Raw genomic sequence first — 57,237 nt, forward strand, 5'->3', positions numbered from 1 at the left:
TTCCCCACCTCGGGACGGCAGAACGCGCGCATCGACGCCACCCACATCACGAACTTCTACGTGCTGGACGGGTTGCTGACGCGCGAGTGGGACGCGAGCTGGGACGCCGTCGTGCACCTCGTGCTGCCCGCGCTGGCCCTGGGGTCGATCCCGCTGGCCATCATCGTGCGCATCACCCGGGCCTCCGTGCTCGACGTGCTCGGCGACGACCACGTGCGCACGGCCCAGGCCAAGGGATTGCCGCGCGCGGTCATCAGCCGCCGGCACGTCCTGCGCAACGCGCTGCTGCCGGTGTCCACGACGCTGGGCCTGCAGGCGGGCGCGTTGCTGTCGGGGGCCGTGCTCACCGAGACGGTGTTCTCCATCAACGGCATCGGCAGCTACCTGTTCGACGCCGTGACCCAGCTCGACTACCCGGTGCTGCAGGGGTTCATCCTCTTCATCGCCGTCGTGTACGCACTCGTGAACCTCGTGGTGGACGTCAGCTACGGGTTCATCGACCCGAGGGTGAGGGTGTCGTGACCGCACTGGACGCGCTGACGCCGACCGGACCCGGTCCGGACGCGGCGGCGGCCACCGGCGAGGACGGGGTCGGTCCCTGGCGTTCGGCGTGGCGGCGGTTGCGCCGCAACCCCGCCGGGATCGTGGGAGCCGTCATCGTCCTGGTCTTCGTGCTCGTCGCCGTCGCGGCGCCGCTGCTGGCGCCGTACCGGCCCGCGACGTCGGAGTGGTTCGGCGAGGTCACCCCGACCTCCGTGCCCGGGCCCAGCGCCGACCACGTCCTGGGCCTGGACTCCTTCGGGTCCGACCTGCTGACGCAGCTGCTCTACGGGGCGCGCTCGTCGCTGGTCATCGGCGTCGTCTCCACGGCCGTCGGCCTCGCCGCCGGTGCGCTGCTCGGCATCCTCGCGGGCGGGATCGGCGGCAAGGTCGACACCGTCGTCATGCGGATCGTCGACGTCCTGCTGTCGATCCCGAGCCTGCTGCTGGCGGTGTCCGTCGCGGCCGTCCTCGGCCGGAACTCCTGGTCGATCATGCTGGCGATCTCGGCGGCGCAGGTGCCGATCTTCGCGCGCCTGCTGCGCGCCTCCCTGCTCGCCCAGCGCGGTCAGGACTACGTCGTCGCGCTGCGCTCGCTCGGGTTGCGCCGCCGCCGCATCGTCGTGGGCCACATGCTGCCGAACTCCCTCGGCCCGGTGCTCGTCCAGGCCACGCTGACGCTGGCGACGGCGGTCATCGAGGTGGCGGCCCTGAGCTTCCTCGGCCTCGGCGACCCGAACCCCGCGGTCGCCGAGTGGGGGCGCATGCTCGTCACCGCCCAGGCCCGGCTCGACCAGGCGCCGCAACTGGCGCTCTACCCCGGTCTCGCCATCGCCGTCACCGCGCTGGGGTTCACCCTGCTCGGCGAGGCGCTGCGCGAGGCCCTGGACCCGAGGAGTTCGCGATGACGTTGCTCGAGGTCGAGGACCTGCGGGTGACGTTCTCCCGCAAGGGCTCGCCGGACTTCACCGCCGTCGACGGGGTCTCCTTCGACGTGGCCGCCGGCGAGGTCGTCGGCCTCGTCGGGGAGTCCGGCTGCGGGAAGTCCGTCACGTCGCTGGCCGTCATGGGCCTGCTGCCGCGGCGCTCGGCCCGCGTCTCCGGGGCCGTCCGCTTCGACGGGGACGACCTGCTGGCGGCCTCGCCCGCGCAGCTGGCCCGCCGCCGCGGCAAGGACCTGGCCATGGTGTTCCAGGACCCCATGACGTCGCTGAACCCCGTCCTGACGCTGGGCCGGCAGCTCACCGAGGTGCTGCGCACGCACACGGACCTGGACCGGGCCGCGGCGAAGAAGGAGGCCGTCGAACTGCTCGGGCGCGTCGGGATCCCCGACCCCCGGCGCCGGGTGGGGGAGTACCCCCACCAGCTGTCCGGCGGGATGCGCCAGCGCGTCCTCATCGCCATCGCGCTGGCGTGCTCGCCGCGGCTCATCATCGCCGACGAGCCCACGACGGCCCTCGACGTGACGATCCAGGCGCAGGTCCTGGACCTGCTGACGGGTCTGGTGCGGGAGTCGGGCACGGCGATGGTCCTCATCACGCACGACCTCGGGGTCGTGGCCGGCACGTGCGACCGCGTCAACGTCCTGTACGCCGGCAAGGTCGTCGAGCAGGCCCCGCGCGGGGAGCTGTTCGCCCGGCCCCGGCACCGCTACACGACGGGGCTGCTCGCCGCGGTCCCGCGCGTGGACGCCCCCGAGGGCACCGCCCTGCAGCCCGTGCCGGGCACGGTGCGTGACCGGCTGCCGTGGAGCACGGGGTGCGCGTTCGCCCCGCGGTGCGCGGCATCCGACGAGGCCTGCCGGTCGGGCGAGATCGCGCTCGACGCCGCCGGTCGGGCCGGGCACCCCGCCCGCTGCGTCCACCCCGCCGACGCCGACCTGGAGGTCTCGCGATGACGCACCCGACGCCGCAACCCCCGGCGGACGACGCCCTGCTGTCCGTGCGCGACCTGCAGGTCCACTACCCGATCCGCTCGGGGATCCTGCAGCGCCGCGTGGGGGCCGTGAAGGCCGTCGACGGCGTCTCGTTCGACGTCGTGCGCGGGACCACCTACGGCCTGGTCGGGGAGTCCGGCTGCGGCAAGTCGACGCTGGGCCGGGCCGTGCTGCGCCTGGAGGAACCGACCGCCGGGACGGTCCACCTCGACGGCCGCGACGTCCTGGCGCTCGGCGCCGAGGAGCTGCGCCGGGAGCGCAAGCGCATGCAGATGGTCTTCCAGGACCCCCTCGCCAGCCTCGACCCGCGCCAGACGGTCGAGAGCGCCCTGACCGAGCCGCTCGCCGTGCACGGCGCCCCCGGCGGACCGTCGGCCTGGCGCACCCGCGTGCGCGGCCTGCTCGACCGCGTCGGACTGCCGGCCGGAGCCGGGGCGAAGTACCCGCACGAGTTCTCCGGCGGCCAGCGCCAGCGCGTCGGCATCGCCCGCGCGCTCGTCCTGGACCCCGCCCTGCTCGTCGCCGACGAACCCGTCTCCGCCCTCGACGTCTCCGTCCAGGCGCAGGTCCTCGTCCTGCTCGAGGAGCTCCAGCGGGACCTGGGCCTGACGTACCTCGTCATCGCCCACGACCTCGCCGTCGTCAAGCACGTCTCGACGACGGTCGGCGTCATGTACCTCGGCGGCCTCGTCGAGGAGGGGCCGAGCGGCGAGCTGTACGACCGGCCGCTGCACCCGTACACGCGGGCGCTGCTGTCGGCGGCGCCCGTGCCGGACCCCGTCGCGGAGGCCCGCCGGGAGCGCATCCGCCTCGTCGGGGACCTGCCGAGCCCGGCCGACCCGCCGACCGGCTGCCGCTTCCGCACCCGCTGCCCGTGGGTCCAGGAGACGCGCTGCCACGACGAGCGTCCGCAGCTGCGCGTGCTCGACGGGCACCCCCCGCAGCACCGCGTGGCGTGCCACTTCGCCGAGGAGATCGAGGCCGGCCGGCTGCTGCCGCACCGCGGTGCCGACCCCGTCCCGGTCGGTCCCCGGTGAGTCCCCGGTGATCGCGGACCCGCCGTTGCAGGCCCGTGACCTGGCTGGATAGGTTCACCCGGACCGCCGGCACCCGTCTGCGAGCGCAACGACCCGAGGTGATGAAGTGGCTCTGCCTCCCCTGACCGCCGAACAGCGCGCCGCCGCCCTGGAGAAGGCCGCGGCGGCCCGCCGCGAGCGGGCCGAGGTCAAGCACCGCCTCAAGTACACGGGCGGCAGCCTCGAGGAGGTCATCAAGGAGGGCCAGGAGAACGAGGTCCTCGGGAAGATGAAGGTCTCCGCGCTGCTGGAGTCCCTGCCGAACGTGGGCAAGGTCCGCGCGAAGCAGATCATGGAGGAGATCGGGATCTCGGAGTCGCGGCGCGTGCGCGGACTCGGCGCCCACCAGATCGCCGCCCTCGTCGAGCGCTTCGGGTCCACCGCCGGGAGCGCGTCCTGAACGTCCGGTCGTCCCAGCCCCACCGCCTCACCGTCCTGGCCGGGCCCACCGCGGTGGGCAAGGGCACCGTCTCCGCCGACCTGCGGGCGCGCTACCCGGACGTCTGGATCTCCGTCTCGGCCACGACGCGCGCCCAGCGCCCGGGTGAGGTCGACGGGGTCCACTACCACTTCGTCTCCGAGGAGACGTTCGACGGCTACGTCCGCGACGGCCAGCTGCTGGAGTGGGCGCGCGTGCACGGCCGGCACCGCTACGGCACCCCGCGCGGGCCCGTCGAGGAGGTCCTGGCCTCGGGTCGCCCGGCGCTGCTGGAGATCGACCTCGCCGGTGCGCGGCAGGTCCGGCAGGCCACGCAGGGCACCGACCTGGAGGCCGGTTTCGTCTTCCTGGCCCCCCCGAGCTGGGACGAACTGGTCCGCCGCCTCGTCGGCCGCGGCACCGAGACCGAGGAGGAGCGCGAGCGCCGGTTGGCGACCGCGCGGGTCGAGCTGGCCGCCGAACCGGAGTTCGACGTGACCATCTACAACGACGACGTGCAGCGCGCCACGGACGAGCTCGTAAGATGGATGGGTCTGCCGGTCAGCTGACCGGCTCTTTCGACGCGAGGAGAACTGATCGTGGCTGGAACCGTCGCGGCGCCCGAGGGCATCACCAACCCGCCCATCGACGACCTGCTGACGGTCGCCGACTCCAAGTACGCCCTGGTGATCTACGCGGCCAAGCGCGCGCGCCAGATCAACGCGTACTACTCCCAGCTGGGCGAGGGCCTGCTGGAGTACGTCGGCCCGCTGGTGGAGACCCACGTGCAGGAGAAGTCCCTGTCCGTGGCCATGCGTGAGATCAACGAGGGTCTGCTGACCTCGGAGCCCATCGAGCAGTGAGCGACACTCCCGCCCCCGGCACCCGGGCGCCCCGCGTGGTCCTGGGGGTCGCGGGCGGGATCGCCGCCTACAAGGCGGCGCTGCTCCTGCGGGAGCTGAGCGAGACCGGGCACGACGTCACCGTCGTGCCCACCGCCGCCTCCGAGCGGTTCGTCGGGCGCGCGACGTGGGAGGCCCTGTCGGGCAAGCCCGTCGCCACCGACGTCTGGAGCCACGCCGACCAGGTGCCGCACGTCCGGCTGGGCCGGCACGCCGACCTGGTCGTCGTCGCCCCTGCCACCGCGGACCTGCTGGCGCGCGCCGCGCACGGCCTGGCCGACGACCTGCTGACGAACGTCCTGCTGACGGCGACGTGCCCCGTCCTGCTGGCCCCGGCGATGCACACGGAGATGTGGCTCAACCCGGCGGTGCAGGCGAACGTCGCCCTGCTGCGCTCGCGCGGGGTCACCGTCCTCGACCCCGCCTCCGGCCGCCTCACGGGTGCCGACTCCGGTCCGGGGCGGCTGCCCGAACCGGCCGACATCGCCGCCGCGTGCCGCCGCCTCCTCGGATCGGGGTCCCGTCCCCGCGACCTGGCGGGCCGACGCGTCGTCGTCTCCGCCGGCGGCACCCGCGAACCGCTGGACCCCGTGCGCTTCCTCGGGAACCGGTCCTCGGGCCGGCAGGGCGTCGCGCTGGCCGCTGCGGCTGCCGCCCGCGGCGCGCACGTGACGCTCGTGACCGCCCACGTCGAGGGGCCCGCGCCCGCCGCGGTCGACGTCGTCTCGGTGCAGACCGCCGCGGAGCTGGCCGACGCCGTGCAGTCGCGGGCCGCCGCGTCCGACGTCGTCGTCATGGCCGCGGCGGTCGCCGACTTCCGGCCCTCGGCGCGGGCGAGCGCGAAGATCAAGAAGTCCGAGGACCCCTCCCGCGACCCCGTCGTCGTGCTCGAGCGCAACCCCGACGTCCTCGCCGGACTGGTCGCCGACCGGACGGGGGCGGCGCCCGTGCTCGTGGGCTTCGCCGCCGAGACGGGGGACGAGACCGGTTCCGTCCTCGACCACGGCCGCGCCAAGCTCGCCCGCAAGGGCTGCGACCTGCTCGTCCTCAACGAGGTCGGGGAGACCAAGGGGTTCGCGACGCCCACCAACGCCGTGACGATCCTGGGCCGCGACGGCAGCGAGCGCGAGGTCGCCGAGACCAGCAAGGACGTGGTGGCCGATGCGGTGTGGGACGCGGTCGTGCCTATGCTTCCTCCCGTCGTCCCGACACCCGATCCCGCCGCTGACCCTGCCTCTGGAGCCTGAGTGACCACCCCCTTGCGCCTGTTCACCTCCGAATCGGTCACCGAGGGGCACCCGGACAAGATCTGCGACCAGATCTCCGACGGGATCCTCGACGCGCTGCTGGAGCAGGACCCGCGCAGCCGCGTCGCGGTCGAGACGATGGTGACGACCGGGCTCGTGCACGTGGCCGGTGAGGTCACCACCGAGGCCTACGCCGACATCCCGACCATCGTGCGCCGGACGCTGCTCGACATCGGGTACGACTCCTCCGCCAAGGGCTTCGACGGCCGCACCTGCGGCGTCGAGGTGTCCATCGGCTCGCAGTCCCCGGACATCGCGCAGGGCGTCGACGAGGCGTACGAGAACCGCGTCGGTGGCGGCGCCGACCCCCTCGACCTGCAGGGCGCCGGCGACCAGGGCCTCATGTTCGGCTACGCCTGCGACGACACCCCCGAGCTCATGCCGCTGCCGATCCACCTGGCCCACCGGCTGTCCCAGCGCCTGTCCGAGGTGCGCAAGAAGGGCGAGATTCCCTACCTGCGTCCCGACGGCAAGACCCAGGTCACCATCGGCTACGACGGCGACCGCGCGGTGCGCCTGGACACCGTCGTCCTGTCCACGCAGCACGAACCCGACGTCGACCTCGTCAAGACGCTGACCCCGGACGTGCGCCGTTTCGTCATCGAGCCCGTGCTGGAGGGGCTCGACCTCGACACCTCCGACATCCGGCTGCTCGTGAACCCCACCGGTCGCTTCGAGATCGGCGGCCCGATGGGCGACGCGGGCCTGACCGGCCGCAAGATCATCGTCGACACCTACGGCGGGATGTCCCGCCACGGCGGTGGCGCGTTCTCCGGCAAGGACCCCTCGAAGGTCGACCGGTCCGCCGCGTACGCCATGCGCTGGGTCGCCAAGAACGTCGTCGCCGCGGGCCTGGCCACGCGGTGCGAGGTGCAGGTCGCGTACGCGATCGGCAAGGCGCAGCCCGTGGGCCTGTACGTCGAGACGTTCGGCACCGAGAAGGTCGCCCGCGGCCGTATCGAGGCCGCGATCCGCGACGTCTTCGACCTGCGCCCGGCCGCGATCGTCCGCGACCTGCAGCTCCTGCAGCCGATCTACGCCCCGACCGCCGCCTACGGCCACTTCGGCCGCGAGCTGCCCGGCTTCAGCTGGGAGCGCACCGACCGCGTCGACGCGCTGCGCGCCGCGACGGGGAGCTGAGCACCGAGGGGGAGGCCCAGCCCGCGCTCGACGGGCTGGGCCCGCAGGCCGCGACGGCGCCTCTGAAGGCTCGCCCGAAGAAGGCGCGGCGGACGAAGGCGCCCGAGGACGTCACGACGACCGACCCGGTCGCCCGCGTCCTCGTCAGCTCCGCCCTGCCGCACCTGGACCGGCCGTTCGACTACCTCGTCCCGGCCTCGATGGAGCACACCGCCGAGCCGGGCCGGCTCGTGCGCGTGCCCTTCGCCGGCACCGACGCCGAGGGCTACGTCCTCGAGCGGCTGGCAAGCACCGACCACACCGGCCGGATGGCCCGCCTGCGCCGCGTCGTCTCCGGGGTGCCGGTCCTGTCCGGCGCGACGCTGGAGCTGTGCCGGCGGGTCGCGGCGGAGTACGGCGGGACGCTGTCCGACGTCGTGCGCCTCGCGGTCCCCGGCCGGCACGCGGGTGCGGAGGAGAAGGTGCTCGGCGCCGACCCCGTCCGCCACGACCCGGTCGCGCTGGGCCCGGACCTGCTCGGCTGGGAGCGGCACCAGGCCGGCCCGGCGTTCCTCGCCCACGTCCGCGACGGGCACTCGCCGCGGGCCGTGGCGACCTTCGCCCCCGGCAGCGACCCGTTCGCCCTGCTCGCGCTCGCCGCCCGCGCCGCGCTGGCGTCGGGCCGCACGGCGCTGCTCGTCGTCCCCGACCACCGCGACCTCGACCGGCTCGGGGCGGCCCTGGACCGCGTCGTCCCCGAGGGGCACGTCCGCCTGGAGGCCGACCTCGGCCCCGCGGCCCGCTACCGCTCGTTCCTCGAGGCGCTGACGGGCCGGGCGCGTGTCGTCGCGGGCACCCGCGCCGCCGTCTTCGCGCCGTTGCCGAACCTCGGGCTCGTCGCGGTCCTGGAGGACGGCGACGACTCCCACGCCGAACAGCGCGCGCCGTACCCGCACGTCCGCGAGGTCGCGGTCCTGCGTGCCGAGCAGGCCGGCGCCGCGGCCCTGTTCGCCGGGTGGACGCGCACGGCGGAGACGCAGCTGCTGCTGGAGTCCGGCTGGGCCCGGCCCGTCCTCGCCACGCGCGACACCGTCCGCGCGACCGCGCCGCGCATCGCGATCGCCGGCACGTCGGGCCCCGACGCCCAGGACCCGCTGGCCGCCGCGGCCCGCCTGCCCAGCGACGGCTGGCGCGTCCTGCGCGACGCCGTCCGCCGCGGACCCGTCCTGGTCCAGGTGCCGCGCACGGGGTACGTGCCGACGCTCGCCTGCCAGACCTGCCGCGAGCCCGCCCGGTGCACGTCCTGCCACGGACCGTTGGCCGTCCCCGACGCGGGTGAGCGCGCCGCGTGCCGCTGGTGCGGCCGGCCCGCCACCGACTGGACGTGCGGGCACTGCGGCGACGGCCGGTTCCGCGCCGTCGTCACCGGGGCCCGGCGGACCGCCGAGGAACTCGGCCGCGCGTTCCCCGGCGTCGACGTCCGCACCTCTGGCGGGTCGCACGTCCTGGACGTCGTCCCCGGTGGGCCCTCCCTGGTCATCGCCACGCCTGGCGCCGAACCCGTTGCGCCGCAGGGGTACGCGGCGGCCCTGCTGCTCGACGGCTGGGCGCTGCTGGCGCGGCCGGACCTGCGTGCGGCCGAGGAGGCGTACCGCCGCTGGACCGCGGCCGCGGCGCTCGTGCAGCCTGCGTCCAGCGGGGGAGCGGTCGTGCTGGTCGCCGACCCGCAGGCCGCCCCGGCCCAGGCCCTCGTGCGGTGGGACCCGGCCGGGTTCGCCGAGCGGGAGCTGGCCCAGCGCCGGGAGCTCGACCTCCCCCCGGCCGCGCGGTTCGCCGGTCTCATCGGCCCCGCGGCCGACGTCGAGGAGTTCGTCGCCGCCCTGCCGGAACTGCCCGGGGTGCGGGTGCTCGGGCCGCTGCCGGTGCCGGACCGGCCCGGGCAGGCGCCCGCCGTCCGCAGCGTGGTGCGCGTCCCGCGCGAGCACTCGGCCGAGCTGGCGACCGCCGTGAAGACCGTCACGGCAGGCCGCAGCGTGCGCAAGCTGCCGCTCGTACGGGTGCGGGTCGACCCGCTGCAGATCGGTTGAGGGCGCGCGGTCGGGAGGCCGGGTGGAGGCTGGCGGCGTGGAGTTCCGACACCTCGGCCGTTCCGGCCTGAAGATCAGCGAGATCACCTACGGCAACTGGCTGACCCACGGGTCCCAGGTGGAGAACGAGGCGGCGGTGGCGTGCGTGCACGCGGCCCTGGACGCCGGCATCTCGACCTTCGACACCGCCGACGTCTACGCCAACACCGCCGCCGAGACCGTCCTGGGGGAGGCGCTCAAGGGGCAGCGCCGGGAGTCCCTGGAGATCCTCACCAAGGTCTTCGGCCCGATCGGTCCCAAGGGGCACAACGACACCGGACTGTCCCGCAAGCACGTCCTCGAGGCGTGCGAGGGGTCGCTGCGCCGGCTCGGCACCGACCACATCGACCTCTACCAGGCGCACCGCTACGACTACGCGACGCCGCTGGAGGAGACGATGCAGGCCTTCGCCGACCTCGTGCGGCAGGGCAAGGTGCTCTACGTCGGCGTCAGCGAGTGGACCGCCGAGCAGTTGCGCGCGGGCGCCGAGCTCGCCAGGGACCTCGGGTTCTCGCTCATCTCCAACCAGCCGCAGTACTCGATGCTGTGGCGCGTCATCGAGGGTGAGGTCGTCCCCACCTCGCAGGAGCTGGGCATCAGCCAGGTCGTGTGGTCGCCCATCGCCCAGGGCGTCCTCACCGGAAAGTACGTCCCGGGTGGTGAGCTGCCCGCCGGGTCGCGCGCCACGGACGACAAGGGCGGCGCGAACATGATCAAGCGCTGGATGCGCGACGACGTCCTGTCCCGCGTCCAGGAGCTGAAGCCCGTCGCCTCGGACCTGAACCTGTCGATGGCCCAGCTCGCCGTCGCCTGGGTGCTGCAGAACGAGAACGTCGCGACCGCGATCATCGGCGCCTCCCGGCCCGAGCAGGTCCACGACAACGCTGCCGCCGCGGGGGTGACGATCCCGGCCGACGCCCTCGCGCGCATCGACGCCGTCCTCGGCGACGTCGTGGAGCGCGACCCGGCGAAGACGCACGAGTCGTCCCCGAAGCAGCGCGAGGTCTGAGGTTCCCGCGCCCGAGCCGTGGTCAGGGTTCGGGTGCGGGGTCACCCCGTGCCGGGGTGGGTCAGGACTCCCCGACGGGTCGCTGGACGGCCCGGAACTCCCGGGTCTCCCACGGGGCCATCGACGGGGTGACGCGCGCCGGCGGCACGCGGGCGGGGACGGGCTGCGCGAGCCCCTGGGACGGCACCGCGCGGGTCCGCGTGCGCCGGGCCGCCACCTCCAGCACGGTCGCGAGCACCGCCACGACCATGAACACCCACCCGACGGCGGTCAGGTCGATCGCCGCGACGTCGACGTGGACGGCGAAGGCCAGGACGGCGCCGACGGTGAACAGGAAGCTGTGGTTCGTGAGGTGCACGGCCCGAGCCTCCGGCCCGGCGAGCAGTTCCGGGACCCGGCGTCACCCGCGCGCCCGAGCCGGGTCGCCCGGGCAGGCCAGCGCCGGGACCGAGGGCGACGCGACCTCCACGCCCCGTGACCGCCCCACCCCAGGTGCGACGACGTCGACGGAGGCGGTGGGCCCGCGGACGTAGGATCGAGGGCGCACACCGCACGTCGATCCAGGGAGCTCCGTGGCGATCCAGCCGATCCGACTCTTCGGGGACCCGGTCCTGCGCCAGCGCGCGGCCGAGGTCACCACCTTCGACAAGGAGCTGCGTCAGCTCGTCAAGGACCTCGAGGAGACGATGCTCGCCGCCCCCGGTGCCGGGCTGGCCGCGCCGCAGCTCGGGGTGTCGCTGCGCGTGTTCACCTACCACGCCGACGGTGAGCTCGGGCACCTCGTGAACCCCGTCCTGGACCTGTCCGAGGAGTGCCAGGAGGGCGACGAGGGCTGCCTGTCGTTCCCGGGGATCGTCGCCGACACCAAGCGCTCGCTGCACGTCGTGGCCAAGGGCTTCGACATGCACGGCGAGCCCCTCACCATCACCGGGTCGGAGTTCAAGGCCCGCGCCATCCAGCACGAGACCGACCACCTCGACGGCGTCCTGTTCATCGACCGCCTCGACAAGGCCCAGCGCAAGCTCGCGCTCAAGGCCGTCCGCGAGGCCGAGTGGATGGGCCTGGAGACGCCGCAGGTCAAGGTGTCCCCGCACGCGACCTTCGGACAGGCGAGGTAGTGCGCCTCGTCGTCGCCGGAACCCCCGACGTCGCGCTCGCCTCCCTCGACGCCCTGCTCGCCAGCCGGCACGAGGTCGTCGCCGTCCTCACCCGCCCCGACGCCGCCGCCGGCCGCGGCCGCAAGCAGGCGGCCTCGCCCGTCGCCCAGCGCGCCCGCGAGGTGGGACTGCCCGTCCTGCAACCGGTCCGCCCGCGCGGGGCGGAGTTCCTCGACGAGCTGCGGTCCTACGCACCGGACGCGTGCCCCGTCGTCGCCTACGGGGCCCTGGTCCCCGCCGAGGCGCTCGCCGTCCCGCGGCTGGGGTGGCTGAACCTGCACTTCTCGCTGCTGCCCGCGTGGCGCGGGGCGGCTCCCGTCCAGCGCGCCCTGATGGCCGGCGACGAGGTCACCGGCGCCTGCGTGTTCCAGCTCGAGGAGGGCCTGGACACCGGACCGGTGTACGCCTCGCTGCGCGAACCCGTCGGCGGCACCGACACCGCGGGCGACCTGCTCGGCCGGCTCGCCGTGTCCGGCGCGCAGCTGCTGGTGGACGTCCTCGACGCCCTCGAGGACGGCACGGCCGTGGCGACGCCGCAGGAGGGCGAGGCGACCCTGGCGCCGAAGATCGGCGTCGAGGAGGCCCGGGTCGACTGGAGTGCGGGTGCCGCCGAGGTCGACCGGCGCGTGCGCGGCTGCACCCCCGACCCGGGCGCCTGGACGACGTTCCGCGGCGAGCGGGTCAAGCTCGGTCCGGTCGTCCCGGAGGTGAGCACCGACCTCGCCCCGGGCGCGGTCGCGGTCGAGAAGAAGCGTGTCCTCGTCGGTACCGGTGGCGGCGCGGTCGCGCTGGGCACCGTGCAGGCCGCGGGGAAGAAGGCGATGAGCGCGACCGACTGGGCGCGCGGGACCCGGCCCGCGCCGGGGGAGGAGTTCGCGTGACCGGTCCGTCCGTCCCCGGGGTGCGCACCCCCCGCACCGGTGTGAAGCAGGACCGCTTCACCCGCGTCGACCCCGCCCGCGGGGTGGCGTTCGAGGTACTGCGCGCGGTCGCCACTCAGGACTCCTACGCCAACCTGGTCTTGCCGAAGCTGTTGCGCGACAGGCGCTTGGGTGGGCGTGACGCGGCCTTCGCGACCGAGCTGGCCTACGGCGTCCTGCGCGGTCGCGGCACGTACGACGCGCTGCTCGCCACGCTCGTGGACCGGCCGCTGGCCGACCTCGACGACGGCGTGCTCGACGTCCTGCGGATGGGGCTGCACCAGCTGCTCGCGATGCGGGTGCCCGACCACGCGGCCGTCGCGACGTCGGTGGCCGTCGCGCGCACGCACATCGGTGGCGGGCCGTCCGGGCTCGTCAACGCCGTGCTGCGCAAGGCGTCGGGTCGCGACCTCGCGCAGTGGGCCGCCGAGGTCGCCCCCGGCGACACCGACGACGACCTCGCCGTCCGGTACTCCCACCCGCAGTGGGTGGTCCGCAGCCTGCGGGAGGCTCTGCGCGCGCACGGCCACGACCCCGCCGAGCTCGTCGACCTGCTCGTCGCGGACAACACCCCCGCCCAGGTGGCGCTCGCCGCCCTGCCCGGCCTCAGCACCGTCGACGATCTCGTCGGTCGCGACGCGCACGTCGAGGTGGGGACGGGCCGCTGGTCCCCGGCCGCGGCGCACGTCGTGCACGGCGACCCCGGGCGGCTCGCCGCGGTCCGCGCCGGTCGCGCCCGTGTCCAGGACGAGGGGTCGCAGATCGTCGCGCTGCTGCGCGCCGCCGCCGAGGTGGAGGGCCGTGACGAGCGGTGGTTGGACCTGTGCGCCGGCCCCGGGGGCAAGGCGGCGCTGCTCGCCGCCACCGCCGCCGGTCGCGGGGCCGCGTTGACGGCCGTCGAGGTCGCCCCGCACCGGGCCGACCTCGTCCGGCAGGCGCTGGCCCCCGTCGAGGCCGTCGCGGCGGGGACCGTCGAGGTCCGCGTCGGGGACGGGCGCGAGGTCGGCGACGCCGAACCCGGCGCCTACGACCGCGTGCTCGTCGACGCCCCGTGCACCGGCCTCGGCGCCCTGCGCCGGCGGCCGGAGGCCCGGTGGCGCCGCACCCCCGCCGACCTCGGCAGCCTGGCGCCCCTGCAGCGCGAGCTGCTCGGCTCGGCGCTCGACGCCGTCCGTCCCGGCGGGGTCGTGGCCTACGCCACGTGCTCGCCCGTGCTGTCCGAGACGCGTCTCGTCGTCGACGACGCGGTGAAGGCCGCCGCCAAGCGCGGGGTCGTGGCCGAGCGGATCGACACCCCTGCCGTCCTCGAGCGCGTGGTCCCGGGGTTGCCGGCCGCGGCCGCGGGGCTCGGGGTGCAGCTGTGGCCGCACACGCACGGCACCGATGCGATGCACGTGGCCCTGGTGCGCCGGACCTCCTGAGGGGCGCCCGGCCCAGCGTGTGCTCGTGACCGGGTTCGCCCTGCCCGTCGACGACGACCTCGACCTCGTCCTGCGCGAGGAGTGGACCGTCGCACCCCTGCACGCGGTAGTGGTGGCGAACCTGGGCCACCTGCGCCGCTGGGAGGCGTGGGCGCAGGGGGAGCAGACGCTCGAGGGGGCGGCCGCCTGCGCCCGGTACTCGCTGGGGGAGTGGGCCGCCGGTCGCGCCGTCCCGGCGGCGCTGCGGTACCGCGGCGACGTGGTCGGCGCCGTCGGCGCCCGCATCGACACCTACGCCGGGTCGGCCGACCTGGGCTACTGGATCGACGCCGCCCACCAGGGAGGGGGTTCGTGACCCGGGCCGTGGCCGCGCTCGTCCGGCACCTGCACGAGGACCGCGGCCTGGTCCGGGTGGAGATCCGCACCGCGGTCGGCGTCGCGCGCAGCCGGGCCGTCGCCGAGCGCCTCGGGTTCGTCCTCGAGGGGGTGCTGCGGGCCGGCCACGCCGATCCCGACGGGCCGGGAGGACCTCTGCCTGTACGGCCACGTCGCGGCGGACGCGGCGACCCCGTGACGGGTCCCCGGTAGCGTGGGCGCCGTGAACTCCGCCGAGAAGGCCGCGCGACTGCGGCAGCTGCACGAAGACCCCGAGCTCCTCGTCCTCGTCAACGTCTGGGACGCCGTGTCGGCGACCGTCGTGGCGGGCGAGCCCCAGACCAAGGCCCTCGCGACGGCCGGACACTCCATCGCCTCGACCTTCGGGTACGGCGACGGCGAGCAGATCCCCCTCGACCTGGCCCTGAGCCTCGTCGAACGCATCGTCGTCGCCGCCGGCGACCTGCCGGTCAGCGCCGACCTCGACGGCGGCTACGGGAACGCGGGCGAGACCGTGCGCAAGGCCATCGGCGTCGGCGTCGTCGGCGCCAACGTCGAGGACAGGCTGCGCCCGCTGGCCGAGTCCGTCGCGAACGTCGAGGCGATCGTCGCGGCCGGGGAGGCCGAGGGCGTGCCCTTCGTCCTCAACGCCCGCACCGACGCCCTGGCCAAGGGTGGTGACCGCGGCCGCGACGTGTGGCTCCCCGATGCGGTCGAACGCGGCAAGGCCTACCTCGCCGCCGGTGCCACGACCGTCTTCGTGCCTGGTCCCCTCGACGAGGACGCCGTCGTGCAGCTCGTCGACGCCTTCGGGCCGCAGAAGCTGTCGGTCATCGGTTTCCCGGGGGTGCCCGACCAGGCGCGCCTGGCCGATCTTGGCGTCGCCCGCATCACCTACGGCCCGCTGACGCAGCGCGTGGCGCTGACCGCCCTGCAGGACGCGGCCCGCGGCATCTACGCCGGGGGCGGCATCCCCGAGGGCACCCGCCCGCTGAACTGACGACCCCGGGCCGAGTCCCCCGGACGGGCCACCGGAACCGCCGAGCGGTCCCGGCGGGCCCGTCCCGTGGGCGAGGATGGCCCCGTGACCTGGATCGAGGACCTCGCCGACCGCGCCGACGCCGTGCTGCCCGACTACGTGGCGGCCTACTACCGCTCCAACGCCGGCGACGGGTCCTGCGACCGCGAGGGCATCGCAGACTGGAACGGCTTCCGGCTGCGGCCCTCGGTCCTGCACGACGCCTCCGCACAGGACATGACGACGGAGGTGCTCGGCACCCAGGTGGCGGCCCCCGTCCTCGTCGCGCCCATGGCGCAGCAGGTCGGCGCGCGTCCGGAGGGCGAGGTGCTCACCGCCCAGGGCGCCGCCAAGGCCGGGACGCTGCTCGGGGTGTCCACCAACACCGGGGCCCGCTTCGACGACATCGCCGCCCAGGGCGCGCCGTGGTGGTACCAGGTCTACGTGGCCCGCAACCGCGAGGCCACGCGCCTGCTCGTCGAGCGCGCCGCGAGCGCCGGCGCCCGCGCGCTCATCCTCACGGTCGACACCACGCCCATCGGGCGGGAGATCCCCACGATCGACCCGCGCAACTGGCCCGCGGGCCCCCGCAAGAACCGCACGGCCAACCTCACCGCGGCCGAGCTGGAGCGCTTCGGCAGCGACACCGACATGGCGCTCGACCTCACCCCGGACACCATCGGCTGGCTCGCGGAGGTCTCCGGGTTGCCCGTGCTCTGCAAGGGCGTGCTCACCGCCCGGGACGCGCGACGCTGCGTCGACGGCGGCGCCGAGGGGATCATCGTGTCGACGCACGGCGGGCGCCGGTTGGGCAACTCCGTCACCTCCGCGTACGCGCTGCCGGAGATCCTCGCCGAGGTCGGCTCCGAGGTGGAGGTCCACGTCGACTCCGGCATCCGCGGCGGGGCGCAGGCCGCCGTGGCGCTCGCGCTCGGCGCGCGGGCCGTGCACGTGGGCCGTCCCGTGATGTGGGGCCTGGCCGCCGACGGCGCCGAGGGCGTCGCGGACGTCCTCGCGCGCTACCAGGCCGAGCTCGCGACCACGTTGCGGCAGATGGGGATCGGGTCGGTCCGGGACCTGCGGCCCAGCGACGTCGTCGTGCGCTGACGGCTGAGGGTTCACTCCAGGCGGCGGACGAGGGAGTCCAGCCGCGCGGCGATCTCTCCGACGTCGTCGAGGCTGCCGTCGGCGACGTCGCGGGTGAGCGCGAGCCCGGCCTGCAGGGGCGCCGCCCCGACGCCGGTGCCGTTGAGGTGCAGCATCGCGAAGGCCGACAGGACCGCGGTGCGCTCGTTGCCGTCGACGAGGGGACGGGTGCGCACGAGGGAGTGCAGCAGCGCCGCGGCCTTGCGGGACAGGTCCGGGTACGCGTCCTTGCCGAGCACCTGCAGCTGCGGGCGCTGGACGGCCAGGGCCAGCAGGCCTGCGTCGCGGACGTCGAAGGGCCCGTCGGGGAAGAGGTGGGTGAAGCGGACGACGTCGCCGACCGTGAGGTAGCGGACGGGCAGGATCACGTCCGGGGGCTGCTCACGAGGTCACCGCCGCGCAGGTCCTGGCCCTGCAGGTCCCCGGCCAGGGAGTCGAACAGCTCGCGGTTCTCGGCGTAGATGGCGCGGGCGATGTCCTGCACGTCGGCGCGGTCGGCGTCGTCGGCCTGCTCCAGCAGCCGCTCGAACAGGCGCTGCCGCGAGACGCCCGGGTTCCGCGCCTGCAGGCGCTCGAGCATCGAGCGGTGCGTGCTGTCGAGGCGCAGGGTGAAGGCGGACGTCGTCGACATGACGTCACCGTACACCAGTGGTGCACTGTGACGTCAGATCTGACCACGGGCTACGGTCGGGGCGTGCCGAGCGCTCGAGGACCCCAGGTCAACCCCAGCATCCTGTCCGCCGACTTCGCGAACCTGCAGGCCGAGCTGGCCCGCATCGCGACGGCCGACGCCGCCCACGTCGACGTCATGGACGGCCACTTCGTCCCCAACCTCACGCTCGGCCTGCCCGTCGTCGAGGCGCTGCAACGGGTCAGCCCCGTCCCGCTGGACTGCCACCTCATGATCGAGGACCCCGACCGCTGGGCCCCCGCCTACGCCGAGGCCGGCGCGGCCGGGGTCACCTTCCACGCCGAGGCCGCGCGCGCCCCCGTGAAGCTGGCCCGCGACATCCGCGCGGCGGGGGGCCGCGCGGGCATCGCCCTGCGCCCCGCGACCCCGGTCGAGCCGTACCTGGACCTGCTGCCCGAGTTCGACATGCTCCTCGTGATGACCGTCGAGCCCGGTTTTGGCGGTCAGGGCTTCCTCGACGTCACGCTCCCCAAGATCCGCCGTGCCCGCGCGGCCATCGGCGACCTCGACGTGCGGCTGCAGGTCGACGGCGGCGTCTCGACGGCGACCGTGGAACGCGCCGCGGAGGCCGGCGCCGACGTCTTCGTCGCCGGCTCGGCCGTCTACGGCGCCGAGGACGCGGCCGCGGCCATCGGCCAGCTGCGCGACCTCGCGGCGCGGGCCTGCGCCCACTGAGGGTGCTCGGGCCGTGCGCCGGCCCCGTGCGTGGCAGACTGACTGCCACGAGCAAGACCGCACGACACGCGTGCTCCGGGGTCGGTGGAAATCCGAACCGGCGGTGACAGTCCGCGAGCCCCCACCTCGGTGGGTGGTTGATCCGGTGGAACTCCGGGGCCGACGGTGAAAGTCCGGATGGGAGGCAGTGCGCGGCGTCGTCGTCGTGCGCCGTCGCGCCCCCGTCCGGGGGTCCCGTCGTCGTGCGTCGCCGTCGCCCCGTCGACGGTCCCTGCGGGCACCTCCTGGTGCCGCCGGGCCGTCACCTCCCCTCGCCCTCCCCGGAGTCCGACCGGACGTCCCTGGAGGAGGTGGACCGCCGTGACCGCAGCGATCGCCCGCGTCGCCGCACGCCCGGGCACCCTCCTCGCCGACGTCCGGCCCAGCGACCGTGCCGGTCCCCTCCCGCCCCCTCAGCGCTGAGGAGCAGACCGCACGAGGACCGCAGGACCACAGGACAGTTCGAGGAGGCAGGGTCGTGTTCACCGGGATCGTGGAGGAGATCGGCGAGGTCGTCGCCGTGGAGTTCGGGGCGGAGTCGGCACGGCTGACCGTGCGGGGGCCCGTCGTGGTCTCCGACGCCGTGCACGGGGCGTCCATCGCCGTCGACGGGGTCTGCCTGACCGTCGTCGACCAGCCCGAACCGGGCGCCTTCACCGTGGACGTCATGCAGGAGTCGTTGCAGCGCAGTTCGTTGCACGACGTGGCCCCCGGTCGCAAGGTCAACCTGGAGCGCGCCATGGCCGCCCACGGGCGCCTCGGCGGGCACATCGTGCAGGGGCACGTCGACGGCACGGGGACCATCGCGCGCCGGACACCGGGGGAGGCGTGGGAGGTCGTGCGCGTCGCCGTCCCGGCCGACCTCGCCCGCTACGTCGTGGAGAAGGGTTCCATCACCGTCGACGGCACCTCGCTCACGGTCTCGGCCGTCAGCGAGCCCACCGCGACCGAGCACTGGTTCGAGGTCTCCCTCATCCCCGCCACCCTCGAGCTGACCGTCCTGGGCACCAAGCCCGTGGGCGCTACCGTCAACCTCGAGGTCGACGTGCTGGCCAAGTACGTCGAGCGGCTGCGGGCCTTCGAGCCCACCGTGCAGGGAGCGCAGGCGTGACCGTGACCACGGACGTGAGCATCGAACGGGCGCTGGACGCCCTGCGCGCCGGCCGCCCGGTCCTCGTGACCGACGACGCCGACCGCGAGAACGAGGGGGACGCGGTCCTCGCCGCCGAGCTCGCGACGCCCGAGTGGATCGGGTGGACGGTGCGGCACAGCTCGGGGATGCTCTGCGCGCCCATGACCGCCGAGCGCGCCGCCGCCCTGGCGCTGCCGCCCATGGTCGAGCGCAACGAGGACTCCCTGCGCACGGACTACACCGTCAGCTGCGACGCGACCGAGGGCGTCACGACGGGCATCTCCGCCGCCGACCGCGCCCGCACCGCGCGGGTGCTGGCCGACCCGGCGACGACGGTCGGGGACCTCGTGCGCCCCGGGCACGTCTTCCCGTTGCGGGCCCGGCCCGGGGGTGTCCTGGAGCGTCCCGGCCACACCGAGGCGGCGGTCGACCTGTGCCGGCTCGCCGGGCTCACCCCGGTCGGGATCATCGCCGAGCTCGTGGAGGACGACGGGTCGATGTCACGCTGGGACCAGATCGTCGCGCTCGGTGAGCGGTTCGACCTGCCGGTGCTGACGATCGCGGAACTGCGGGCACACCTGTCCGGCCAGGGATCCGCCGACGGAGAGGAGAAGTCGTGAGCGGGGACGGAAGCCCGGAGATCACGGTCGACGGCAGCGGGCTGCGGGTCGCGGTGGTCGCGGCGCGCTGGCACCACGAGGTCATGGACGGGCTGCTGGAGGGGGCCCGCCGGGCGCTCGCCGCCTCGGGCGTCACCGACGTGGTGGAGGTGCGCGTCCCGGGGGCCTTCGAGCTGCCCGTGGCCGCCGCGCGGCTGGCCCGGCAGGGCTTCGACGCCGTCGTCACCCTCGGCGTCGTCATCCGCGGTGGCACGCCGCACTTCGAGTACGTGTGCGACGCCGCGACCCAGGGCCTGACCCAGGTCGCGGTGACGACGGGGGTCCCCATCGGCTTCGGGGTCCTCACCGTCGACAACGAGGCCCAGGCGCTGCACCGCGCCGGCCTGCGCGGCTCGCGGGAGGACAAGGGCGCCGAGGCCGTGCTCGCGGCGCTCGAGACGGTCGTCGCCCTGCGCGAGGTCGCCCCGCTGTCCGCGGTCTGAGGGGGAGCCGGGTGGTCGGGTGCGCGCACCCGACCACCTGGACCGGCCACTAGACTCCGTGCCCGTGAAGAGCTTCGACGCCCTGTTCGCCGAACTGAGCGACAAGGCGCTGACCCGGCCCGAGGGCTCGGGGACGGTGCGGGAACTGGACGCCGGCGTCCACGCCATCGGCAAGAAGGTCGTCGAGGAGGCGGCCGAGGTCTGGATGGCCGCGGAGCACGAGGGCGGCGAGCGGACCGCCGAGGAGATCTCGCAGCTGCTGTACCACCTGCAGGTGCTGATGATCGCCCGCGGTCTGACCCTCGACGACGTGTACGCCCACCTCTAGGAGCTCACCCGTGTTGCGCATCGCCGTCCCCAACAAGGGGTCCCTGTCCGAGGCCGCGTCCGCCATGCTGCGCGAGGCCGGCTACAACCAGCGGCGCGAGGCCAAGGAACTCATCCTCGACGACCCGGACAACTCGGCCCAGTTCGTCTTCCTGCGCCCGCGAGACATCGCGCTCTACGTGGGGTCCGGGACGCTGGACGCCGGGATCACGGGGCGCGACCTGCTGCTGGACTCCCGCGCCCCCGCCGACGAGGTCCTCCCGCTCGGCTTCGCGCGCAGCACGTTCCGCTTCGCCGGGCGCCCCGGGGTGGCGTCGGGGGTCGGCGACCTCGAGGGCCGCCGCATCGCGACGAGCTACTCGGGCCTGCTGGCCAAGCACCTCGCCGAGCACGGCGTCACCGCCGACATCGTCCACCTCGACGGCGCGGTCGAGACCGCGGTGGCGCTCGGCATCGCCGACGTGATCGCCGACGTGGTCGAGACGGGCACGACGCTGCGCGCGGCCGGTCTGGAGATCTTCGGCGAGCCGATCATGCGCTCGGAGGCGACGCTCGTCCGCCGCGCCGGCGCCCCGGCCGACCCCGCCGTGGACGTCCTCGTCCGCCGCCTGCAGGGCGTCCTCGTGGCCCGCCAGTACGTCATGGTCGACTACGACTGCCCGCAGGCGATCGTGGAGCAGGCCTGCGCGATCACCCCCGGTCTGCAGTCGCCGACCGTCTCGCCGCTGGCCAGCCCCGACTGGGTCGCCGTGCGAGCTATGGTGAAGAGCTCGGAGACCAACCGCGTCATGGACGAGCTGTACGAGCTCGGGGCGCGGGCGATCCTCGTCACGAGCATCCACGCGTGCCGCCTGTGACGTCCGCGACCCCGACGGACCGGCCGTTCCGGCCGCGTCGTGCCCGCGTCGTCGGCCTCGCCTTCGCCGTCGGCATCGCGGTCGTCATGGTGGGCATGTCCATCGGGCTGTCCCTGGCCCCGGAGTCCGGCTGGACGGGCCAGGACACCGTCTCGGCGCTCGTCTTCGGGGCGATCGTCTCGGGCGGGCTGGTGCGGCTCGTCACCGTCAACGCGCGGGTGACCGAGCGCGCGCTCGTCGTGCGCAACGTGGTCTTCACCCGCGAGGTCGAGTGGGGCGAGGTCGTCGCCGTCCGCTTCGGCGGCGCCGACCCGTGGCTCACCCTCGACCTCGACGACGGCGAGAACCTCGCCGTGATGGGCGTGCAGCGCGCCGACGGGGAGTTCGCCAAGGCCGAGGCGCTCCGGTTGGCCCGGCTCGTCGAGGACCGGGCCCCCCGCACCTAGGAGGCGTCGGTGGCGAGCAGGAGGTCCGGCGCCAGCGACCGCCGCGCGAACAGCTCCGCCTCTTGGGCCGCCCACCGCTCCCAGTGCGGCTCGTACGTCGCGCCGTCGCGCGCCAGCGCACGGTCGCGGCGGACGCCCGGGGTGGCCGTCAGCTCGACGAGCAGGTCGACGGGGGCGGCGCAGCCCGCGCCGACGCCCTCGACGACCAGCAGTCCGGACGTCGGCAGCGGCACCGTGCGCGCGTACGCACCCCGCGTCCAGTCCCACACGGGCTGCTGCACGGGGCGGCCGGTGCGCAGCTGCGTCAGCAGGTCCCGCAGCAGGTCCACGGCCGCGGCCAGTCCGTCCCACCCCGGGTACAGGTCGTCCATGTGCAGGACGGCGGCGCCGGTCCGCTGCGCGAGGACGGCGGCCAGGTCCGTCTTGCCCGCGCCCGAGCGTCCGTCGACCGCCAGGACCAGCGGGCCGGCGGTCGGCGCCGGGACCTGCTGCAGCCGCGCGAGGACCCCGTTCGCGAACGCCTGCAGCGCAGGGGGAGTGGCCCCGGTCAGAACCAGGTCGGGCACCAGGGCTGCTCCGGGGTGGCCATGAGCGTCGCCAGCGCCTGGGCCGCCGCGGGGGTGGCGTCGATGCGCCCGGCCCGCTGCAGCGCGACCGGTGAGGTCCCGCCGAGGAGCACCGAGCCGAGCTCGGCGACGGGCAGGACCACGTCCGGTGCGTCGTCGGTCGTCGTCACCTCCGGGCACACCCAGCCGTCGGCGCCGCAGCGCTGGGCCTCGACGTGCAGGCGCACGGTCGCCCCGGCCAGGCCGAGGGGGTCCTCGACGCGCAGGACGAGCGTGCCGCAGCCCAGGTAGCGGCGGGCCGCCAGCGCCCCGGGCACGTCGAGGACGCGCAGCCAGACGAAGTCGTCGACGGGCCCGGTCTGGACCGCGCGCGGGTCCAGGAGCAGGTGCGGCAGCAGCTCGTCGACGGGTCGGTCGGAGGCCCGGGTGACCCGGACGAGGTCGATCGAGGCGAGGAACTCCCACAGCGCCCGGTAGGCCGACGGCGTCGTCGCGGTGAGGTCGCGCAGGTGGACCGTCCCGTTCGGCACGCGGCCCACGGACTCGTCGCTGACGTCGTAGGCCGCGTACCCGTCGGGGGTCCCGTCCTCGTCCCGGTGCAGGACGACGTGCCCGCGGGGACCGAGCCAGCGGCCCTCGCCCCGCCGGCCCGCGGCCTCCCACCACGCCGCGTCGCGCAGCAGCCCGCCGGGCCGCCGGCGCCGGGCGGCGTCGTGGACGGCGGCCAGCTCGTCGGTGCGGCCGGCGGGGACGAACTCCAGCGAGCCGGTCGCCGCCGGGGCGTCGGGGCGGAACGCGACCCGGGCGTGGTCGAGGACCAGGCTCGTCGAGCGCGTCGCGGCGCCGAACCCGAACCGGCCGTAGATGGGTGCCTCCGCGGCGATGAGCACCGCCAGGGCGTGCCCCGCGGCGCGGGCGCGCTCGAGGTCGGCCGTGAGCATGCGGGACAGCAGGCCCCGGCGCCGGTGCGTGGGCAGCACGGTCGCGGTCGAGACGGCGTCGACGTCGACGGGACCGGCGCCGGGCACCGTCAGCTCGGAGTCGAAGGTGCGCAGCGTCGCCACGACGCGGTCCTCACCGGCGACGGTGTCGTGCACCGCCGTGAGCCGGTGCCCCTGCACCATCCGCTGCCGCTCGTCGAGGGAATCCTCGGTGGGCGCGGACTCCAGGAAGGACGTGCGGCTCGGGACGGCCCAGGCGCGCAGGGCCTCCCGGTCGTCCGGGTCCACCTGCGTCACGCGGAGCTCTGGACGGGTCGGGAGTCCGGTGTCCTGCACGGCTGCGACGGTACCGTTCCCCCGTGAGCGTCGCCGTCCGTGTCATCCCCTGCCTCGACGTCGACGCCGGTCGCGTCGTCAAGGGCGTCAACTTCGCCGACCTGCGCGACGCGGGCGACCCGGTCGAGCTGGCCCGCCGCTACGACGAGCAGGGTGCCGACGAGCTGACGTTCCTCGACGTGACCGCCTCCTCGGGATCGCGGGAGACGACGTACGACGTGGTCCGCCGCACCGCCGAGCAGGTCTTCATCCCCCTCACCGTCGGCGGAGGGGTCCGCGCGGTCGCCGACGTCGAGAAGCTCCTGCGCGCCGGCGCCGACAAGGTCGGCGTCAACACCGCGGCCATCGCCCGGCCCGAGCTCATCACCGAGATCGCCGAGCGGTTCGGCGCCCAGGTGCTCGTCCTGTCCGTCGACGCCCGCCGCACGCTGCCGGGGGAGCCGACGACCGCCTCGGGGTACGAGGTCACCACCCACGGCGGTCGCCGCGGCACGGGTCTGGACGCCGTGGAGTGGGCCGCCCGCGCCGCCGAGCTCGGCGCGGGGGAGATCCTGCTGAACTCGATGGACGCCGACGGCACCAAGCAGGGCTTCGACCTCGAGATGCTCGGCGCGGTCCGGTCCCGCGTCACCGTCCCGCTCGTGGCCAGCGGTGGGGCCGGCGCGGTCGAGCACTTCCCGCCCGCCGTCGCCGCGGGCGCCGACGCCGTCCTGGCCGCCAGCGTCTTCCACTTCGGCCAGCTGACGGTCGGGGACGTCAAGGACGCCCTGCGGGAGGGCGGCGCCCCCGTCCGCTGACTACTCGCCCACCGCGCCCGGGTACGTGGCGCGGAAGCGGGCGACGGCCTCGGGCGTGCCCTCCAGGTGCACCAGGGCCCGCGTGCGCCGGCCGAACGCGTGCAGCAGCAGCTCGGCGACCGTTCCGGTGACCGCGACCGACTCCGCGCCCGGGCGCACCACCGCGCGCGGACCCTCCGGCGTCACCAGCACGACGCCCACGGGGGAGCGGCGGTAGGCGACCCGGCCCATGACCCGTACGGTGCGCCACAGCGCCTCCTCCTGCGCCTGCGGCAGCGCGCGGGGCCCCCACCCGGGCTGCGCGCGCAGGACGTCCTCGTGGTGCACGAAGTACTCGGCGCTGTTCACCAGGCCGTCGAGGGCCCGCACCCGCAGCGGACCGTGGGGACCGCCCCGCACGCGCTCGACGAGGGCGTCGAACGGCTGCGACGCCAGCTCGGAGACGACCCTGTCGCGGTGCGACCGCAGCGGTGGCAGGGCCTCGCCCAGGGCCACGTCCGGACGGTTGTCCCGCACCGCCAGGTGCACCAGCAGGTCCCGGACGTCCCAGCCGGCGCACAGCGTCGGCGCCTCCGGGCCGACCCGCAACGCGCTGTCGCACAACCCGTCCCGTTCGCGTCGCGCGTCGCCGGGATTCCTGGAGGGGAGGACCATGGCGCCGATCGTGCCACCCGGGCCGTCCGGTGCGCCCCGCGGCCGGTGAGACCATGGGCCGCGTGTCGTCCCTCGAGCTCGATCCCCGCACCGCCGCACGCCTGAAGCGGGACGCCGCCGGCCTCGTCTGCGCCGTCGTCCAGCAGCACGACACCCGCGAGGTGCTCATGGTCGCCTGGATGAACGACGACGCTCTGGCCCAGACCCTCGCCACCGGCCGCGCGACCTACTGGTCGCGCAGTCGCGGGCAGCTGTGGCGCAAGGGCGACACCTCCGGTCACGTCCAGTGGGTGCGCAAGGTCTCCCTGGACTGCGACGGCGACGCGCTCCTGCTCGAGGTCGAGCAGGTCGGCGCGGCCTGCCACACCGGCGACCGGACCTGCTTCGACGCCACCACCCTCCCGCTCACCGCGCCGAGCGCGTGAGCGCGCCCGTTCCCGAGGTCCGGCGCCGGTCACGGCGCGGACCCCTGCTGCTGCTCGCCGCCGTCGGCGCCGTCGTCGCCCTCGGGGCCGGCGCGCCGACCTGGGTCAGCGGCCGCGCCGCCACCGCGACCGGGACCGCGGCCGTCCTCGCCTCCGGCCGCGACGCCGCGCCCGTCGCCACGGCGCTCGCCCTCGTCAGCCTCGCCGCGGTCGTCGCCTCCACGCTGGGGCGCCGGGCCGCGCGGCTCGTCGCCGCGCTCGTCCTCGTCGCCGGGGGCGCCGGGGTCCTCGCCGCCAGCACGGGCCCGCTGCGGGAGCCGACCGCGGCGCTCACCGCCCCGGCCCGCGCGGCCAGCGGGACGACGCAGGCCCGCGTGGAGGGCGCGGTCGACGTCGCGCCGTGGCCGGTGGTGTCCGCGGTGGGCGGCGGTCTCGTCGCCCTCGCCGGGGTCGGGCTCGTCGTCGGGGCACGCCGGCGTGATGTCCCCCGGGCCGCGGGTCGCTACGACCGCGACGCCCGCTCCGGAGCCGGCGCGGCCGCCCCGACGCGGGACGACCCGGCGGCCGCGTGGGACGCGCTCTCGCACGGCGACGACCCCACCCGCTGACCCACCCGCTGACCCACCTGCCGGCCCGCCCGGTCACCCGTCCCGGCGCGCGCGTCCGCGAGTCGGTACGGTGTCCGTAGTACCCGAGCGCGCTCGTCGCGCGCCGACGACCCGCCCCGAGGAGTCCCCGTGAGCACCGAGAGCAACCACCAGTCCCACGGGCACCACAGCACCAGCGCCGCCGCCCCGGCCACCGACATCGTCGACGAGCACGGTCACGGCCACAGCGTCGCCGCCTGGGCCGGTGTCGCGGTGTGCCTCGTGGGGTTCCTCATCCTCTCCCTGGCGATCGTCTTCCCCAGCCTGACCTGGGGGATCATCGGCAGCGTCGTCATCCTCGCCTCGCTCGTGGTCGCGGGCGGTCTGGCCAAGGCCGGCTACGGCGTCAAGGGTCCCGACGGCAAGCCCGTCGGCCTGGGTCGCGCCAAGCGCTGACCTGCCGAGCGCTGCCCTGCCGAGCGCTGCCCGCCCGCCCACCGGACCGTCGTGTCCGGACCCGGCGATACCCTCGTGGCGTGACAGTCCTCGACGACATCCTGGCCGGCGTCCGTGAGGACCTGGCGGCGCGCAAGGCGCTCACCTCGCTGGACGAGCTGAAGGAGCGCGCGCACCGACAGGTGCCCGCCAAGGACGCGCACGCCCTCCTCAAGCCCCGCGACGCGGAGCAGCGCGGCGTCAAGGTCATCGCGGAGGTCAAGCGCAAGAGCCCTTCCAAGGGCGCGCTGGCGACCATCCCGGACCCGGCCGAGCTCGCGACGCAGTACGAGGCCGGCGGGGCCAGCGTCATCAGCGTCCTCACCGAGCAGCGCCGGTTCGGCGGCAGCCTGGACGACCTGCGGGCCGTCCGCTGCGCCGTCGACGTCCCGGTGCTGCGCAAGGACTTCGTCGTCGAGTCGTACCAGCTGTGGGAGGCCCGCGCCTGGGGGGCCGACGTCGTGCTCCTCATCGTCGCCGCTCTCGAGCAGGAGGCCCTCGTGTCGCTCATCGAACGCACGCACTCCCTGGGCATGACGGCCCTGGTGGAGGTCCACACCGCCGAGGAGGTCGCGCGTGCCCTGGACGCCGACGCGCGCGTCGTCGGGGTGAACAACCGCAACCTCAAGACCCTCGAGGTCGACAACTCCACGTTCGCCGACCTGGCGCCGCTCATCCCGGACACCAAGGTCAAGGTCGCCGAGTCGGGCGTCTCCGGCCCGCGCGACGTCGTCGAGTTCGCCCGCGCGGGCGCCGACGCCGTCCTCGTGGGGGAGACGCTCGTCAAGGGCGACGACCCGCGCCGCGCGGTCGCCGACCTCGTCGCCGCCGGTGCGCACCCGGCCGTGCAGGCGGTGCGCCCGTGACCACGCAGGAGACCCCGCTGACCACCTCGGGACGTTCCTTCAGCGGCGAGCGCGGGCCGTACTTCGGCGCGTTCGGCGGCCGCTTCGTGCCCGAGGCCCTCGTGGCGGCGCTCGACGAGATCGACGCCGCGCACACGGCGGCGATGGCCGACCCCGGCTTCCTCGCCGAGCTGGCCGAGCTGCACCGCACGTACTCCGGCCGGCCCAGCATCCTCACCGAGGTGCCGCGCTTCGCCGCCCACGCCGGCGGCGCCCGCGTCATCCTCAAGCGCGAGGACCTCAACCACACGGGCTCGCACAAGATCAACAACGTGCTCGGGCAGGCGCTCCTCACCAAGCGCATGGGCAAGCAGCGCATCATCGCCGAGACGGGCGCCGGACAGCACGGCGTCGCGACGGCGACGGCCGCGGCCCTCATGGGCCTGGAGTGCGTCGTCTACATGGGCGAGGAGGACACCCGCCGCCAGGCGCTGAACGTGGCCCGGATGCGCCTGCTCGGCGCGACCGTCGTCCCCGTGACCGCCGGCAGCCGGACCCTCAAGGACGCCGTCAACGAGGCGTTCCGCGACTGGGTCTCCTCCGTCGACACGACGCACTACGCGTTCGGCACGGTCGCCGGCCCGCACCCGTTCCCGGTGCTCGTGCGCGACTTCCAGCGCATCGTCGGCGTCGAAGCCCGCCAGCAGGTCCTCGACCTGACGGGCCGCCTGCCCGACGCGGTCGCGGCCTGCGTCGGCGGCGGGTCCAACGCCATCGGCATCTTCCACGCGTTCCTGGACGACCCGGACGTGGCCCTGCACGGGTACGAGGCCGGCGGGGACGGCGTCGAGACGGGCCGGCACGCGGCCCCCATCTCGGCCGGGGCGGCCGGTGTCTTCCAGGGCGCCCGGCAGTTCGTCATGCAGGACGAGGACGGGCAGACGGTCGAGTCGCACTCGATCTCCGCCGGGCTCGACTACCCCGGCGTCGGACCGGAGCACTCGTGGCTGGCCGCCAGCGGCCGCGCGCAGTACCACCCCGTGACCGACGCGCAGGCGATGGAGGCCTTCCGGCTGCTGTGCCGCACCGAGGGGATCATCCCGGCCATCGAGAGCGCCCACGCGCTCGCCGGTGCGCTGGACCTCGGCAAGGAGCTCGGTCCGGACGCCACCGTGCTCGTCAGCCTGTCCGGGCGCGGGGACAAGGACGTGGACACGGCGGCCCGTTGGTTCGGGCTCGTCAGCGACGCCGACCTCGTCGCCTCGGAGGTCGAACGGGTCGCCGAGGCGCCCCAGGACACCGAAGGGTCCGGCTGGTGAGCACCGAACTGCAGGACGTCCCCGCACCGACCGGGACGCACACGGCGGCCGCCGCCGTCGACCGCGCCAAGGCCGAGGGGCGGGCCGCGCTCGTGGCCTACCTGCCCGTCGGCTACCCGGACGTGGACGGGTCCATCGAGGCGGCCAAGGCCGCCGTCGCCGGTGGCGCCGACATCGTCGAGCTCGGTCTGCCCTACTCCGACCCGACGATGGACGGGGCGACGATCCAGCGGGCCGCCGAGGTCTGCCTGGCCAACCGCACCCGCCCCGCGGACGTCCTGCGGGCCGTCGAGGCGGTGGCCTCGACGGGGGCGGCGACGCTCGTCATGACGTACTGGCCGCCCGTCGACCGCTACGGCGTCGACCGGTGGGCGGCCGACCTCGCCAACGCCGGGGGCGCCGGGCTCATCACGCCGGACCTCATCCCCGACGAGGCGGCCGGCTGGCTGCAGGCGAGCGAGGAGCACGACCTCGAGCGCGTCTTCCTCGTCGCGCCCAGCTCGACCGACGCCCGCCTGGAGAAGACCGTCCGCGCCAGCCGCGGGTTCGTCTACGCGGCGTCGTTGATGGGAGTCACAGGCACGCGTGCGACCGTGGGCGCGGGTGCGTCCGAGCTCGTCCGGCGCACCCGGGCAGCCGGCGCCGAGCGCGTCTGCGTGGGGCTGGGCGTGTCCACCCCCGCGCAGGCCACCGAGGTCGCCGGGTACGCCGACGGCGTCATCGTCGGGTCCGCCTTCGTCCAGCGCCTGCTGGACGCGGACTCGGCCGCCGCCGGCGCGCGCGCCGTCGGGCAGCTGGCCGAGGAGCTGGCGGCCGGCGTCCGCACCCGTCCCTGACGAGCACCCCCGCGGAGGAGAACGAGCGTTGAGCAGCAAGAAGACCGGCGGTCATCCGGCGCGAGCCGGCCAGGCGGAGGACGCGCGCGAGGCGCGGCGGGCGAAGGCCGCCGCGCTGCGCCAGCGCGAGCTCGCCCGTGAGCGCAGCCGGCGGGTGCTGCTCATCAGCATCGCCGTCGTCGTGGTGCTGGCCCTCGTGGCCGTCGTCGTGGTGGTCATCGACCGTTCGCGCAAGGACGACGTCGCGGCCGGGACGGGAACGCCCCCCGGGGTGACCGCCGCCGACGGCGGGTACGTCCTGCCGGGGACCCCGGCCGCCGGGGCGCCGACGCTGGACATCTGGCTCGACTACCAGTGCCCCATCTGCAAGCAGTTCGAGGACGTCAGCGGGACGGTCTACCCGCAGCTGGCCGCGGACGGCAAGGCGAAGGTCGTCGTGCACACCCTGAGCTTCCTCGACGACAACCTCGGCAACGACGCCTCCGAGCGCGCCGCCGAGGGCGCTGCCGCCGCTGCGGTGCAGGGCAAGTTCGTCGAGTACACGCAGCAGGTCTTCGCGAACCAGCCCGAGCAGGAGGGCACCGGCTACACCGACGACCAGCTCGAGCAGTTCGCCAAGGACGCAGGGGTGGCCGACGTGGCGACGTGGCGCCAGCAGCTCGACGACCACACCTGGCAGGGCTTCGTGCGCCGGGTGCAGGGCGCCATGGACGACCAGGGCGTGTCCGGCACCCCGACGGTGATCGTCACCGCCCCCGACGGGACCAAGAAGAACATCTCGCAGACGACCCAGAACGGTGGCGACGGCAGCATGGGCCAGCTGCTGGGGTCGAACGGCGCGGCCTTCCTGACCGACGCCGTCGCCGCGGCGACCCAGACGCCGTGACCGCAGCCGTCGCGGCCTCCGTCGCCGCCGCCATCCCGAGCCCGACGGTCGCCGTCTGGCACCTCGGTCCCGTCCCGGTCCGGGCGTACGCGCTGTGCATCGTGCTCGGCATCGTGCTCGGCGTCGTCATCGCCGAGCGCCGCTGGCGGGCCAAGGGCGGGCGCGAGGACTTCATCCTCGACGTCGCCGTCTGGGCCGTGCCGCTCGGCGTCGTGGGCGCCCGGCTGTACCACGTGGTCACCTCGCCCCAGGCCTACTTCGGTGCGGGCGGCGACCCCGTCCGCGCGCTCTACGTCTGGGAGGGCGGGCTCGGGATCTGGGGCGCCATCGCCGGCGGCGCGCTGGGCGCGTGGATCGCCTGCCGCCGCGGCGGCTACCGCTTCCTGCCGCTGGCCGACGCCATGGCTCCGGGTCTTCTCGTCGCGCAGGCGGCGGGCCGCTGGGGCAACTGGTTCAACAACGAGCTGTACGGGCGGGCGACGGACGTCCCCTGGGCGCTGACCGTGCACCGCTGGGACGAGTCGACGGGCCGCGCCGTCCTGGACGCGCAGGGCAACCCGGAGGTGCTGGGCACCTTCCATCCGACGTTCCTCTACGAGTCGCTGTGGTGCCTGCTCGTCGCGGCCGTCATCGTCCTCGCCGACCGCCGCTGGTCGCTGCGCCACGGCCAGGCCTTCTTCGCCTACGTCGCGCTCTACTGCCTGGGGCGCTCGGTCTTCGAGGCGCTGCGCATCGACGACGCCAACCACTTCCTGGGTCTGCGCGTCAACCAGTGGGTCGCGGGCATCGTCTTCCTCATCGCACTCACAGCCTTCGTCCGCTCACGCAGGGTCAACGGTGGTCGGGCGGAGGTGCTGGAGCGGGTAGATTCCTCGCAGTCGCCGCCGGCCACCAGCCCGGACGACGACGCCGCGAACCAGCCCGGTGGGCCCACCGTCACCGCCCGAGCTGATCGCCCCTCACCGGACCGCGACCCGCGGCCGGACGCGCGGGAGTCGTGACCGAACCTCGACCCCGGTGTGATGGTCCAGTGCACGTGAGCACGGCACCACGCGCGTTACAGTGAGGTGAACGTGGGCCAGCGCCGCCCCCCGTTCGTGGTGCGCGCCCCCCAGGCGCGAGCCTCATCTCGAAGAGACTGACCCGGCTCACCGAGATCCGCCCGCCCGGGCGACCCTCGAGGAGACCCGTCGAGAGACCCCCTGTCCACCGAGGTCCTGGACCTCTCTCTTCAGGACGGTGCACTGCATGTCGCCTCACACGTCCACCCACACGGCGTCGCACCTCGGCCAGCAGGTCCGCCCGCTGCCCTTCACGAGCTTCCCGGACAACGCCGGGCTGTACGACCGCGCGAACGAGAAGGACGCCTGCGGCGTGGCCTTCGTCGCGACCATGCGCGGCGAAGCAGGTCACGACATCGTCGAGCACGCGCTGACCGCCCTGCGCAACCTCGACCACCGCGGAGCCGTCGGCGCCGAGGCCAACACCGGTGACGGTGCGGGCATCCTCACCCAGGTCCCCGACGAGTTCCTGCGCGCCGTCATGGCCGAGCAGGGCGTCGAGCTGCCCGCCAAGGGCGCCTACGCCGTCGGCAACGCCTTCCTGCCCGTCGACGAGGCCGAGCGTGCCGAGGCCGTCGCCCGCATCGAGGAGATCGCCGAGGCCGAGGGCCTCGACGTCCTCGGCTGGCGCGACGTCCCCGTGACCGCGGACCTCGTGGGCCAGCAGGCCCGCGCCTGCATGCCGTTCTTCGCCCAGCTCTTCGTCGCCACCCGCACCGACGGGCTGCGTCCGCTGGAGACCGGCGTCGACCTGGACCGCCGGGTGTACGCGCTGCGCAAGCTCGCCGAGCGCGACCTGGGCGTCTACTTCCCCTCGCTGTCGGCGCGGACGATGGTCTACAAGGGCATGCTCACCACCGGGCAGCTCGAGCCGTTCTTCCCGGACCTGTCCGACCGCCGGTACACCTCCGAGCTCGGCCTGGTCCACTCGCGCTTCTCGACGAACACGTTCCCGAGCTGGCCGCTGGCCCACCCGTTCCGCACCATCGCCCACAACGGCGAGATCAACACGGTCAAGGGCAACCGCAACTGGACCGCCGCGCGCGAGTCGACGATGAGCACCCCGCTCATCCCCGGTGACGTGCAGCGCCTGGGCCCCATCTGCGCCACCGAGGGCTCCGACTCGGCCTCGTTCGACGAGGTCCTCGAGCTGCTCCACCTCGCCGGCCGCTCGCTGCCGCACGCGGTGCTGATGATGATCCCCGAGGCGTGGGAGAACAACACGGAGATGGACCCGGCCCGCCGGGCCTTCTACGAGTTCCACTCCATGTTCTCCGAGCCGTGGGACGGCCCGGCCAACCTGACGTTCACCGACGGCACCGTCATCGGCGGCGTCCTGGACCGCAACGGCCTGCGTCCCTCGCGCTACTGGGTCACCGACGACGGCCTCGTCGTCCTGGCCTCGGAGACCGGTGTCCTGGAGCTGGACCCGTCCTCGATCGTCGCCCGCGGCCGCGTCGCGCCGGGGAAGATGTTCCTCGTCGACACGGCCAAGGGCCGCATCGTCGACGACGAGGAGGTCAAGGCCGAGCTCGCCGCCGCGCAGCCGTACGCGGAGTGGCTGAAGAACGTTGTCCGGCTGCCCGACCTGCCGCCGCGCGAGCACATCGTGCACAGCCACGCCTCGGTCACCCGTCGTCAGCAGACCTTCGGCTACACCGAGGAGGAGCTGCGGCTCATCCTCGCGCCGATGGCGCGCGCCGGCGCCGAGCCGATCGGCTCCATGGGGTCGGACACGCCGCTGGCCGTGCTGAGCACGCGCCCGCGGATGCTCTTCGACTACTTCACCCAGCTCTTCGCCCAGGTGACCAACCCGCCGCTGGACGCGATCCGCGAGGAGCTCGTCACCTCGCTCATCACGACGACGGGCCCGCAGCAGAACGCGCTGTCGGAGTCGGCGGCGCACTGCCACCAGCTCGTCATGCCCTTCCCGGTCATCGACAACGACGAGCTCGCCAAGATCGTCCACATCGACCGCGACCGCCGGAACCCGGGCCGCACGACGCTCGTCGTCAAGGGTCTGTACCGCGTCGCGGGCGGGGGAGCCGAGCTGGCCCGCCGCATCGAGGAGATCCGCGGGGAGGTCTCCCGGGCCATCGCCGACGGCGCCGTCTTCGTCGTGCTCTCCGACCGCGACTCCAACGCCGAGTACGCGCCGATCCCGTCGCTGCTGCTGACCTCGGCCGTCCACCACCACCTGGTGCGCCAGAAGCTGCGCACCCAGGTCGGCCTGGTCGTCGAGGCCGGCGACGTGCGCGAGGTGCACCACGTCGCGCTGCTCATCGGCTACGGCGCGGCCGCGATCAACCCGTACCTGGCCATGGAGACGGTCGAGGACCTCGTCCGCCACCAGGTCATCACGACGGTCGACGCGCAGACCGCGGTGAAGAACCTCATCAAGGCGCTCGGCAAGGGCGTCCTGAAGGTCATGTCCAAGATGGGCATCTCGACCGTCGCGTCGTACCGCGGTGCTCAGGTGTTCGAGGCCCTCGGCCTGTCGCAGACCCTCGTCGACGAGTACTTCACGGCCACGACCTCCCGCCTCGGCGGCGTCGGGCTCGACGTCCTCGCCGAGGAGGTCGCGCAGCGCCACCGCCTGGCCTACCCCGTGGAGGGGCAGGAGCGCGCCCACCGCACGCTCGAGACGGGCGGGGAGTACCAGTGGCGCCGCGAGGGGGAGCCGCACCTGTTCGACCCCGAGACGGTCTTCCAGCTGCAGCACTCCACGCGTTCGCGCAACGAGGCCCTCTTCCGCAAGTACACCTCCCGCGTGGACGAGCAGTCCGAGCGCCTCATGACGCTGCGCGGTCTCCTGCAGCTGAAGAAGGGCACCCGCGAGCCGGTCGACGTCGACGAGGTCGAACCCGTCAGCGAGATCGTCAAGCGGTTCTCCACCGGCGCGATGAGCTACGGCTCCATCTCGCAGGAGGCCCACGAGGTCCTCGCGATCGCGATGAACCGCCTCGGCGGCCGCTCGAACTCCGGGGAGGGCGGCGAGGACGTCGAGCGTCTCTACGACCCCGAGCGCACCTCGAAGGTCAAGCAGATCGCCTCGGGCCGCTTCGGCGTCACGAGCAACTACCTGACCTCGGCCACCGACCTGCAGATCAAGGTCGCCCAGGGCGCCAAGCCCGGTGAGGGCGGCCAGCTGCCGGGCCACAAGGTGTACCCGAACATCGCCAAGACGCGGCACTCCACGCCGGGCGTGGGGCTCATCTCGCCGCCGCCGCACCACGACATCTACTCGATCGAGGACATCGCCCAGCTCATCCACGACCTCAAGAACGCGAACCCGGCCGCCCGGGTCCACGTCAAGCTGGTCTCGGAGGTCGGGGTCGGCACGGTCGCGACGGGTGTGTCGAAGGCCAAGGCCGACGTCGTCCTCATCTCCGGGGCCGACGGCGGGACGGGTGCCGCGCCGCTGACGAGCCTGAAGCACGCCGGCGGTCCCTGGGAGCTCGGCCTGGCCGAGACCCAGCAGACCCTCGTCGTCAACGGGCTGCGCGACCGCATCACCGTGCAGGTCGACGGGCAGTTCAAGACGGGTCGCGACGTCGTCATCGCCGCGCTGCTCGGTGCGGAGGAGTTCGGCTTCGCCACCGCCCCGCTCGTCGTCTCGGGCTGCATCATGATGCGCGTCTGCCAGCTCGACACCTGCCCCGTCGGGGTCGCGACGCAGAACCCCGAGCTGCGCGCCCGGTTCACGGGCCAGGCCGAGTACGTCGTGAACTTCTTCGAGTTCGTGGCGCAGGAGGTCCGCGAGCTGCTGGCCTCGCTCGGCTTCCGCTCGGTCGAGGAGGCCGTCGGGCACGTCGAGGTCCTCGACACCCGCCGCGCCGTCGCGCACTGGAAGGCGTCGGGGCTGGACCTCGCGCCGGTGCTGCACGCCCCGAAGGGCCCGGAGGGCTCGACGCTGCACCGCTCGACGACGCAGGACCACGGGCTGGAGAAGGCCCTGGACCACGTCCTCATCGAGCGCGCGGCCGACGCCCTCGTCAGCGGCACCCCGGTGCGCATCGAGCTGCCCGTCCGCAACGTCAACCGCACGGTCGGCACGTTGCTCGGCCACGAGCTGACCAAGAAGTGGGGCGAGGAGGGCCTTCCCGACGGCACGGTCGACGTCACCCTCACCGGGTCCGCCGGCCAGTCGTTCGGCGCGTTCCTGCCCCGCGGCATCACGCTGCGGTTGTTCGGCGACGCCAACGACTACGTCGGCAAGGGCCTGTCCGGCGGCACCGTCGTCGTGCGGCCCGACACCGCGTCGGGTTCGCGGGACCGGGACATCGTGGCGGGCAACGTCATCGCCTACGGCGCGACGAGCGGGAAGCTGTTCCTGCGCGGTGAGGTGGGGGAGCGGTTCTGCGTCCGCAACTCCGGCGCCACCGCTGTCGTCGAGGGGGTGGGCGACCACGCGCTGGAGTACATGACCGGTGGTGAGGTCGTCGTCCTCGGCCGCGTCGGCCGCAACGTCGCCGCGGGCATGTCCGGCGGGTTCGCCCACGTGCTCGACCTCAAGGAGTCGCGCGTGAACCGCGACATGGTCGACGTCGTCCCGCTCGACGACGACAACGCCGCGAGGGTCCACGACCTCCTCGTGGAGCACCGCGACAACACCGACTCCACCGTCGCCGCGAAGCTGCTCTCCGACTGGGGGGCTGCGCGGCAGCGCTTCTCGACGATCGTCCCGCGGGACTACGCCCGCGTGCTCGAGGTCCGGGCCAAGGCCGTCTCCGACGGTCTGGAACCGGACTCCGACGCCGTGCTCACCCGCATCATGGAGGCTTCGCATGGTTGACCCCCGGGGGTTCCTCAAGGTCCGTGAGCGGGAGCTCCCGCCGCGCCGCCCCGTCCCGCTGCGCCTGATGGACTGGCGCGAGGTGTACGAGAAGCAGGACCAGCAGCAGTTGCAGCGCCAGGCCGGCCGCTGCATGGACTGCGGCATCCCGTTCTGCCACAACGCGTGTCCGCTGGGGAACCTCATCCCCGAGTGGAACGACCTCGTCAGCCGCGGGGACATGCGCGCGGCGATCGAGCGCCTGCACGCGACGAACAACTTCCCGGAGTTCACCGGGAAGCTGTGCCCCGCGCCGTGCGAGTCGGCGTGCGTGCTCGGCATCAACCAGCCGCCGGTGACCATCAAGCAGGTCGAGGTGATGATCGCCGAGAACGCCGCCGAGGCCGGCTGGATCACCCCGCAGGTGCCCGAGCGCCTCACGGGCAAGACGGTCGCCGTCGTGGGCTCCGGCCCCGCCGGTCTCGCGGCCGCCCAGCAGCTGACCCGGTCCGGGCACACCGTCGTCGTCTACGAACGGGACGACGCCATCGGTGGCCTCATGCGGTACGGGATCCCCGAGTTCAAGATGGAGCGCTCGGTCCTGGACCGCCGCCTCGCGCAGATGGAGGCCGAGGGCACCCGCTTCCGGGCCGGCGTGGACATCGGCGTGGACATCACCGGCGAGCAGCTGCGGGAGCGCTTCGACGCTGTCGTCGTCGCCACCGGCGCCACCCAGTGGCGCGAGGTGGACCTGCCCGGTCGCGACCTGGCCGGCATCCACCAGGCGATGGAGTACCTGCCCCCGACGAACCGCGTCGCCGTGGGCCAGGAGCCCCCGGCGACCTACATCGATGCGAACGGCCTCGACGTCGTCGTCATCGGCGGTGGCGACACCGGGTCGGACTGCTACGGCACCGCGCTGCGCCAGGGTGCGCGGTCGGTCACCCAGCTCGACATCTACCCGATGGCACCGGAGGACCGGGCCGAGCACGAGCCCTGGCCCACCATGCCCAAGGTGTTCTCGGTGTCCTCCTCCCACGAGGAGGGCGGTGAGCGGAAGTTCTCCGCCTCCACCCGGGCGTTCGTGGGCGAGGACGGCAAGGTCACGGGCCTGCGGCTCGTGGAGGTCACCAAGGTCGACGGCGTGTGGACCCCCGTGGAGGGGACCGAGCACGACCTGCCCGCCCAGCTCGTGCTGCTGGCGATCGGCTTCGCCGGTCCCGAGCACGGCGGCATCGTCGGGCAGCTCGGCCTCGAGGCCGACGCCCGGACGCGCTTCACCCGCACGCCGGGCTACGCGACGTCGACGCCGGGCGTGTACGTGGCCGGCGACGCCGGACGCGGCCAGTCGCTCATCGTGTGGGCCATCGCCGAGGGCCGCGCCTGTGCGGCCGCCGTCGACGAGTTCCTCATGGGGGACACGGCGCTGCCATCGCCCATCCGGGCCGACGCGGTGCCGCTGACCGCCTGACCTCGTCGGGTACGCGGGCACAGCACGCACGAGGGGGTGGGCACCGGCCGGTGCCCACCCCCTCGTGCGTCCGCCCGTCCTACCAGCGGGCGACCTCGTCGCGGTCGTACGTCCAGACGGCCTCGTCCGACAGCACCGTGACGTCGGCGCCGTGCCCGGCCAGCCCCCGCGCCGACGCGGCCGCCGTCACGCGCCCCAGGGCGTGCCGCGCGGCCCCCTCGGCGTCCAGGCCGTCGCCGTCGACGCTGATGACGACGTCGTGCTCGGGAGCCTCGGCACCGGTCAGTGCCCGTTCGACGCGGGGGTGGGCCGCGTGCAGGTCTGCGAGCAGCCCGGCCAGCGCGTCCGGCGGCCACTCGCCCACGTCGTGCAGGCGCACGTAGACGGCGTACTCGTGGTCGAGGGACTCCTGGGCGAGGTCGTCGATCTCGCGCTCGAAGTCGAGGTCCTCCGCGGGGGGCCGGGCCCCGTCGTGCTGGGGTTCGTGCGTGCTCACCGGGTCATCACGTGGTCATGGTGGTGCGGGCGGCGGGGCCGCGCACGTCGGCGTCACCCGTCCGCGGGGGTGTCGCGGGTGACGATCCGGTGTCCGTCCGGAGTCCGGCGCGCCCCACGCGCCGATCACCACCGGCGGCGCAATAGGGTCGGGGCATGCGCAGAGCGAAGATCGTCTGCACCCTCGGGCCCGCTGTGGCCGGTCCCGAAGGGTTGCGGTCACTGGTGGACGCCGGGATGGACGTCGCCCGGATGAACTTGAGCCACGGCTCGCACGACGACCACCGGGCGAACTTCGAGGGGGTGCGCGCCGCCGCCGAGGCCACCGGGCGGTCCGTCGCCATCCTCGCCGACCTCCAGGGTCCGAAGATCCGCCTCGGGAAGTTCGCCGACGGCCCGCACGCCCTCGCGGTGGGTGACGTCTTCACGATCACCACCGAGGACGTCGTCGGCACGAAGGACGTCTCCTCCACGACGTACAAGGGCCTGACGGGCGACGTCGCGGTGGGCGACCGGATCCTCATCGACGACGGCAAGGTCGGCCTCGAGGTCACCGCCGTCGACGGCCCCCGCGTGGTCACGAAGGTGACCGTGCCCGGGCCGGTCAGCAACAACAAGGGCATCAACCTCCCCGGCGTGGCTGTGAGCGTCCCGGCGCTGTCCGAGAAGGACGTCGAGGACCTCCGCTTCGCCCTCCGCCTCGGCGTCGACATGGTGGCCCTGTCCTTCGTGCGCTCCGCGGCCGACGCCGACGACGTGCACAAGATCATGGACGAGGAGGGCGTCACCGTCCCCGTCATCGCCAAGGTCGAGAAGCCGCAGGCCGTCGAGAACCTCCGCGAGGTCGTCGCGGCCTTCGACGGGATCATGGTCGCCCGCGGTGACCTGGGCGTCGAGCTCCCGCTCGAGGAGGTGCCGCTCGTCCAGAAGCGCGCCATCGAGCTCGCCCGCCGCCAGGCCAAGCCCGTCATCGTGGCGACGCAGATGCTCGAGTCGATGATCACCGCGCCCCGGCCCACGCGCGCCGAGGCCTCCGACTGCGCCAACGCCGTGCTCGACGGCGCGGACGCCCTCATGCTCTCGGGCGAGACGAGCGTCGGGGCCTTCGCGTTCGAGGCGGTGCGCACCATGGCGCGCATCATCGAGAACACCGAGACGCACGGCGCGGACCGCATCGCGGCCCTCGGCACCGTGCCCCACACCAAGGGTGGCGCCATCACGCTGGCGGCCTCGGAGATCGGCAAGCAGCTCGACGCGAAGCTGCTCGTCACCTTCACCCAGTCCGGCGACTCCGCGCGCCGCCTGTCGCGGCTGCGGGCCGAGATCCCCCTGGTCGCCTTCACGGCCGAGGAGACGACGCGCCGCCGCCTGGCGCTGTCGTGGGGCGTGGACTCGCAGTACGCGGCGTTCATCTCCACCACGGACGAGATGGTCAAGGAGGTCGACCGCCGCCTGCAGGAGATGGGCCGCTGCGCCGTCGGCGACCTCGTCGTCATCGTGGCCGGTGCCCCGCCCGGGATCGTCGGCTCGACCAACGCGGTGCGCGTGCACCGCATCGGCGACGCGAGCGCCGGGGTCTCCAGCGCGTACGCCTGATCTACGGCAAGCCCCCATGAGGCCGCCGACCCGTTGCCTGGGTCGGCGGCCTTTTATTGTTCCCAGTTCCGTATTAATGCGCGAGGCAAAGAAGCTGTGGTTTTCCTTGACGAGGAGGAGTAGTGAACGACATGCTCGGCGTGCCGATCAGGCATCGTCATCGTGACAGGAGAAACATGGTCAAGCATGGCCGATTTCGGGCCCTAGTGGTGCTGGGTGGGTTAGTCGCAACGTTCAGCATCTCGACCGCGGCCCCCGCAACTGCTGAGCCGTCACCCTGCGCCGGGAAATGGGGCCGGGATGTCGGATCAGCCAACTTCGTCGGGAAGGACAAGCAGTTCTCGCGGTGGAACGCGAACTGGTGGAACTGTAGCGGCCCCGGAACTGACTACGTTCGCGCTTACCTGCAGAATGGCGACGACAGTCCCTGCATCAGCGTGAGGCCTGGCGAGGGTGGGGTACCGTACGGTTCGTCAGGATCTGTCTGGTGGACAACGGTGGATGGTCGCTGGCCTGCGAAGTTTGAGAAGTGGGTTCGATGCTGATGTCTGCAGGAGTTCGCTCGCGGCGGCCTTTCATGCCTCTGGTCGTCTTCCTGTCGGCGCTGCTTGTATTCAGCGGGCTCATAGCTGCGCGGCCAGTCAATGCGCAGGCGAGTGCGAACAAGTGCGCGGCTCTGTCGGGCTGGGGTTTCCAGGGTATCGCAGGCGAGAACATCTGCTTGCAAGTCGCTGGCTCCGGTCTTCGCGTGGACACTGTCTATGTGGATATTGCTGCGCCGATCACGAGGCCAGCGAACGTGTTCTTGAAGATCACGTTCTTCGATTACCGCGGAAATCAGTACGAGCAGTTCACTTCCCCCTTCTATCGTGGAGCGACGAGTAGGGCGACGTACCAAATCTTCCCGCACCGCAACTTCAAGACGGGACGCGTCTGCGGGGCCCTGACGATCAATGGCAGCTTGAAGGGGGGACCCTGTGCTGACATCTATCCGTGAGTCGCGACTGCGGAGCTAGCGGCTCGTTGACGCAATCCGCGGCAGATACCGCAAGGAGGCCAACGGGCCGACCGCATCCTGGGGCTTGTCCCCCGTAGTTCGCGATGCTCGGGGCCCCACAGCTGTGGCTCTGGGGCCCCACCCCACCCTGCTCGGCGGTGCCCTGGGTGGGATTCGAACCCACACTGGATCGAGTTTGAGTCGATTGCCTCTGCCGGTTGGGCTACCAGGGCGTGCGGATCACCCTACAAGGAGCGGGAGCCCCGCCGGTGCACGGCCCGGGCCACGACAGGGGGTAGTAGGCGCGGTGTGCGCGCAGACGCCCACCGACTAGGATGCCCGCGTGACGAACACTGCCGACACCACCGCCTCCTCCTCCACGACCACACGTCGGGTGGTCGTCGCGGAGGACGAGGCCATCATCCGTCTCGACATCGTCGAGATGCTCACCGAGGCCGGCTACGACGTCGTGGGCCAGGCCGGGGACGGCGAGCAGGCCGTGGCCCTCGCCGAGGAGCACAAGCCCGACCTCGTCGTCATGGACATCAAGATGCCCGTCCTCGACGGCATCTCGGCGGCCGAGCGCATCGCGAAGGCGCGCATCGCGCCCGTCGTGCTCCTCACCGCGTTCTCGCAGGCCGAGCTCGTCGAGCGCGCCCGCGACGCCGGCGCCATGGCCTACGTCGTGAAGCCGTTCACGTCGGCCGACCTGCTGCCCGCCGTGGAGATCGCGGTCAGCCGCTACCAGCAGATCATGGCGCTCGAGGACGAGGTCGCCGACCTCGCTGACCGCTTCGAGACCCGCAAGCTCGTGGACCGCGCGAAGTCGAAGCTGCAGACGCAGTTCGGCATGACCGAGCCCGAGGCGTTCCGCTGGATCCAGAAGACGTCGATGGACAAGCGCCTCACCATGCGCGAGGTCGCGAACACCGTCATCAGCGCCGGCGACGACCGCGGCTGAGCCTCACCGACTCGTCCGACGACGGCCCCGCACCTCGAGGTGCGGGGCCGTCGTCGTGTCCGTGTCCTCGCCCAGCGTGGTGAACCGGTCCATCTGCGCAGTTCCAGGGCGTCCCGGTGGCCGAAATGTGTAACGACCCGATGAACTCGTGCACCGAATCCACCCGAATGCGCCGGGCGACCCCTAGTGTTCACCACGGCTCCACCGCTCCCGGGTGGTGCTGACGGGAACGCGCGTCGTGGCGCGTGCTCTCGTGCCCTCTCCTCCAGGAGGACAAGCCCAGTGCGCTCCATCGTCAAACTCGCGGCCCCCGCTGCGGCGGCCGCCCTCCTGCTGGCCGCCTGCGGCACCACCGGTGGGGAGACCTCGTCCGGTGCGAGCTCCGGCTCCTCCGGCGGCAGCTGCCCCGAGGGCATCAGCATCGGGTTCTTCGGCGCCCTCACCGGCCCGGACGCCAACCTGGGTGTGAACATCAACAACGGCGTCAAGCTGGCCGTCGACCAGCACAACGCGAAGTCGGGGGCCTGCCAGGTCACGCTCACCCCCTACGACTCGCAGGGCGACCAGAACCAGGCGCAGGGCCTGGCGCAGAAGGCCGCGGGCAACACCAAGCTCGTGGGCATCGTCGGCCCGGCCTTCTCCGGTGAGTCCAAGGTCGCCGACAAGGTCTTCGCCGACCCTGAGGTGAACCTCGTCCACATCACCCCGTCGGCCACGAACCCGTCGCTGGCCGAGAACGGGTGGAAGACGTTCTTCCGCGTCCTGGGCAACGACGCCACGCAGGGCCCGGCCGCCGCGAAGTTCATCACCGGCACGCTGGGCAAGCAGAAGGTCTACGTCGTCGACGACTCCTCCGAGTACGGCAAGGGCCTCGCGGACATCGTCCGCAAGGACCTGGGCGCGGCGGACGTCAAGGACAACACCGTCCAGAAGGGTCAGACGGACTTCTCGGCCGTCGTCGCCGACATCCGGTCCTCGGGCGCGGACGCGGTGTTCTTCGGCGGGTACTACGCCGAGGCCGGCCTCCTGCTCAAGCAGATGCGCGACGCGGGTCTGTCCAGCGACCAGGTCGCGTTCATCAGCGACGACGGCGCCAAGGACGACGGCCTCATCACGGCCGCGGGGGCGGACGCCGCGAACGGCGCCTACGTCACCTGCCCCTGCCTGCCGCCGGACAAGGCCGAGGGCACCTTCGTCGAGGACTACACGAAGGCTGTCGGTTCCGCGCCGGCCACGTACTCGGCCGAGGGGTACGACGCCGCGACGATCCTGCTCAACGGGATCTCCGAGGGCAAGACCACGCGAGCGGACCTGCTGTCCTACGTCGCGAGCTACGACAAGCCGGGCGTGACGAAGCAGCTGAAGTTCGACGACAAGGGCGAGCCCAGTTCGGTCAGCGTCTGGGCCTACAAGGTCGACGGCGGCAAGATCGTGGCCGACCAGGAGATCAACTCCTGACGCCGTGACGGCCCCATCCGCTCGCCGCGGGTGGGGTCGTCGCACGTCCCGTCCCCGTCAGCTCACCTCACCCCGGGTGGTTCCCCCTGTCCACGTTCCTCGACCTGACCTTCACGGGTCTGGTGGTCGGCGCGATCTACGCCTTGTTCGCTCTCGGCTACACGCTCGTCTACGGCGTCCTGCGCCTCATCAACTTCGCCCACTCGGAAGTCTTCATGTGGGGCAGCTTCGGCGCCGTCTGGATGATGACGCTCCTCGGGGCGCGCCAGGGCATGAGCGTCCCCGTCGCCATCGGCTTCCTCCTGCTCGCCCTCGTCGCGGCCATGGCAGTCAGCGGTGGCGTCGCGCTCGTCGTGGAGCGCATCGCCTACCGCCGGCTGCGGGAGAAGAACGCGCCGCCGCTCGTCGCCCTCATCTCCGCCATCGGCGCGTCGTTCATGCTGTCCGAGCTCATGGGGCTGCGCGACCGCATCGCCGGCTGGCTGAACCTCGACGGCGTCCTGGCCCCCTACGTCCGGCTGGCCCGTGAGAACACCACCTTCGTCAACCCGCTGCCGAACGTCACCGTCTTCTCGGCCGGAGGGTTCGAGATCCGCAGCAACCAGCTGATCGTCCTCGTCGCCGCGATCCTGATGATGATCGCCCTCGACCAGTTCGTCTCCCGGTCCCGGCTCGGCCGCGGTGTGCGCGCCGTCTCCCAGGACCCCGAGGCGGCGGCCCTCATGGGCGTCAACCAGAAGCGGGTCGTGCAGCTGACGTTCGTCATCGGCGGTCTCATGGCCGGTGCGGCGGCCCTGCTGTACTGCATCCACATCGGGGTCACCCGGTACAACGTCGGTTTCGTCCTGGGGATCAAGGCCTTCACGGCCGCCGTCCTCGGCGGCATCGGGAACATTCGCGGTGCGCTCGTCGGGGGTCTGGTCCTTGGGCTGGCCGAGAACTACGCGACGCTGTTCGGGCTCGCCTCGTCGTGGAAGGACGTCGTCTCGTTCCTCCTCCTCGTCGTGGTCCTGCTGTTCCGCCCCACCGGCATCCTCGGTGAGTCCCTCGGGAAGGCCCGCGCATGAGCACCGACACCACGCCGGCGAAGGTCGCGGCGCGCCCGTCCTTCGCCGACCGCTGGGCTGACCTGCCCCGGCCCGTCCAGATCCTCGTCTGGGTCGCCATCGCGGTCTTCTTCTTCGTCCTGCCGCTGCTGAACCTGCCGATCGTCTCGACCCCGGACGCCGAGTTCGGCGCCGTGCTGGCCACGGTCGCGAACTACGCGCTCGTCGCGCTGGGCCTGAACATCGTGCTGGGCTACGCCGGGCTGCTGGACCTCGGCTACGTCGGCTTCTACGCCATCGGCGCGTACACGGTCGGAGTGTTCGGATCCCTGCACGGCCAGGTCAATTGGTTCGTCCTCGTCATCATGGCCGTCACGATCTCGACGGCCAGCGGTCTGCTGCTCGGGGCGCCCACGCTGCGGGTGCGGGGGGACTACCTCGCCATCGTGACCCTCGGCTTCGGCGAGATCATCCGCATCACCGCGTTGAACTCGGAGTGGCTGAACCAGGCCCGCGGCATCACGGGCATCCCGCGCCCGCCGTCCACGGAACTGTTCGGCCTGCCCAGCCTGCTGTGGGACGGGGCCACGGCCAAGGTCGACCTCGGCGAGGGTGCGCGGTCGGTGTTCCTGAAGTTCGGGCTGCTCGACGCGGTGCCGTACTACTGGCTCTCCCTCATCGTCATCATCATCGTGATCTTCGCCGACAAGCTGCTGCAGGCCAGCCGCGTCGGCCGCGCGTGGGAGGCGACCCGTGAGGACGAGGAGGCCGCCGAGCTCAACGGCGTCCCGACGTTCCGGTTCAAGCTGCTCGCCTTCGCGATGGGTGCGTTCGTCGGAGGGCTGTCGGGGGCGCTCTACGCCAGCCGCATCGGGGCGATCAACCCCGACTCGTTCATGATTCAGCTGTCGATGATGTTCCTCGCCGCGGTCGTCATCGGCGGGCAGGGCAACCGCTGGGGTGCCATCGCCGGTGGTGTCGTCGTGGCGTACCTGCCGGAGCGGTTCCGCGAGTTCGCCGACTTCCGCATCGTGGTCTTCGGCCTGCTCCTGCTGCTGCTGGCGAACTTCCGCCCGCAGGGGCTGTTGCCCCCGCGCCGGGCGCGGCGGGCCAAGCGGGCCGACGACGTGACCAAGCGACTCGAAGGGACCGAGGAGGCCGCTCGTGCCTGAACTGACCGAGGGCACCGCGGCCGCAGCTCCCCGCGAGTTCGGCCCGCCCCTGCTCACCATGGAGAACGTCACGCTGCGGTTCGGCGGGGTCGTCGCCCTCAACGACGTCTCCTTCGACATCCGCCAGGGCGAGATCCTGGGTCTCATCGGCCCCAACGGGGCCGGGAAGACCACGTGCTTCAACGCCCTCACCGGGGTGTACCAGCCGACCGAGGGGCGGGTCGTCTTCGACGGCCAGCCGCTCGGCCGTCGCAAGCGGTACCAGATCAACCGGCTCGGCATCGCCCGGACGTTCCAGAACATCCGCCTCTTCGGGAACATGACGGCGCGCGAGAACGTGCTCGTCGGAGCGGACTCGCACCACCGCTCCGGCGTCGTGAACTCGCTGTTCCGGCTGCCGCGGCACCGGCGCGAGACCCGCGAGGGGCACGCGCTGGCCGAGGAACTGCTGGAGATGATGGACCTCGGGCACCGCGGGGACGACCTGGCGCGCAACCTCTCCTACGGCGAGCAGCGCCGGCTGGAGATCGCGCGGGCCCTGGCCACGAAGCCGAAGCTGCTGTGCCTGGACGAACCCGCCGCGGGGTTCAACCCGGTGGAGAAGCAGCGCCTCATGGACCTCATCCGCAAGGTCCGCGACCTCGGCAACACCGTCCTGCTCATCGAGCACGACATGCGCCTGGTCATGGGCGTCACCGACCGCATCGTCGTGCTGGAGTTCGGCAAGAAGATCGCCGAGGGCCTGCCCGCCGACATCCGCAACGACCCGGCCGTCATCGCCGCTTACCTCGGTGTCGACGACGACCAGCTCTCCGCAGAGGACGAACAGCTGTGACGACTCCTGCAGGCACCAGCAAGGGTGCCGACCAGCTCGTGGTCACCGACCTCAGCGTCAACTACGGGCGCATCGAGGCCATCCGCAACGTGTCGTTCGCGGTGCCGCAGGGCGCGATCGCGACCCTCATCGGCGCCAACGGGGCCGGGAAGACGACGACCCTCAAGACGGTCTCGGGGCTGCGGACGGTGCGGACGGGCTCGATCGTGTTCGAGGGCGAGGACATCACCAAGGTGCCCTCGCACAAGCTCGTCACGCGCGGTCTGTGCCAGGCCCCCGAGGGTCGCGGGACCTTCGTCGGGATGACCGTCGAGGAGAACCTCGACATGGGCGCCTACACCCGCAAGGACCGCCGCACGGCGGCCTACAAGGAGGACCTCGACCGGGTCTTCTCGCTGTTCCCGCGGCTGGCGGAGCGGCGGACCCAGATCGCCGGGACGATGTCGGGCGGTGAGCAGCAGATGCTCGCCATCGGCCGCGCCCTCATGAGCCGCCCGCGGGTGCTGCTGCTCGACGAGCCGTCGATGGGGCTCGCGCCCAAGCTCATCCAGCAGATCTTCTCGATCATCGTGGAGATCAACCAGCAGGGCACCACCGTCCTGCTGGTCGAGCAGAACGCCGCCCAGGCCCTGCGCATCTCCGACGTCGCCTACGTCCTGGAGACCGGCACCGTCGTGCGCTCGGGGACGGGCGCCGAGCTCGCCGCGGACGACTCCATCCGCGCCGCCTACCTCGGCGGCGACGTCTAGCGGATCCGTCCACGGCCTCGCTGGAGGGTCGTCGTCCGACCGCTCGTGCGGCGGACGGCGGCCCTTCCGGCGTGAGGTCGAGAGGTGGCACGCTGTTGAGCATTCGCCACACCGAGTGAAGGTCACGATCCGATCGCGACGGGATCTTCCGCCCGCGGCCACGGTGCCCTAGTGTCCGGCGCAGTCGCCCTCTCGGACGAGGGGACCACCGGAGCGGGGGCCCGGTCTGCTTCGTCGTGCGCACCGTGCGGTGCGCCGCGCGGAAGGGGATCCACCCGTGGCACGACCCGCAGTCGAGGTGCGCGACGCCGGTACCGCTGACGTCGACGTCCTCATGGAGCTCTACGCCTCCGCCCGCTTCGACCAGGCCCAGCTGCGCGCCTCGGTCGAGAGCGTCCGTGCCCGCCTCGTCCGCTCCCTCGCCAGCGGGGAGGTGCGGGTCCTCCTCGCCTTCTGCGGGGCCGAGCCGGCCGGGTACGCCCTGTTGACGACCTCCCCGCTCCTGCCGCTGGGCAACTGCGCCGGCCCGAGCATCGAGCACCTGCACGTCGTGCCCGGCCTGCGGCGCCGCGGCGTCGGCCGGGCCCTGCTCCGTCGCGCCGTGCACGTCGCCGAGAGCGAGGGCGCCGACCAGATCGCCTGCACGGTGCTGCCGGGGGACCGGGACTACACCCGCTACCTGGCCCGCCTGGGCTTCGCCCCCGTCGTCGTCCGCCGCGCCGTGTCCCTCTCGGTGCTGCGCCGGCGCCTGTCCGACGGCCCGGCCGCGGCGGTCCACACGACCGACGTCGTGGCCCGGCGCCGGTCGCTGCGGGCCCGGCTGGCCCGGGCGGGCGAGGGCCTGAAGGTCCCGACCGCCAGCTGACGGACCGCTGGCGTGGGGTCGTGTCGGAGTTCCTGACTACCCTGACCGACGTGACCCCCGCCGCATCCCGCACGACCAGCCCCACCGCGAAGAAGACCGCCGCGAGGTCCGCCGCGAAGTCCCCGGCGAAGGCGGCGCCGACGAAGCCGCGGCTGCTGCTCATCGACGGGCACTCCATGGCGTACCGGGCGTTCTACGCGCTGCCGGTGCAGAACTTCTCCACGACGACGGGGCAGCCGACCAACGCGGTCTACGGCTTCACCTCGATGCTCATCAACCTCCTGCGGGACGAGGAGCCGACGCACTTCGCGGTCACCTTCGACGTCTCGCGCGCCTCGTTCCGCACGGAGGTCTACGCCGAGTACAAGGGCACCCGCACCAAGAGCCCGGACGAGTTCCGCGGCCAGGTCGACCTCGTCAAGGAGGTCCTCGCGGCGCTGCGCGTCCCCGTCGTGGAGGTCGAGGGCTACGAGGCCGACGACGTCATCGCCACCCTCACCGAACGCGCTGTGGCGCAGGGGTTCGAGGTGCTCATCTCGTCGGGGGACCGGGACGCCTTCCAGCTCGTGCGGCCCGAGGTCACGGTGCTCTACCCGATCCGCGGGGTCTCCGAGCTGACGCGCATGACGCCTGAGGCCGTCGAGGAGAAGTACGGCGTCCCGCCGCAGCGGTACCCCGAGCTGGCCGCCCTCGTCGGTGAGACGTCCGACAACCTGCCGGGCATCCCGGGGGTGGGCGCCAAGACGGCCGCGAAGTGGATCGCCGCCTACGACGGCCTCGACGGGGTCATCGCCAACGCCGACCTGGTCAAGGGCAAGGCGGGGGAGAACCTGCGCGCCCACCTCGACGGCGTCATCCGCAACCGGCGCCTCAACGCGCTCGTGGGCGACCTCACGCTCGACGTCGACGTCCCGGACCTCGTCCGCCGCGCCTGGGACCGCGAGCAGGTCCACACGGTCTTCGACGGCCTGGAGTTCCGCGTCCTGCGCGACCGGTTGTTCGCGACGCTGGAGTCGGCCGAACCCGAGGCCGAGGAGGGGTTCGGCGTCGACGGCGCGGTCCTCCTGGCCGGGGAGGTGGCGCCGTGGCTCACCGACCACGCCTCCGGGCGGACCGGTGTGCACGTGCAGGGGGAGTGGGGCCGTGGCACGGGGGAGGTCACGGGCCTGGCCCTGGCCGGCGCCGACGGGGTGGCCGCCTGGATCGACCCGGTGACGATCGATCCGGCGGACGAGCAGGCGCTCGTCGCCTGGCTGGCCGACCCCGACCGCCCCAAGGTCGCTCACGACGTCAAGGGCCCCTCGCACGCGCTGCGGGCTCGCGGCTGGGACCTGGCGGGCGTCGTCTTCGACACCGCCCTCGCCGCGTACCTGTGCCGGCCCGACCAGCGCAGCTACGACCTGGCCGACCTCGCCGTGCGGCACCTCAAGCGGGAGCTGCGCGCCGAGGGGTCCGCGTCCGCGGAGCCCACCGAGGCGGCGGACGAGCAGCTGACCCTCGACGGTGGCGACGGGCCCGTCGGCGGCGACCAGCAGGCCCGCGCCGAGGAGGGCATGGTCCGGGCCCTGGCCACCACCGAGCTCGCGGGCGTCCTGGCCACCGAGCTGGCGGAGCGCGGCGGGACGCGGCTGCTGGCCCAGGTGGAGCTCCCGCTCGTCGGGGTCCTGGCCCGGCAGGAGCGCGTCGGCGTCGCCGTCGACACGGGCCTGCTCGCCGACCTCGAGCAGCACTTCGCCGACCGCGTCGCCCAGGCGCAGGCGCAGGCCTACGAGGTCATCGGCACCGAGATCAACCTCGGCTCGCCCAAGCAGCTGCAGACGGTCCTCTTCGAGCAGCTCGAGATGCCCAAGACCAAGCGCACCAAGACGGGATACACGACCGACGCCGACGCGCTGGCCGCGCTGTTCGTCAAGACCGAGCACCCGTTCCTGGCCCACCTGCTCGAGCACCGCGACGCGTCCCGGCTGCGCCAGACGGTCGAGGGGCTCCAGAAGTCGGTGGCCGACGACGGCCGCATCCACACGACGTACCAGCAGATGATCGCGGCCACGGGCCGCCTCAGCTCGACGGACCCGAACCTGCAGAACATCCCGATCCGCACCGAGGAGGGCCGCCGCATCCGCGAGGCCTTCGTCGTGGGCCCGGGGGCGGCCGACGGCGGGTACGAGTGCCTGCTGACGGCCGACTACTCGCAGATCGAGATGCGGATCATGGCCCACTTGTCCGGCGACGAGGGCCTCATCGCGGCCTTCCACTCCGGCGAGGACCTGCACCGCTTCGTCGGCAGCCGCGTCTTCGGCGTCGCGCCGGCGGACGTGACGTCGGAGATGCGCGCCAAGATCAAGGCCATGTCGTACGGCCTGGCGTACGGCCTGTCCGCGTTCGGCCTGTCGAACCAGCTGAAGATCTCGACCGAGGAGGCGAAGGGCCTCATGGACGAGTACTTCGAGCGCTTCGGCGGCGTCCGCGACTACCTGCGCGGCGTCGTCGACGAGGCCCGGCGGACGGGGTGGACCGAGACGATCCTCGGCCGTAGGCGTTACCTGCCCGACCTGGCCAGCGACAACCGCCAGCGCCGGGAGATGGCCGAGCGGATGGCGCTCAACGCCCCGATCCAGGGCAGCGCCGCGGACATCATCAAGGTCGCGATGCTCGACCTGGACCGCGGGCTGCGCGAGTCGGGGCTGCGGTCGCGGCTGCTGCTGCAGGTCCACGACGAGCTCGTGCTCGAGGTGGCCGACGGCGAACGCGAACCGCTCGAGCAGCTCGTCCGGTCGACCATGGCGGGTGCGGCGGACCTGGCCGTCCCCCTCGACGTGTCGGTCGGGGTCGGGCGGTCCTGGCACGAGGCGGGCCACTGATGGCCGGCCCCGTGAAGGGTCCGGCGTCGTACTTCCCCTCCATCGAGGCGACGTACGGCCGGCCCGTCGCCGAGTGGCAGGCGCTGCTGCGCGAGCAGCGGTCGCAGAACCCCGGGGTGCGGCACTCCGAGCAGGTGGCGTGGCTGAAGACCGAGCACGGTCTCGGTCACGGTCACGCCAACGCCCTGGTCGCCGCGACGCGGGCGGAGGACGACGCCTGAGGGCGACCCAGAGCAGGGCGGTCGCTCAGGGGCGGTCGGCCACGAGCACGAGGGTGCCGGGGACGAGCTCGCCGCGCAGGCGGCTCCACCCGCCCCAGACGGCGTCGCCGGACTGCCACTCGGGTTCGACGAGGTCCTGCACGACGAGGCCGGAGCCGACGAGCAGGCGCACCCAGTCCCCGACGGTCCGGTGGTGCTCGGCGTAGGTGACGGTGCCGTGCTCGTCGGCCTCGACGTAGGCGTTCCGGTCGAAGTACGAGTGCGTCACGGTCAGCCCCTCCCGGCCGGGCACGTCGGGCAACGCCCACCGCAGCGGGTGCGGCACGCTCGCGACGAACCGGCCACCCGGCCGCAGCACGCGGGCGGCCTCGGCGAGCACCCGGCCGGCGTCGGCGACGAAGGGCAGGGCCCCGTAGGACGTGAACACCACGTCGAACGCCGCGCCCGGGAACGGCAGCACCCGGGCGTCGCACTGCACGAGCGGCACCCCCGCCGCGCGCGCCGCGACGGCGCCCTCGCGCAGCATCCCGTGGGAGAGGTCGGTCGCCACGACGCGCGCCCCCCGGCCGGCGACCCAGCGCGCGCACTGCGCAGCCCCGGCCCCGACCTCCAGGACGTCGCGGCCCCGCAGCTCCCCCAGCAGGTGCGCCTCCTGCTCGCGCAGACCGTCCGGTCCCCACACGAGGTCGGAGCCGGGCCTGGCGTCCCCGAGGAACGCGCCGTGCTCGCGGCGGTACTCCGCGGCCTCGGCGTCCCACCAGGACCGTTGCGCGGCAACGGTCTCGGCGGCGCCCACGGGACGGCGGCCGACGCTGGGCTGGGCGGTCTGCTCGGGGTCCACGCGGCGATCCTGCCAGTGCCGCCGCGCCGTCGCCGGGGGCGCTTTGCCCGCCTCCGGCCGCGCCGGTAGTCTTGGACGGCGCGCGTCCAGTGGTCCCACCACGAGGTGGAGTGACTGCTCCCCCCACAGGGTGACGGCCCGACGGACGCGCGTGACGACCGGGAACCCCCGGGCGTGCACCTACGACTGTCCCTGACGGAGCCCCTACCTCCATGACGACCACCACGACCGCGCCGGCGGGCACCACTCCTCAGATCGCGATCAACGACATCGGATCGGCTGAGGACTTCCTTGCCGCGGTCGACGCGACCATCAAGTACTTCAACGACGGTGACATCGTCTCCGGCACCATCGTGAAGGTCGACCGTGACGAGGTCCTCCTCGACATCGGTTACAAGACCGAGGGTGTCATCCCCTCGCGCGAGCTCTCGATCAAGCACGACGTCGACCCCAACGAGGTCGTGGGCGTCGGCGACGAGGTCGAGGCCCTGGTCCTCCAGAAGGAGGACAAGGAAGGCCGCCTGATCCTGTCCAAGAAGCGCGCCCAGTACGAGCGCGCCTGGGGCACGATCGAGGCCAAGAAGGAAGCCGACGAGGTCGTCGAGGGCACCGTCATCGAGGTCGTCAAGGGTGGGCTCATCCTCGACATCGGCCTCCGTGGCTTCCTGCCCGCGTCGCTGGTCGAGATGCGTCGCGTCCGCGACCTGCAGCCCTACGTGGGCCAGAAGATCGAAGCCAAGATCATCGAGCTGGACAAGAACCGCAACAACGTGGTCCTGTCCCGCCGCGCCTGGCTCGAGCAGACCCAGTCCGCGGTCCGCCAGAACTTCCTCACGACCCTGCAGAAGGGTCAGGTCCGTTCCGGCGTCGTCTCCTCGATCGTCAACTTCGGTGCGTTCGTGGACCTCGGCGGCGTCGACGGTCTGGTGCACGTCTCCGAGCTGTCCTGGAAGCACATCGACCACCCCTCCGAGGTCGTCGAGGTCGGCCAGGAGGTCACGGTCGAGGTCCTGGACGTCGACATGGACCGCGAGCGCGTGTCCCTGTCGCTCAAGGCGACGCAGGAAGACCCGTGGCAGCAGTTCGCCCGGACCCACGCGATCGGTCAGGTCGTCCCGGGCAAGGTCACCAAGCTCGTCCCGTTCGGTGCGTTCGTGCGCGTCGACGACGGCATCGAGGGCCTGGTCCACATCTCCGAGCTGGCCGAGCGCCACGTCGAGGTGCCGGAGCAGGTCGTCCAGGTCAACAGCGACATCTTCGTCAAGGTCATCGACATCGACCTCGAGCGTCGCCGGATCTCGCTGTCGCTGAAGCAGGCCACCGAGTCCCTCGCCGCCGCCGGCGACGAGTTCGACCCGTCGCTCTACGGCATGGCCGCGGACTACGACGAGCAGGGGAACTACAAGTACCCCGAGGGCTTCGACCCCGAGACGAACGAGTGGCTCGAGGGCTACGAGACCCAGCGCGAGGAGTGGGAGGGCCAGTACGCCCTCGCCCACGAGCGCTGGGAGCAGCACAAGAAGCAGGTCGCCGAGGCCGCCGAGGCCGAGGCGAAGGCCGAGGCCGAGGGCACCACGGCGACCGCCTCGAGCAGCAGCTCCAGCAGCAGCAGCTCGTCGTCGGCTCCGTCGTCCTACACCTCGGAGGCTCCGGAGGCCGCGGGCACGCTCGCGTCCGACGAGGCCCTCGCCGCCCTTCGCGAGAAGCTGACCGGCGGCAACTGAGGCCAGTAGCCCAGGTGCCTCGCTGAGCTGAGGTGCGAAGGCCCCGACCGGGATCCCGGTCGGGGCCTTCGTGCGTCCGGCGCCGTGCGCAGGCGTCGAGGGTCCGCGACGACGACGTGCGGACCGGTCAGCGCAGGACGGGCGGGGGAGCGGTGCTCGACCGCACGACGAGTTCGGGGCTGACGCTGCCCGGCTCGACGACCCGGTCCCGCAACCGCCCCAGGAGCACGCGGACGCACCGCTTGCCGATCTCGGCGAAGTCCTGGTGCACCGTCGTCAGCGGCGGGGCGAAGTAGGCGGCCTCGGGCACGTCGTCGAACCCCACGACCGACACGTCGTCGGGGACCCGCAGACCCTTGCCCGCCAACGCGCTCAGGGCGCCGACGGCCATCGCGTCGTTGGCGACGAAGAGGGCCGTGACCTCCTGCAGCGGCAGGTCGAGGGCGGCCGCGTGTCCGGAGGCGGCCGTCCAGTCCCCGCGCACGGGCCGGGGCACGACGCGCAGCCGTTCCACGAGGGCCGTCCGCCAGCCGGTGGAACGGGCGCGGGACTCGGCCCAGTCGGTCGGGCCTCCGAGGTGGTGGACGGTGCGGTGGCCGAGGTCGAGCAGGTGGTCGGTCGCGGCGCGGGCGGCGGCGACCTCGGCCCAGTAGGCGTCGGCGACGCCGGCTCCGTCGAGGCCGGGGGCGAGCACGCACGGGAAGGCGGCGTCCACGGCGCGGACCGCGTCCTGCGCCTCGTCCTCGGGCACGACGGCGATCGCCCCGTCGACGAACTGCGCGCGCAGGTCTTCCAGGGCCTCCTGGACGCTGGCCGTGGTGAGCTCGGGCAGCATCACGAGGGACACGGAGTAGCCGGTGGCCCGGGCCGCCTCCTGGATCCCCTGCAGGGTCATCGCCGCCCCGTAGAGGGCGGCGTTGGCGGCGACGACGCCGATGCGGTGCGAGCGCTTTGTGACGAGGGTGCGGGCCGCGACGTTGGGGCGGTAGCCGATCTCGGCGATCGCGGCCTCGACCCGTTCCCGCGTGCGCCGCGCGACGGACGGGCTGCCGCGCACGACGCGGGAGACGGTCTGCTGGGAGACGCCGGCGAGCTGGGCGACGTCGGCCAGGACGGGGACGCGCGCCTCGGCGTCGGGGCCGGAGCCCCGCTCGTCGGAGTCCGCGGACATGACGGTCCCGCTTCCTGCAGGCCGTTCCTCGGCAGCGAGGAGCGGTGGTGGATGGGTGGCGAGGGAGCGTCGCACCGTCCTCGCGGCAGCAGAGTAACCCAGGAACCGGCGTGCACAGCCGCCTGCGGGCAAGCTGGGTGCAACCGGGTGATCCGCTTGACGAGCCCGTTTGGCAACGCTAACAATGAGGACATCCGAACGACCTGCGGGTGGCGACGAGACGAGGAAGCTCGGCTCCCACCGGCAGCCCCCAGCGCCACCACGGCGCACATCCCCATCCCGTCGCGGCCGGACGCCGCGCGGGTTCACGAGGTACAGAGGAGTCCCGCCGTGATGAAACGCCGCAGTGCCCTTGCCGTCTTCGGTGCCGGCCTGGCCCTGACCCTCGCCGCCTGTGGCGGCGGCGGTGCCGGGACCGGTGCCGACGGAGGCAGCAGCAGCGCCCCCGCCGACAAGGGCGACATCACCGTCGGCGTCGCGATGCCGACCCAGACCTCCGAGCGCTGGATCGCGGACGGCAACAACGTCAAGGCGGGTCTGGAGAAGGCCGGCTACAAGGTCGACCTCCAGTACGCCAACGACGACATCCCGACCCAGTCGCAGCAGATCGACCAGATGATCACCAAGGGCGACAAGGTCCTCATCGTCGCGGCGATCGACGGCACCGCGCTCTCGAGCCAGCTGTCCTCGGCGGCCTCCGCCGGCATCAAGGTCATCTCCTACGACCGCCTCATCCGCGGTTCCAAGGACGTCGACTTCTACGTCTCCTTCGACAACTACAAGGTCGGTGTGCAGCAGGGCACCTCGCTGCTGACCGGTCTCGGCCTGAAGAACGCCGACGGGTCCGAGGGCACCGCCGCCGGCCCGTTCAACGTCGAGCTGTTCGCGGGTTCGCTGGACGACAACAACGCCCAGTTCTTCTGGGACGGCGCGTACGACACGCTCAAGCCGTACATCGACTCCGGCAAGCTCAAGGTGAAGTCCGGCCAGACGAAGATCGACCAGGCCGCGATCCTCCGGTGGCAGCAGGAGACCGCGCAGAAGCGCATGGAGGACCTGCTGACCTCCGCGTACAACGACGGCAGCAAGGTCGACGGCGTCCTGTCGCCCTACGACGGCATCTCCCGCGGCATCATCACCGCGCTGCAGAACGCCGGCTACGGCGGGTCCGGCACCAAGATGCCGGTCATCACCGGTCAGGACGCCGAGATCGCCTCCGTCAAGCTCATCAACGACGGCGTGCAGTACTCGACCATCTTCAAGGACACCCGCAAGCTGGCCGACCAGGCCGTCACCGCGGCGACCGCCCTGGTCGAGGGCAAGGAGCCCGAGGCGAACGACACCAAGACGTACGACAACGGCGTCAAGGTCGTCCCCTCGTACCTCCTGGAGTCCCAGGTCGTCACGAAGGACAACGTCAAGTCCGCCCTCGTCGACACCGGGTACTACACCCAGGCCGAGGTCGACGCCGGCAAGGCCAGCTGACCTCACCACCGTCCCCGTCCCGGGTCCTCGCGGACCCGGGGCGGGGTTCGTGCGGTCCAGCCACAAACTCCCGAACACGACGAGGGACGACGGTTCACCGATGACCGAGAACACCCGTACCACGCGCTCCGAGAACATCCTCGAGATGCGCTCCATCACCAAGACCTTCCCGGGGGTCAAGGCTCTGTCCGACGTCTCGCTGTCGGTGCGCCGCGGTGAGGTCCACGCGATCTGCGGGGAGAACGGCGCCGGGAAGTCGACCCTCATGAAGGTGCTCTCCGGGGTGTACCCGCACGGCACCTACGAGGGCGAGATCCACTTCGACGGAAACCTCTCGACGTTCTCGGGCATCGTGGACAGCGAGAAGGCGGGGATCGCCATCATCCACCAGGAGCTGGCCCTCGTGCCCTACCTGTCGGTGGCCGAGAACCTCTTCCTGGGCAACGAGATCAAGGGCCGCGGCGGTCTCATCGACTGGAACCGCACGAACGGCGAGGCCTCGAAGCTGCTCCAGCGCGTCGGTCTGGCGGAGAACCCCACCACGCCCATCGGTCAGCTCGGCGTCGGCAAGCAGCAGCTGGTCGAGATCGCCAAGGCCCTCAGCAAGGACGTCAAGCTCCTCATCCTCGACGAGCCGACGGCCGCGCTGAACGACAACGACTCCGCGCACCTGCTCGACCTCCTGCGCCAGCTGCGCGACGAGGGCATGACGAGCATCATGATCTCCCACAAGCTGAACGAGATCGAGGCGATCTCGGACTCGGTGACGATCATCCGCGACGGCCGCACGATCGAAACCCTCGACATGCGGGCCGACGCCGTCACCGAGGACCGCATCATCCGCGGCATGGTCGGCCGCGACCTCGACAGCCGCTACCCCGAGCGCGAGTCCCACCCCGGCGAGGAGATCCTCCGCATCGAGGGCTGGACCGTCGGGCACGCCAACCAGGACCGCCTCGTCGTCGACGGGGCCTCGCTGAACGTCCGCGCGGGCGAGGTCGTCGGCATCGCCGGCCTCATGGGCGCCG

General features: G+C 73.1%; 58 protein-coding genes, 1 tRNA gene, 1 pseudogene and 1 riboswitch (2 of these 61 running past the window's edge). Of the genes and pseudogenes, 50 read left to right on the plus strand and 10 right to left on the minus strand.

Going from position 1 to position 57,237, the window contains the following annotated elements; genetic code table 11:
- The 11 genes from AB1207_RS18275 to AB1207_RS18325 all read left to right on the plus strand — a co-directional run.
- On the plus strand, window positions 1–522 hold the 3' portion of the coding sequence (locus AB1207_RS18275; RefSeq protein WP_367639842.1) for an ABC transporter permease. 483 nt of this gene lie to the left of the window's left edge; only the last 522 of its 1,005 coding nucleotides appear in the window; the start codon falls outside the window, past its left edge; it ends in the stop codon at window positions 520–522.
- Entirely contained in the window at window positions 519–1,448 is a 930-nt protein-coding gene (locus AB1207_RS18280; RefSeq protein ID WP_367639843.1) for an ABC transporter permease, read from the plus strand. The genes AB1207_RS18275 and AB1207_RS18280 overlap by 4 nt, the downstream gene beginning before the upstream one ends.
- Complete coding sequence (locus tag AB1207_RS18285; protein ID WP_367639844.1) at window positions 1,445–2,437, plus strand: ABC transporter ATP-binding protein; 993 nt, start codon at window positions 1,445–1,447, stop codon at window positions 2,435–2,437. The genes AB1207_RS18280 and AB1207_RS18285 overlap by 4 nt, the downstream gene beginning before the upstream one ends.
- A complete protein-coding gene (locus tag AB1207_RS18290) occupies window positions 2,434–3,513 on the plus strand; it encodes an ABC transporter ATP-binding protein (RefSeq protein WP_367639845.1) in 1,080 nt (359 codons plus the stop codon). Before AB1207_RS18285 ends, AB1207_RS18290 begins: the two co-directional genes overlap by 4 nt.
- 106 nt (window positions 3,514–3,619) lie before the next feature.
- Window positions 3,620–3,952, plus strand: coding sequence for an integration host factor, actinobacterial type (gene mihF, locus AB1207_RS18295; RefSeq protein ID WP_367639846.1), 333 nt, complete (start codon window positions 3,620–3,622; stop codon window positions 3,950–3,952).
- Entirely contained in the window at window positions 3,949–4,539 is a 591-nt protein-coding gene (gmk, locus tag AB1207_RS18300; RefSeq protein WP_437178980.1) for a guanylate kinase, read from the plus strand. The genes mihF and gmk overlap by 4 nt, the downstream gene beginning before the upstream one ends.
- Before the next feature lie 30 nt (window positions 4,540–4,569).
- The gene (gene rpoZ, locus AB1207_RS18305) at window positions 4,570–4,833 is read left to right on the plus strand and encodes a DNA-directed RNA polymerase subunit omega (protein ID WP_106206095.1); all 264 of its coding nucleotides are present in this window, start codon (window positions 4,570–4,572) and stop codon (window positions 4,831–4,833) included.
- Complete coding sequence (gene coaBC, locus AB1207_RS18310; protein WP_367639848.1) at window positions 4,830–6,119, plus strand: bifunctional phosphopantothenoylcysteine decarboxylase/phosphopantothenate--cysteine ligase CoaBC; 1,290 nt, start codon at window positions 4,830–4,832, stop codon at window positions 6,117–6,119. The genes rpoZ and coaBC overlap by 4 nt, the downstream gene beginning before the upstream one ends.
- Window positions 6,120–7,319, plus strand: coding sequence for a methionine adenosyltransferase (gene metK, locus AB1207_RS18315; protein ID WP_367639849.1), 1,200 nt, complete (start codon window positions 6,120–6,122; stop codon window positions 7,317–7,319).
- 62 nt (window positions 7,320–7,381) lie between these two features.
- Window positions 7,382–9,385 (plus strand): primosomal protein N', encoded by a 2,004-nt coding sequence (locus tag AB1207_RS18320; protein WP_367639941.1) that lies wholly within the window; start codon window positions 7,382–7,384, stop codon window positions 9,383–9,385.
- Between the two features lie 37 nt (window positions 9,386–9,422).
- Window positions 9,423–10,433, plus strand: a complete 1,011-nt coding sequence (locus AB1207_RS18325) for an aldo/keto reductase family protein (protein ID WP_367639850.1) — start codon at window positions 9,423–9,425, stop codon at window positions 10,431–10,433.
- Between the two features lie 61 nt (window positions 10,434–10,494).
- Here the strand turns inward: AB1207_RS18325 and AB1207_RS18330 are convergent, their stop codons facing one another.
- The gene (locus AB1207_RS18330) at window positions 10,495–10,791 is read right to left on the minus strand and encodes a DUF6458 family protein (protein WP_367639851.1); all 297 of its coding nucleotides are present in this window, start codon (window positions 10,789–10,791) and stop codon (window positions 10,495–10,497) included.
- 214 nt (window positions 10,792–11,005) lie between these two features.
- Between AB1207_RS18330 and def the strand changes: the two genes are divergently transcribed.
- The 7 genes from def (at window position 11,006) to AB1207_RS18365 (ending at window position 16,431) form a co-directional block, all read left to right on the plus strand.
- Entirely contained in the window at window positions 11,006–11,551 is a 546-nt protein-coding gene (gene def / locus AB1207_RS18335; protein WP_367639852.1) for a peptide deformylase, read from the plus strand.
- A complete protein-coding gene (gene fmt, locus AB1207_RS18340) occupies window positions 11,551–12,471 on the plus strand; it encodes a methionyl-tRNA formyltransferase (RefSeq protein ID WP_367639853.1) in 921 nt (306 codons plus the stop codon). The genes def and fmt overlap by 1 nt, the downstream gene beginning before the upstream one ends.
- Window positions 12,468–13,931 (plus strand): RsmB/NOP family class I SAM-dependent RNA methyltransferase, encoded by a 1,464-nt coding sequence (locus AB1207_RS18345; RefSeq protein ID WP_367639854.1) that lies wholly within the window; start codon window positions 12,468–12,470, stop codon window positions 13,929–13,931. Before fmt ends, AB1207_RS18345 begins: the two co-directional genes overlap by 4 nt.
- Window positions 13,932–13,956: 25 nt before the next feature.
- The gene (locus AB1207_RS18350; protein WP_367639855.1) at window positions 13,957–14,286 is read left to right on the plus strand and encodes a GNAT family N-acetyltransferase; all 330 of its coding nucleotides are present in this window, start codon (window positions 13,957–13,959) and stop codon (window positions 14,284–14,286) included.
- Entirely contained in the window at window positions 14,283–14,519 is a 237-nt protein-coding gene (locus tag AB1207_RS18355; protein ID WP_367639856.1) for a GNAT family N-acetyltransferase, read from the plus strand. The genes AB1207_RS18350 and AB1207_RS18355 overlap by 4 nt, the downstream gene beginning before the upstream one ends.
- Before the next feature lies 1 nt (window position 14,520).
- Window positions 14,521–15,306 carry an isocitrate lyase/PEP mutase family protein gene (locus tag AB1207_RS18360; RefSeq protein ID WP_367639857.1) on the plus strand — a complete coding sequence of 262 codons (786 nt, stop codon included), beginning with the start codon at window positions 14,521–14,523 and terminating at the stop codon, window positions 15,304–15,306.
- A gap of 84 nt (window positions 15,307–15,390) precedes the next feature.
- Window positions 15,391–16,431, plus strand: coding sequence for an alpha-hydroxy acid oxidase (locus AB1207_RS18365; RefSeq protein ID WP_367639858.1), 1,041 nt, complete (start codon window positions 15,391–15,393; stop codon window positions 16,429–16,431).
- A gap of 11 nt (window positions 16,432–16,442) precedes the next feature.
- Here the strand turns inward: AB1207_RS18365 and AB1207_RS18370 are convergent, their stop codons facing one another.
- Window positions 16,443–16,838, minus strand: a complete 396-nt coding sequence (locus AB1207_RS18370) for a type II toxin-antitoxin system death-on-curing family toxin (protein WP_367639859.1) — start codon at window positions 16,836–16,838, stop codon at window positions 16,443–16,445.
- Window positions 16,835–17,101 carry a hypothetical protein gene (locus AB1207_RS18375; protein ID WP_367639860.1) on the minus strand — a complete coding sequence of 89 codons (267 nt, stop codon included), beginning with the start codon at window positions 17,099–17,101 and terminating at the stop codon, window positions 16,835–16,837. Before AB1207_RS18375 ends, AB1207_RS18370 begins: the two co-directional genes overlap by 4 nt.
- Before the next feature lie 63 nt (window positions 17,102–17,164).
- Between AB1207_RS18375 and rpe the strand changes: the two genes are divergently transcribed.
- From rpe to AB1207_RS18410, 7 genes and pseudogenes are all read left to right on the plus strand, one after another.
- A complete protein-coding gene (rpe, locus tag AB1207_RS18380) occupies window positions 17,165–17,836 on the plus strand; it encodes a ribulose-phosphate 3-epimerase (protein ID WP_367639861.1) in 672 nt (223 codons plus the stop codon).
- A gap of 66 nt (window positions 17,837–17,902) precedes the next feature.
- A riboswitch (FMN riboswitch) is annotated at window positions 17,903–18,031 on the plus strand.
- A 322-nt stretch (window positions 18,032–18,353) separates the two neighbouring features.
- Window positions 18,354–18,986 carry a riboflavin synthase gene (locus AB1207_RS18385; RefSeq protein ID WP_367639862.1) on the plus strand — a complete coding sequence of 211 codons (633 nt, stop codon included), beginning with the start codon at window positions 18,354–18,356 and terminating at the stop codon, window positions 18,984–18,986.
- Window positions 18,987–19,006: 20 nt separating this feature from the next.
- A pseudogene (gene ribB / locus AB1207_RS18390) lies at window positions 19,007–19,576 on the plus strand (3,4-dihydroxy-2-butanone-4-phosphate synthase); the annotation flags it as partial.
- A gap of 47 nt (window positions 19,577–19,623) precedes the next feature.
- Window positions 19,624–20,109 (plus strand): 6,7-dimethyl-8-ribityllumazine synthase, encoded by a 486-nt coding sequence (gene ribH, locus AB1207_RS18395; protein WP_367639863.1) that lies wholly within the window; start codon window positions 19,624–19,626, stop codon window positions 20,107–20,109.
- A 64-nt stretch (window positions 20,110–20,173) separates the two neighbouring features.
- A complete protein-coding gene (locus tag AB1207_RS18400) occupies window positions 20,174–20,437 on the plus strand; it encodes a phosphoribosyl-ATP diphosphatase (RefSeq protein ID WP_367639864.1) in 264 nt (87 codons plus the stop codon).
- Window positions 20,438–20,447: 10 nt separating this feature from the next.
- Window positions 20,448–21,293, plus strand: a complete 846-nt coding sequence (gene hisG / locus AB1207_RS18405) for an ATP phosphoribosyltransferase (protein ID WP_367639865.1) — start codon at window positions 20,448–20,450, stop codon at window positions 21,291–21,293.
- Window positions 21,281–21,739 (plus strand): PH domain-containing protein, encoded by a 459-nt coding sequence (locus tag AB1207_RS18410; protein ID WP_367639866.1) that lies wholly within the window; start codon window positions 21,281–21,283, stop codon window positions 21,737–21,739. The genes hisG and AB1207_RS18410 overlap by 13 nt, the downstream gene beginning before the upstream one ends.
- Here AB1207_RS18410 and AB1207_RS18415 read toward each other — a convergent pair.
- Both AB1207_RS18415 and AB1207_RS18420 read right to left on the minus strand, forming a co-directional pair.
- Window positions 21,736–22,305 (minus strand): nucleoside/nucleotide kinase family protein, encoded by a 570-nt coding sequence (locus AB1207_RS18415; RefSeq protein WP_367639867.1) that lies wholly within the window; start codon window positions 22,303–22,305, stop codon window positions 21,736–21,738. The two genes, AB1207_RS18410 and AB1207_RS18415, sit on opposite strands and share 4 nt — an antisense overlap.
- Window positions 22,287–23,582 carry a GNAT family N-acetyltransferase gene (locus AB1207_RS18420; protein ID WP_367639868.1) on the minus strand — a complete coding sequence of 432 codons (1,296 nt, stop codon included), beginning with the start codon at window positions 23,580–23,582 and terminating at the stop codon, window positions 22,287–22,289. The genes AB1207_RS18415 and AB1207_RS18420 overlap by 19 nt, the downstream gene beginning before the upstream one ends.
- A gap of 23 nt (window positions 23,583–23,605) precedes the next feature.
- On the opposite strand from AB1207_RS18420, the gene hisF reads away from it, so the two are divergent.
- Window positions 23,606–24,379, plus strand: coding sequence for an imidazole glycerol phosphate synthase subunit HisF (gene hisF, locus AB1207_RS18425; RefSeq protein WP_367639869.1), 774 nt, complete (start codon window positions 23,606–23,608; stop codon window positions 24,377–24,379).
- Here the strand turns inward: hisF and AB1207_RS18430 are convergent, their stop codons facing one another.
- The gene (locus tag AB1207_RS18430; RefSeq protein ID WP_367639870.1) at window positions 24,380–25,033 is read right to left on the minus strand and encodes a TIGR03085 family metal-binding protein; all 654 of its coding nucleotides are present in this window, start codon (window positions 25,031–25,033) and stop codon (window positions 24,380–24,382) included. It lies immediately after the preceding gene.
- 53 nt (window positions 25,034–25,086) lie between these two features.
- Between AB1207_RS18430 and hisI the strand changes: the two genes are divergently transcribed.
- The 10 genes from hisI to AB1207_RS18480 all read left to right on the plus strand — a co-directional run bounded on the left by hisI (window position 25,087) and on the right by AB1207_RS18480 (window position 37,732).
- Window positions 25,087–25,458, plus strand: a complete 372-nt coding sequence (gene hisI / locus AB1207_RS18435) for a phosphoribosyl-AMP cyclohydrolase (RefSeq protein ID WP_367639871.1) — start codon at window positions 25,087–25,089, stop codon at window positions 25,456–25,458.
- A complete protein-coding gene (locus tag AB1207_RS18440; RefSeq protein ID WP_367639872.1) occupies window positions 25,455–26,066 on the plus strand; it encodes a Trp biosynthesis-associated membrane protein in 612 nt (203 codons plus the stop codon). The genes hisI and AB1207_RS18440 overlap by 4 nt, the downstream gene beginning before the upstream one ends.
- Window positions 26,067–26,195: 129 nt before the next feature.
- Window positions 26,196–26,501: an HGxxPAAW family protein gene (locus AB1207_RS18445; RefSeq protein ID WP_367639873.1), complete on the plus strand. Its 306-nt coding sequence runs from the start codon at window positions 26,196–26,198 to the stop codon at window positions 26,499–26,501.
- 80 nt (window positions 26,502–26,581) lie between these two features.
- Window positions 26,582–27,406, plus strand: coding sequence for an indole-3-glycerol phosphate synthase TrpC (trpC, locus tag AB1207_RS18450; protein ID WP_367639874.1), 825 nt, complete (start codon window positions 26,582–26,584; stop codon window positions 27,404–27,406).
- Window positions 27,403–28,704 (plus strand): tryptophan synthase subunit beta, encoded by a 1,302-nt coding sequence (trpB, locus tag AB1207_RS18455; RefSeq protein ID WP_367639875.1) that lies wholly within the window; start codon window positions 27,403–27,405, stop codon window positions 28,702–28,704. The genes trpC and trpB overlap by 4 nt, the downstream gene beginning before the upstream one ends.
- Complete coding sequence (gene trpA, locus AB1207_RS18460; RefSeq protein WP_367639876.1) at window positions 28,701–29,540, plus strand: tryptophan synthase subunit alpha; 840 nt, start codon at window positions 28,701–28,703, stop codon at window positions 29,538–29,540. Before trpB ends, trpA begins: the two co-directional genes overlap by 4 nt.
- Before the next feature lie 28 nt (window positions 29,541–29,568).
- The gene (locus AB1207_RS18465) at window positions 29,569–30,426 is read left to right on the plus strand and encodes a DsbA family protein (RefSeq protein ID WP_367639877.1); all 858 of its coding nucleotides are present in this window, start codon (window positions 29,569–29,571) and stop codon (window positions 30,424–30,426) included.
- On the plus strand, window positions 30,423–31,427 hold the full coding sequence (gene lgt, locus AB1207_RS18470) for a prolipoprotein diacylglyceryl transferase (protein WP_367639878.1): 1,005 nt from the start codon (window positions 30,423–30,425) through the stop codon (window positions 31,425–31,427). The genes AB1207_RS18465 and lgt overlap by 4 nt, the downstream gene beginning before the upstream one ends.
- A gap of 247 nt (window positions 31,428–31,674) precedes the next feature.
- The gene (gene gltB, locus AB1207_RS18475; RefSeq protein WP_367639879.1) at window positions 31,675–36,282 is read left to right on the plus strand and encodes a glutamate synthase large subunit; all 4,608 of its coding nucleotides are present in this window, start codon (window positions 31,675–31,677) and stop codon (window positions 36,280–36,282) included.
- On the plus strand, window positions 36,275–37,732 hold the full coding sequence (locus AB1207_RS18480; protein ID WP_367639880.1) for a glutamate synthase subunit beta: 1,458 nt from the start codon (window positions 36,275–36,277) through the stop codon (window positions 37,730–37,732). Before gltB ends, AB1207_RS18480 begins: the two co-directional genes overlap by 8 nt.
- A 79-nt stretch (window positions 37,733–37,811) precedes the next feature.
- Here AB1207_RS18480 and AB1207_RS18485 read toward each other — a convergent pair whose 3' ends face one another.
- Entirely contained in the window at window positions 37,812–38,228 is a 417-nt protein-coding gene (locus AB1207_RS18485) for a hypothetical protein (RefSeq protein ID WP_367639881.1), read from the minus strand.
- A gap of 155 nt (window positions 38,229–38,383) precedes the next feature.
- Between AB1207_RS18485 and pyk the strand changes: the two genes are divergently transcribed.
- Both pyk and AB1207_RS18495 read left to right on the plus strand, forming a co-directional pair.
- Window positions 38,384–39,823 (plus strand): pyruvate kinase, encoded by a 1,440-nt coding sequence (pyk, locus tag AB1207_RS18490; protein WP_367639882.1) that lies wholly within the window; start codon window positions 38,384–38,386, stop codon window positions 39,821–39,823.
- Window positions 39,824–40,352: 529 nt separating this feature from the next.
- Window positions 40,353–40,820 (plus strand): hypothetical protein, encoded by a 468-nt coding sequence (locus AB1207_RS18495; protein ID WP_367639883.1) that lies wholly within the window; start codon window positions 40,353–40,355, stop codon window positions 40,818–40,820.
- A gap of 159 nt (window positions 40,821–40,979) precedes the next feature.
- On the opposite strand, the gene AB1207_RS18500 is transcribed toward AB1207_RS18495, so the two are convergent.
- A tRNA-Leu gene (locus AB1207_RS18500) sits at window positions 40,980–41,053 on the minus strand.
- A gap of 110 nt (window positions 41,054–41,163) precedes the next feature.
- Here AB1207_RS18500 and AB1207_RS18505 point away from each other — a divergent pair.
- The 9 genes from AB1207_RS18505 to AB1207_RS18545 all read left to right on the plus strand — a co-directional run bounded on the left by AB1207_RS18505 (window position 41,164) and on the right by AB1207_RS18545 (window position 50,988).
- A complete protein-coding gene (locus AB1207_RS18505) occupies window positions 41,164–41,781 on the plus strand; it encodes an ANTAR domain-containing response regulator (RefSeq protein WP_367639884.1) in 618 nt (205 codons plus the stop codon).
- Window positions 41,782–42,063: 282 nt separating this feature from the next.
- Window positions 42,064–43,239, plus strand: a complete 1,176-nt coding sequence (locus AB1207_RS18510) for a branched-chain amino acid ABC transporter substrate-binding protein (protein WP_367639885.1) — start codon at window positions 42,064–42,066, stop codon at window positions 43,237–43,239.
- A 119-nt stretch (window positions 43,240–43,358) separates the two neighbouring features.
- Entirely contained in the window at window positions 43,359–44,306 is a 948-nt protein-coding gene (locus tag AB1207_RS18515; RefSeq protein WP_437178981.1) for a branched-chain amino acid ABC transporter permease, read from the plus strand.
- Window positions 44,303–45,457, plus strand: a complete 1,155-nt coding sequence (locus AB1207_RS18520) for a branched-chain amino acid ABC transporter permease (protein WP_367639886.1) — start codon at window positions 44,303–44,305, stop codon at window positions 45,455–45,457. The genes AB1207_RS18515 and AB1207_RS18520 overlap by 4 nt, the downstream gene beginning before the upstream one ends.
- Window positions 45,450–46,292, plus strand: coding sequence for an ABC transporter ATP-binding protein (locus AB1207_RS18525; RefSeq protein WP_437178976.1), 843 nt, complete (start codon window positions 45,450–45,452; stop codon window positions 46,290–46,292). The genes AB1207_RS18520 and AB1207_RS18525 overlap by 8 nt, the downstream gene beginning before the upstream one ends.
- On the plus strand, window positions 46,289–47,041 hold the full coding sequence (locus tag AB1207_RS18530; protein ID WP_367639887.1) for an ABC transporter ATP-binding protein: 753 nt from the start codon (window positions 46,289–46,291) through the stop codon (window positions 47,039–47,041). Before AB1207_RS18525 ends, AB1207_RS18530 begins: the two co-directional genes overlap by 4 nt.
- A 277-nt stretch (window positions 47,042–47,318) precedes the next feature.
- Entirely contained in the window at window positions 47,319–47,906 is a 588-nt protein-coding gene (locus AB1207_RS18535; protein WP_367639888.1) for a GNAT family N-acetyltransferase, read from the plus strand.
- Window positions 47,907–48,082: 176 nt separating this feature from the next.
- Complete coding sequence (gene polA, locus AB1207_RS18540; RefSeq protein ID WP_437178982.1) at window positions 48,083–50,767, plus strand: DNA polymerase I; 2,685 nt, start codon at window positions 48,083–48,085, stop codon at window positions 50,765–50,767.
- Window positions 50,767–50,988 (plus strand): DUF4287 domain-containing protein, encoded by a 222-nt coding sequence (locus tag AB1207_RS18545; RefSeq protein WP_367639889.1) that lies wholly within the window; start codon window positions 50,767–50,769, stop codon window positions 50,986–50,988. The genes polA and AB1207_RS18545 overlap by 1 nt, the downstream gene beginning before the upstream one ends.
- Before the next feature lie 25 nt (window positions 50,989–51,013).
- Here AB1207_RS18545 and AB1207_RS18550 read toward each other — a convergent pair whose 3' ends face one another.
- Window positions 51,014–51,829 carry a class I SAM-dependent methyltransferase gene (locus tag AB1207_RS18550; RefSeq protein WP_367639890.1) on the minus strand — a complete coding sequence of 272 codons (816 nt, stop codon included), beginning with the start codon at window positions 51,827–51,829 and terminating at the stop codon, window positions 51,014–51,016.
- A gap of 212 nt (window positions 51,830–52,041) precedes the next feature.
- On the opposite strand from AB1207_RS18550, the gene rpsA reads away from it, so the two are divergent.
- Window positions 52,042–53,553 (plus strand): 30S ribosomal protein S1, encoded by a 1,512-nt coding sequence (gene rpsA / locus AB1207_RS18555; RefSeq protein ID WP_367639891.1) that lies wholly within the window; start codon window positions 52,042–52,044, stop codon window positions 53,551–53,553.
- A gap of 127 nt (window positions 53,554–53,680) precedes the next feature.
- Here rpsA and AB1207_RS18560 read toward each other — a convergent pair whose 3' ends face one another.
- Window positions 53,681–54,724 (minus strand): LacI family DNA-binding transcriptional regulator, encoded by a 1,044-nt coding sequence (locus AB1207_RS18560; RefSeq protein ID WP_367639892.1) that lies wholly within the window; start codon window positions 54,722–54,724, stop codon window positions 53,681–53,683.
- 333 nt (window positions 54,725–55,057) lie between these two features.
- On the opposite strand from AB1207_RS18560, the gene chvE reads away from it, so the two are divergent.
- The gene (chvE, locus tag AB1207_RS18565) at window positions 55,058–56,209 is read left to right on the plus strand and encodes a multiple monosaccharide ABC transporter substrate-binding protein (RefSeq protein ID WP_367639893.1); all 1,152 of its coding nucleotides are present in this window, start codon (window positions 55,058–55,060) and stop codon (window positions 56,207–56,209) included.
- Between the two features lie 100 nt (window positions 56,210–56,309).
- Window positions 56,310–57,237, plus strand: partial view of a multiple monosaccharide ABC transporter ATP-binding protein gene (mmsA, locus tag AB1207_RS18570; RefSeq protein ID WP_367639894.1) — the 5' portion only. 686 nt of this gene lie beyond the right edge of the window; the window shows 928 of its 1,614 coding nt (coding positions 1–928); the start codon lies at window positions 56,310–56,312; its stop codon lies off the right edge, out of view.

Source organism: Kineococcus endophyticus (assembly GCF_040796495.1).
Classification (GTDB): domain Bacteria; phylum Actinomycetota; class Actinomycetes; order Actinomycetales; family Kineococcaceae; genus Kineococcus; species Kineococcus endophyticus.

What these genes read in the sequence shown, in the direction of transcription:
- AB1207_RS18285 (WP_367639844.1), top strand. Translation starts at nt 1,445, where the DNA reads ATGACGTTGCTCGAGGTCGAGGACCTGCGGGTGACGTTCTCCCGCAAG.
- AB1207_RS18290 (WP_367639845.1), top strand. Translation starts at nt 2,434, where the DNA reads ATGACGCACCCGACGCCGCAACCCCCGGCGGACGACGCCCTGCTGTCC.
- AB1207_RS18375 (WP_367639860.1), bottom strand. Translation starts at nt 17,101, where the DNA reads ATGTCGACGACGTCCGCCTTCACCCTGCGCCTCGACAGCACGCACCGC.
- AB1207_RS18430 (WP_367639870.1), bottom strand. Translation starts at nt 25,033, where the DNA reads ATGGTCCTCCCCTCCAGGAATCCCGGCGACGCGCGACGCGAACGGGAC.
- hisI (WP_367639871.1), top strand. Translation starts at nt 25,087, where the DNA reads ATGGGCCGCGTGTCGTCCCTCGAGCTCGATCCCCGCACCGCCGCACGC.
- gltB (WP_367639879.1), top strand. Translation starts at nt 31,675, where the DNA reads ATGTCGCCTCACACGTCCACCCACACGGCGTCGCACCTCGGCCAGCAG.
- AB1207_RS18480 (WP_367639880.1), top strand. Translation starts at nt 36,275, where the DNA reads ATGGTTGACCCCCGGGGGTTCCTCAAGGTCCGTGAGCGGGAGCTCCCG.
- pyk (WP_367639882.1), top strand. Translation starts at nt 38,384, where the DNA reads ATGCGCAGAGCGAAGATCGTCTGCACCCTCGGGCCCGCTGTGGCCGGT.
- AB1207_RS18520 (WP_367639886.1), top strand. Translation starts at nt 44,303, where the DNA reads ATGAGCACCGACACCACGCCGGCGAAGGTCGCGGCGCGCCCGTCCTTC.
- polA (WP_437178982.1), top strand. Translation starts at nt 48,083, where the DNA reads ATGGCGTACCGGGCGTTCTACGCGCTGCCGGTGCAGAACTTCTCCACG.
- AB1207_RS18545 (WP_367639889.1), top strand. Translation starts at nt 50,767, where the DNA reads ATGGCCGGCCCCGTGAAGGGTCCGGCGTCGTACTTCCCCTCCATCGAG.
- rpsA (WP_367639891.1), top strand. Translation starts at nt 52,042, where the DNA reads ATGACGACCACCACGACCGCGCCGGCGGGCACCACTCCTCAGATCGCG.
- AB1207_RS18560 (WP_367639892.1), bottom strand. Translation starts at nt 54,724, where the DNA reads ATGTCCGCGGACTCCGACGAGCGGGGCTCCGGCCCCGACGCCGAGGCG.
- chvE (WP_367639893.1), top strand. Translation starts at nt 55,058, where the DNA reads ATGAAACGCCGCAGTGCCCTTGCCGTCTTCGGTGCCGGCCTGGCCCTG.